The sequence below is a fragment of the Nocardia alba NBRC 108234 genome (genome assembly GCF_001612665.1).
Taxonomy (GTDB): Bacteria; Actinomycetota; Actinomycetes; order Mycobacteriales; family Mycobacteriaceae; genus Nocardia; species Nocardia alba.
The window spans coordinates 1-57,671 of record NZ_BDAX01000001.1; the positions used below are offsets into that span (position 1 = coordinate 1).

Sequence of the window (57,671 nt, forward strand, 5' to 3'; positions counted from 1 at the left end):
ATTAGAGCTCCTAACAGGTTCTGGTAGGTAGCGATGAGTCCTGTTGTAGTGCAGGATGTTTCGTCGTGGCAGCGCCGTGGATCGTGGACGACCAGCTCTGGGCAGTGATCGAACCGCTACTACCGGTCAAGGCGCCGGGAACACCGGGACCAGCACGGATGAACGATCGGCTTGTCCTGCAAGGGATCCTGTTCGTGCTGATCACCGGCATCGGGTGGGAGGACCTACCCCCGGAACTGGGATTCGGGTCCGGCATGACCTGCTGGCGGCGGTTACGCGACTGGCAAACCGCCGGGGTGTTCGAGGCCATGCACACCACGATCCTCGCTCACTGTCACCGGGCGGGACTGGTCGATTTCGACCGCGTCATCCCCGACGGCTCGCACGTACGGGCCAAAAAAGGGGCGCCGACACCGGCCCCAGCCCGGTCGACCGCCGCAAAACCGGAGCGAAACACCACATCCTGACCTGCGGCAACGGACTACCACTCGCGATCGTGCAATCCGCGGCCAACGTCAACGACCACCTCGTGCTGACAGAACTGCTCGACCGAGTACGGCCGTTGCGAGGACGCCCAGGCCGACCACGCGAGAAGATCACGACCCTGATCGCAGACAAGGGCTACGACTACCCGCGGGTCTACGACGAACTCGGACGTCGGCGGATCACTGGCTACATCCCACGCTGCGGCACCCGCGACAAGGTGACCGCCGGCCGCTGGATCGTTGAGCAAACACTGGCCTTGCTGCACCAGTACCGGCGTTTGGCGATCCCGTTGGGAACGGCGCACCGACATCCACCAGGGATTCCTCGACCTCGCCGCTGCACTGATCTGCTGGCGACGACTCAGCAATCGAACCTGATAGGAGCTCTTACCGAGGCCGGTTGGTCGACGGCACGATCCGGCCGGCGTCGACGAGCACCTGGAGCGCCGATGCCTTTCGCGCGCAGTGCTTTGCCCGGCATGCCACATGCAGGCGCATCACCTCATGTGACTGCCCAACGCTGAACGGCAGCGTCGGCGCAACGTGAGCGGTGCTGTCGCACAGGGCGATCAGCTGATACATGGCAAGTGAAGGGCGTGTCACGGGCATCTCCCAGTCCAGCGGCTAGATGAGTGGCATCCGGCACCGGGGGCTCAATGGCCACCGGAGCGCCGCACCGTTGGGCGGTCGGTGCGCCGCGTGAGGGGCGCGCGACGTCATCCCGGTGCCGGATGCCACCACTAACGTTTTCCGATCACGGCGCACGGGGGTATATCCGTTTCTGGGTGCGCGCCATACGCGCGATGCATATACGTCATTGGCGACCGGTGCGAATCCCGCGTCATGACGCCGAAATTCGCAGGTAAACCTATGTTTTCGCGGTATGTATGGAATGTATAGACCAGTCTGTCAAGGGGTGATACCGTGCGCTGACCAGGGCGAACGGAACGCAAACAGCACCGAGGAGCGGCTCATGGCGGGGGTAACACAGCGGTACTGTTCGCGGTGTGGCAGTCGGCTCAACCGCTACAACACCGGCAGTTTCTGTGCTTCATGCGAAGGCACCTTCCGAGACAATCTGCGGCAGCCGCCCGACGTGCCACCCTCGTTCTGGCAGGCCGATCTCATGCGTGATGCCCTCGCGACGTGGCACATGGGGCGCGTCATCTTCGCTTTCCGCACCCATCCCCACCACGCTCGTTCTCTGCCCCAGGAGCGTGTGGCCAGTTGGCTCGGCCTGACCCAGGCGCAGTTGTCTCGCGTCGAGAAAGGCCCTGCGCCAGAACAGCTCTCCAAGCTCACCAGGTGGGCGGAGACGTTGCAGATTCCGGCTGACTTGCTCTGGTTCAAGGTGCCAAGTCGGGGTGGCGACGAACCGGCAATCAGGAGCGACCACCAAGATTCCGAGGGCGAAGCAGACTTGCAACTTGCCCGCTGGCTAATGACTGACGGCATGAAGCCGCGAATCCCGGCCGGTGACAGCAGGTTCGAGCATGCGGCACTGGCTTTCGAGGATGCCTATCGGTACTTCGACGGCTCAATTGTGGAGTTCTTTGCCGACACGCTGATGAGATGCAAGGCCGACGACCGCGCACAAGGGCCCGCTGCTGCCCTGTCCCTGACGCTCGGTCTGTTGGGAGCGATCCGACAGCACGGCAAAGATGTCAGGCCAAACGTGCGCCGTTCGCTCTTGTCCCTTGGCGCTGACGGTGCGGAATTCTGTGGCTGGTTGTACCGGGATATGCGTCGCCCGACCCCCGCCGGATACTGGTACGACCGGGCGGTGGATATGGCACAGGAGGCAGGGAACCTGCCGATGCAAGGCTATGTGCTGCTGCGCAAATCGCAGATGGCCTACGAAGAACGTGACGGCGTTCGGATGCTCACGCTCGCGCAAGCGGCACACCAGGGGCCGTGGCAGCTGCCCGTCAAGGTGCGTGCCGAAGTGATCCAGCAAGAAGCCCGCGGGCTCGCCATGCTCGGGGAATCCTTGAGCGTCGTCGAACGAAAGCTTGACGACGCCACCGCTATCCTCACCGAGGATGGAAGCGACGAAAATGACTCTCTGACCGCTGGATACAACGAACAGACACATCTGCTGCGGACGGCGAGTTGCTACGTCGAGGCGGGCAAACCAGCGCGGGCTGCTGAACTCTACGGCGGGGTGCTTACCGCCGGACACCTGTCCGGCAGGGACGAGGGCTATTTCCGGGCACGTCATGCCGGTGCTTTGGCGTTGTGCGGCGAACCGGACCAGGCGGCAGACGAGGGATTGCTCGCAATGGCGTGTGCTGTCGAAACCCAGTCCGGCCGTACGAAACGCGAACTTTCCCGAGTCGTCGACAGTCTCAGCCGATGGCATAGCCGGCCGGGGCCACGAGCACTGTTGGGCGCGCTGTCTGAGGATGCTGCTACATCGAGACGGTCACCCAGTTCCGTACTGTCTCCATGACGAAGGTCTGCCACTGCTGGGTTTGCGGGTCGAGGTACTCCGGGTCGTTGTCGACCGCAAAGCCGTGTTGTGCCCCGTCGATCTCCACAAGCTTGTGTTCGACCCTGAGCTGGCTGGCTGCCCGTCGCGATGTCTCGATCGGCGAAAAGGTGTCCTTGGTGCCGTGAACGAGCAGCGTCGGGGCGGCGATCTCGCCGATCACCTCGTCCGGCCTGATCCAAAACACCTCGTTCAGGAACGCCCGGCTGTGCTTCACAGTGGCCGAGTGGTTGATGTATCCCTGCTCGGTGAGCTGTGCGGCGACATCGTCGTTTAGGAAATCGCTTGACCAGTACGGTTTTTGGTCGATGTAGCGGGACTTGTAGTTGAGCTGGGGATTCAGCAGTACCAGTCGGGGTACATCGTCTGGCCGTTTGGCGGCGTAGTAGGCGGTCAGGCCACCGCCGAAACTCGTTCCGATCAGGCCGATCGTGCTGACGCCGGTCGCTTCGGCCAGGTGCTGCCGGGCAACCTGTATGTCGTTGAGGTGAGCGGCAAGTGACGATTCCTCGGGGCGTCCCTCGCTCGCACCGTGGCCACGGAGGTCGTATCGGAGCGAGGCGACGCCTGCTTCGGCCAACCCGGCTGCCAGCCGCGTGAAGAAGCCACCCTCCTCTCGGGTGACACCGCCGCCGTGTACGAGCAGTGCTGCTGACGTAACGGGTGCATCTGGCGTGACGATCGTTCCTTCGAGATGGAGGCCGTCGAGGGTACGGAAGGGTGTGGTGCTGGAAGTGGGCACAGATCCATACGACAAGACGCCCGGACGTTCGTCAAGCGATCTGAGTGGTAGCGACCCCACTGGCGATAACCCATCGGAAGGGCTGCTCCGGGAGTCGATGACCAGCAATAGATTGCTTAGGCTTACTAGTTGCCTGCCGATCGGAGGCTTTTTGGCGTCATAAGGCGGATTCTCGGCGTGTCTGTGCGTATCCATTGCTTCATTGCCGTACGCTGCCGGAACCTACCGATGGGCCGGTCTGTCAGTTCCATATAGCATTGTTGTTTGACTGGTCGGAGATGTACTATTTTCGGGTCGACTGTGAGATAATTGAAAAATTGGAGGCAGGCTTTCCCAGTGTTTATTCGCCGAGTTGATATTAAGAATTATCGAGGGATTAAGAACCTGACGTGGGTAATACCCAAAGATCAGAACTTCATCTGCATGATCGGACCAGGCGACAGCGCTAAGTCTTCTATTCTTGAAGCAGTGTACCTCGCCCTTTGTGAGCGGTGGTCGTTGTCTTTATCGGACACGGATTTCTTTGATGCAAATATCGAGGAGCCGATAGTAATTCGCGTTGCCCTGACCGAGTTGTCAGACGATATTATTACGCACCAAGCACTTGGGTTGGAGCTTAGCGGTATAGCTGATGACGGATGCCTATTGCACGACCCCGAAGCAGGGGCGGAGGTCTGCATTGTTATTCAGCTGAAGATTGACGCTGATCTAGAGCCTCATTGGAGTGCATACCGCGAGGGAGGTAAGGAACCCTTTACTCGCGTCGGTAGCGGAATTCGGGGCAAGTTGGCCGCCTTTAAAGTTGACGAGCGAATTGATAACCACCTGCGATGGTCCAAGTCATCTGCGCTGGCACGCATGACAGAGGCAAAGCATGGAACGTCAGGAACGCTTGCTGCTGCCGCACGCGCTTCGCGAGTCGCTGTCGCGGGGGCATTGTCGCCTGAGTTGAGAGAGTTGACTGACTCGATCCAAGCCAAGCTGCACGAAATGGGTAGCGGCAGCTTTGTTGACTTGCAGCCGGGATTGGACACTTCCGTACCCTCATCGGGCGGCCTGCTCTCGCTATTTGAGGGTAAGGTGCCGTTGACAAATTTCGGCCTCGGTAGTCGTCGGCTTGCTGGTATCTCGACGCAGCAGCTTGCCTACTATGCAAAGACAGTCCTGATGATCGATGAAGTTGAGTACGGGCTGGAGCCTCACCGCCTCGTTCATCTTCTAGGAAGGTTGCGTAATTCTTCATCCGCTGCGCAGGCTTTCGTTACAACACATTCGCCGGTGGCCGTGGAGCAGCTAAATGCGGAAGATTTTGCAGTTATCCGCAGCAGCTATGGTGACGTCAAAATAAAAATGTTGCGTGACTACCCGGCTATTCAGGCTTTGCTGCGGAGTCGACCCTCGGCCTTCCTCGCTCGTAAAGTTGTACTTGCGGAGGGAAGGACGGAGTATGGATTGCTCCTTGGATTGCTCGACGACTGGAATTCAAAGCAGGCAGTAGGCGGTGCACCGTCCTCGTCTGCGCTAGGTGTTGCGGTCGCGGACGGCGTTGGTGGGGTTCAGGCGGCGCAGCGGGCTCAGTCTTTAATCGAGCTCGGATATGAAGTCGTACTATTCATAGATAACGACGATCGGGGGGCGGACAAGGAGATTCAAGACGCCGCGTCCCTTGGATGTGAAGTTGTACGTTGGAGCCTTGGTAATGCCACTGAGAATCAACTGATGGAGACGCTAGATGCCGCTGGACTTAGCTCGTTAATTGAGTTGGCGGTAGATACTCGATCGGGTCGAGCCACGGTATGCCAAGACATTGATAGCTTTTGGGAGAACGGCAAACTGGAGGATCTAGACGTTGGTCGCTGGGTCGAGTCCGGGGCCATGACGATCGAGGAAGCTCGAAGTCTCATCTGCAAATCTGCCATCAAGCGTAAGTGGTTCAAGGGTATTGATTATGGTAAGAAGTTGGCTAGTTGGGTGATTGCGAATCCTGAATTTCTCACTGGTTCTCAGTTTGCCAAGGTGCTTGAGGAGCTGAGGCAGGCGATTTACACCACCGGCTCGTCTACGGCTGGCAAGACGTCGGAGGCGTAGTGGATTCTGATTTGCGAACCAAGGCTGCACATATCCTGGATGCTATGCCATGTGCTCTTGAAATGCCTGCGGGCACTGGGAAAACGCAATTGGTGGCAGGTGTGACTGCCCTTGCTACTGAGCTGGGGCATCGCACCCTCATCTTGACTCATACGAACGCAGGTGTTAGTGCGTTACGCAAGCGGTTGAAAAAATTTGGCATAGCTCCAGGAGCTTTCCATATAGACACTATTACTGGATGGGCGTTCGAATTAGTCCGCCACTATCCGAAGCTTGCAGGTCTTAGAGTCCCATCTTCTCCAGATTGGGAGGACTCGCAGTCCTATTTGAACGCTGCAATTGCCGTGTCTCAATCGAGTGCCATCAAGCGCATGCATGCAGCGAGCTTTCGATATTTTCTAGTCGATGAGTATCAGGATTGTAGCGTCCGGCAACATGAGTTTATGCTATCGATTGCCGATTCGATCGAGAATACTGCAATATTCGGTGATAGGCTACAGGGAATATTTGGCTTTAAAGGTGAGCAGCTAGTTAGTTGGGCTGACGACGTGTTTCCTCGCTTCCCGTTGTGTGCACAGGAGCATGCTCCTTGGCGTTGGCGAGGTCACAACGATGAGCTAGGTAATTGGCTTCTCGGTATTCGCAGCCAGTTGGTTCCAGGCGGGACTCTCGATCTTAGTGCCACGCGAATTTCTGGTTTGTCCTGGCAGCGGACTGATTTCAATGAGGCAGTTAGAACGGCTTACCGTTTTCGGAATCCAGATGAGTCAGTGGTGGTAATCGATAAGTGGCGGCAAGGTAGTGCGCGCTTTGCTGGACGCCTCGGCGGATCGTATAGCGTCATGGAAGACCTTAATGGCCGCTTTATGCAGGACGAGTTGAAGAAGCTTGACGCGATGGCGAGCGACAAGTGGCCGATTTGGCTAGTGCAACTGGCGAAAGCTTGTTTCTCCGGGCTCGCTGACATCAACGCCACGGTTGTGAATAGGCTTGAGACTGGTAAGTCGATCGATGGACTGAAGCGTCCAGCTCTAACCAAAGTGATGGCAGCGATTCGGTCCGTGCAATCAGATTCAACGCTTGCGAGACTGGCCTCGGCTATGGAATCGATTGAGTCATGTGGTGAGGCAAAACTCTATAGTCATGAGTCGTGGCGCGATATTACTGCAGCGATTCGGGCGACCTCTGCAGACGATTCTCGTCCGCTGTGCGACAGTCTAAGCATCATCCGAGATCGTCGGCGGTATTCCGGCCGGGATACTCACAGGCGCGTGGCGTCGCGAACCCTCTTGATTAAGGGTCTGGAATATGACCATGCCATAATTACAAATGCTGATTCAATAAATGACGCTAGAAATCTATATGTTGCTCTGACGCGACCGAGGAAGACTCTAACGATATTTAGCTCATCGCCGACGATTCGGGTGGCGTAGGGCTGCAGGTCGACCTCTGCCCCAACTACTGTTCTCGTCCGTGGGTATCCCGCATCCGGATGTTCCTCTTGAGGAGCGCCCGGCGAACTGTCGTGGAGTCAGCCCCCAGTCGCTCACCGATCCGCGCGAGCGACTGGCCTGTCTCGTAGAGACGGGCCGCCTCGGTGGTCTGCTCCTCACTCAGCCTCGGGTTGCGGATACTTGCGCCACCTTCCCGAAGGATCGTTAGCACTGTTCCCTTGCCCATGCTGTCACCGACCGAGCCCATGGATTGCGCGATCCCGTTGTCGGCCAACCTGTTCGCGAATCGGAAAGCGGTGTAGGTCCTAGGTTCAACCAGTCGTCGCAACAGCCCTGGTCAAGCAGAAGGACCCTGACGCCGAACACGCGATGTCACTGGCACGGCAAGCGCTGGCAACCTCTCACGGCCAACCGATCCGCTCGGTCTGGCAGCGTGCCCACGAACTCGCCGACGTCGTCGATACGATCGATCGTCGCGCTGTTGGCACCTACCTGAGCGAGCTCGAGGACTGGACATCCTCGGCGAGCGTTGTCTCCGAGGGCGCTCGCCACTATCGAAGGGCGATAGTGGCGACGTCGTCCCATTCGTAGGAATCCTGGGATCGCCAAAGGCGGACGAGCTTGACCTGAGTGACCGCGATCGGGACAGGAACGATGTTGCGTAACTGTGAGACTCGCTCGATGATGGGCGCGATCTCTTGATGCCGATTGCTGTAGGCGATCCCGATGTGGGGGCGGAAGTGGGAGAGAGGTTTTGGCGCGGTGCCCGCAGCGGCGTTCCCAGAGTGAGAACGCAGAATCGTGGCGAGCTGCCAGATCGAGGACCAGGGCGTCACCGAGAAGCGGACCGCTCCCGAGGAGCCGGCTAGAGGCCCGACCTCGATGTCGAAGCTATCGACGTGTTCAAGCGCTTCGGCGGCGCTGGAGGTGACTACCTCGATGGCGGCGTCGCTGATCGAATCGGCGGCACCAACCGGGCACAGCGTCATGTGAAGCGACGACAGCGAGACGGGATGTAGGCCGAATGAACTCAAGCTCTGCTGGCATTGTCGAGCCGAGGAAATCAGCTCGGCGTCCTCGAACGTCAAATACCAGTAGTACGCGGAGAACCCGCCGGGCCACGGTTTGACGGTGAAATGATCCTCCATGTGGGTCAGCGCTGAAAACGCTGACCAGTCATTGCTCCTGATCGCATCGGCGTCGGTCAGCGCCGCCGGTGGCTCTGGAGGAAAAGGCCCGTGTTTCAAGACTCTCCATCGTAGTTGCCGGATTGCCGGTGAAATTTGCTCGGACCAAACTAAGTCCCTGCATGGACTATGCCCAATTCAAGTGCCCCAAGGTACGGGCCGGGACCGAACTGACCGCAGAGCGGGGCCCTATTCCTACGATACTGTGGGGCTTTCGACCCACTGGGCGTATTTCTCGGTCGTCCAGGGAACCGGGGTCGCGCTGATCTCGGGCCGACTCCACGGATGCAGCTCCGCGATGCGCTCGGCGAGATGGTCCCGACCGGCCGCGGCGACACGGAAGGTCAACCGCCACTCCGGGCCGGTGCCGACTTTCCCAAGATGCCAAAACACGCTGTCCTGCTTGACGATCTCGGCACCAGCGGCCAGACGTTCTCCGACCACGCTTTCCGCGATCGAGTGCGCGTCCTGCTCGGTCGGCACCGTCGTGGTCATCGCCCACACACGAGATTCGGGAGTCATGACATCGAGGCTAGCGACCTGCGTCAGCTTCGGTCATGACTCGGGGTTCGGTGTTCTCAGCATGCGTTCGTGGGTGTGCTGTAGAGGCCGTGGACGACGAGGACATCCTCTGTACTCGTTACTGGGTCGAGGTCGGGCGTGCGGCGGCATCGCGCCGTACTCACACGATCGCCATCAATGCGTTCTTACAAGCTGAAAGCATCGCGCCAGAACATGTTCGGAACACGCTGCACCGAGGAGGACTCGCGACTGTTCGTCGAAGGCCTTTCGTGGCCTAACGCCAGGCCTACGATCAGCGGGGCAACACTGGGATTTGCGACCGCAACTATGCAGGCCGGTGCGGCTACCTCGGGACCGGCCCTGATTGCTCAGACCAGGAGCTGTGGATTCCGTCGGCTGTAAGTGGTGAACGGGTCGAGGACGATCACGTCGGTGACGGTCAGCAGCCCGGTCGGCACCTGGCCCTCGAGGTGCTCGAACGTGGGACACAACACCACATCGGCGGCGAGCTCGGTGGCGAGGAACTGCAGGCGGGTCAGCGGAGTCGCGGCGAGCACCAGGGTCCCGAGCAGCTCGTAGCCGAGATCTACTGCGGTGGTGCGGATCAGCGTTTCGTATCGCGGTCGGCTCGGACCGGCCAGGTCGGTACGCACGTAGCCGATAGCGGTCTTGACGACCGTACGTCGACGCTTACGCCGATGGGCGAATCCGATATCTGCTGGGGTGCGGGTGAACCAGTGCGCACCAGCCGGTTTCGAGATCTGTTTGTTCATCGGATGTCCTGTCTTCGGTCGGTGCCATGTCCGCGAGCACGGCACGGCGCGGAGGGAAGGCAGTGGTGAGCCCACACCAGGCTGGAACGCTTCGGCGCGGTGAGTTATCCGGTGCGCCCGCGGATTCGGGACGGAGTGGTCGCATCGGCGAAGTAGCGCACGGCGCCACTGGTCGTGATGCGCATGCGCCAATCGCTCGAGCGCTGGTACCCGGCGGCGGCCAGCAGGTGATCGAGCCCGTCCAGGTCCGCCGCCGCGCCCGGCTGTGCCGGCAACGACCACGCCCAATCAGCCGTGTGACGACTGCACACCGGGACGTCGAAGGTTCTTCTGTAGATGTCGGCCGCACTGTCGCCGATATCCAGGCGGGCGATGACGTAGAACTCGGTGTGCGGCGACCCGGCCGAAACGGACGATCCCACACCCCCCGGCCTGGGATTCCACTGAAGTGCGTCCTCGGAATCATCGGGGCAGCAGCAAATCTCACCTGTGCTCCCGAGTTTGTGTCTCGGGCAGGATCGGCTCGCAGTAATCGGCTTCTCGTGAACGGAGGGGCCATGGACGATGGCTTCGTTCCTATGTCGAGCGCGAGTGACTCGCGGGGCAATCATCACCTGAACACCTCACATTCCGCGGGGTGGAGCGTTTGACGGGCCCAACCTCATCACAGTTACCGATGGGCAAATAGAGTAGAAGGTCCCTCCAAAAGGAGTACTCGGGAAGCTGCGGAACCGGCGGGGATATGCTCGCCACGTGGCAGCGCCCGACCGTCCGGCGCCTCTCGCACCGGTCACCCGGAGGGCGCAACTCCGCCGAAATCAATTGTGGCGCAGTGCCGTCCCATCGGACCGCGTTCGATGCTGATCGGAACCGAGGACCGTGCGACGGCGGGTTGTGAGCGCGGTCGCAGTGTCGGTCTCGATCCCCGGTGGTGAGCCCGACGACTCAGTCCAGCGGTGCCGTCCAGCGCATCTTGGTGCCGCCCTGCGCCTGTGGTGCGATGACGAACGTGCCATCCATCTGCGCGGCGCGGGCGGCCAGGTTGGCCAGACCGCTGCGGCGGGAGGTCTCAGGATCGATGCCTGCCCCGTCGTCGGTGACCTCGATCGAGACCTCGTCGCGCACGATGAGTTCCACCCCGACGGTGCTCGCCTTCGCGTGCCGTACGACGTTGCTGACGGCCTCGCGCAGAACGGCTTCGACGTGGTCGGACAGTGGCGGCTCGAGTACCGTGACCGGTCCGGCCAGCCGCACGGTGGTGCGCAGGCCCGTCTCGTCGGTCATATCGGTGATGATGTCGTGCAGGCGTTTTCGGTAGGTCGAGGAGTCGGTGGCGGTGTTGCTCTGAAGGTCGAAGATCGAAAAGCGAATGTCCTGAACGATGGCCTGGATGTCATCGATGGTCTCGTCGAGACGGCCTCGCACTTCGGTTGATCTGGCCCGCTGCATCGTGCCCTGCAGCGATAGCCCGACCGCGAAGAGCCGTTGGATGACGTGATCGTGCAGGCCGCGGGCGATCCGGTCGCGGTCGGCGTAGACGTCGAGTTCGCGCATCCGACGTTGGGTGTCGGCCAGCTGGAGCGCGACCGCCGCCTGATCGGCATAGGTAGTCATCAGCGCCTGGTCCACCGCGCTGACCTGTGCCGCGCCGGCGGGAAACACCGAGGTCAAGACGCCGGTGACGAGCCCGTTCGCGCGCAGTGGCAGGGTCAGGACCGGACCGAAATCCTCGGCCGATTCGAAGAGCGGGTTGTGGGCGGGCGAATCGGCGGCAACGGTGTGCCCGGACCGGAACGCCTCGGCGGAGTGCGAATCCTCGAGTGGGATGTGCTTGCCGATCAGGCTGTCGGCGTCCACGCCGGCGGCGGCGACCACGACCAGCTCGGTGATCTCGTCCCGGGGGACATCGGGGTCTTCGGGCAGTGCCAGGAACGTGCACGCCGAGCCGGTGAGGGTATGTCCGCGTTCGGCGACGAGGCCGAGTACGTGATCGGTCGGACTACCGGCCAGGAGTTCGGTGGCCACGTCGCGGATGGCCTCGAGCCACTGCTGGCGTACACGCGATTCTTCGTAGAGGCGAGCGTTCTCGATCGCGATGCCCGCCGCGGCGGCGAGCGCTTGCACGACGACTTCGTCGTCTTCGGTGAATTCCAGACCGCCTGCCTTCTCGGTCAGATACAGGTTGCCGAACACCTCGTCGCGCACCTTGACCGGCACCCCGAGGAACGTCCGCATCGGCGGGTGGTTGGCGGGGAAGCCGACAGACGATAGATGATCGGAAAGATTGGACAACCGAATGGGTTTCGGGTCCGCGATGAGCACGCCGAGCACCCCGTGCCCGCGGGGCAGATCGCCGATGAGCACCCGGGCGCGGTCATCGATGCCCTCGTGGACGAATTCGGAGAGCTGATTGCTTGTCTTGTCGGTTTCCCGGACGCCGAGCGCGCCGTAGCCGGCATCGACGAGTTCGATCGCGGTGTGCACGATGGTGCGCAGGGTGTTGTCCAGATCCAGCCCCGCGGTAACCACGAGCATGGCTTCCATCAACCGGTCCATCCGGTCGCGCACATCGACGATCTGGGTGATCCTGTCCTGCACCTCGGCGAGCAGTTCTCGCAATCGCAGCTGGGACAGGGTTTCGGTCACCGGAAGCCGACCACGTGCCCCCGACGTGTTCTCCATGGGGCGCCATTCTTCCACGCCGTCGTGGGTGGCGACGATCGTCATCCGCGCTGTTCGCGACGCAGGTCGGCGGCGATGACCGCCGCTTGGGTCCGGCGCTCGACGCCCAGCTTGGTCAGCAGTCTGGAGACGTAGTTCTTGACGGTCTTCTCGGCGAGGAACAGGCGTGCGGCGATCTCGCGATTCGTCAGTCCCTCGCCCAAGAGCGACAGCAGGGTGCGTTCCCGCACGGTCAGCAAGGCCAGTGGACCGGTCTTCTCGGCGGCCTCCGAGCGCAACTTGGCCATCAGGGCGGCGGCGGCGCGGTTGTCGAGCAGTGACTTACCCTCGCCCACCTCGCGCACGGCGCTGATCAGTTCCAGGCTCCTGATGTCTTTGACGACGTAACCGCTCGCGCCCGCGAGGATCGCGTCGAGCATGGCCTGCTCGTCGGTGAACGAGGTCAGGATCAAGCAGCGCAGGTCGGGTTCGGTCGAGAGCAGCTCACGGCACAGCTCGATGCCGTTGCCGTCGGGTAGCCGGATATCGAGCACCACGACATCGGGGCGTAGGGCAGGGATCCGTGCGAGGGCCTGTGAACACGAACCTGCCTCACCGATCACCTCGAGGTCTGGCTCGAGCGCGATCAGGTCGCCGACACCGCGCCGGACGATCTCGTGGTCGTCGACCAAGAACACCGTGAGCATCGGTGCCTCCTTCTCGTGTCGGTGTGGGTCTTTGTTCCCATCATCGGCTGCACTGTCGGTCGAAAGATCACCGTATTGCTCGTGCGGGGCGATGATCACGCATACCGGGTGGACCCAGCTGAATTCTCGTAATACCGATAGCTGCAACAGGATCCAGCAGATCAGTGCGCAGGCGGCGACCGCACCATTGCCGGTCATGAGCGACGACCGTGTGCGGGTCACCGCGACGCTGATCGGCGCGCTCGAAGGGCGCGGTGCCGAACACGATCAGTCGCTGCGGCCGCGGCAGGCGTCGAGTGGTCGAAGCCTGTCCCGAGGGGGCATGACATCGCGTTCCTCGCGCAAGACGCCACTCCAGAGCAAATGGACGTACAATTATTAGGTAATCCTAACTATCGATCTTCGGAGGTTCCCTTGGCTCGCCCCCGTACGACTTTGACGGTGCTGCGTACCGAACAGCTGTCCCCGCACATGGTGCGCGTTCACTTCAGCGCCGCGGGTCTCGCGCCCGGCGCGTCCACCGACTCCTACGTCAAACTCATCTTCCCACTGGACGGCGTCGAGGTGCTGCGCACCTACACCCTGCGCACGATCGACCGATCCAGCGAGCAGGTCGCGATAGATTTCGTGTACCACGGTGACGAAGGCATCGCGGGACCGTGGGCAGCGCAAGCCGCCCCCGGCACCACCATCGACGTCTACGGCCCCGGCGGCGCCTATGCCCCACGCGCCGACGCCGACTGGCATCTGCTGGCCGGTGACGACTCCGCGCTGCCCGCGATCGCGGCCGCACTCGAGTCGATGCCCGCCACGACCGTGGGTGTCGCCTTCGTCGAGGTGTCCGGCCCTGACGACGAACTCCCCGTCGACAAGCCGGCGGGCGTCGAGCTGACCTGGATCCACCGCGGCGACCGCCCACCGGGGGAAGCGCTGGCCGAGGCTGTGCGTGCCGCGGCCTGGCGTGACGGTCAGGTGCAGGTGTTCATCCACGGCGAAGCGAACGCCGTCATGCATGATCTGCGCCGCTACGTTCGCAGAGAACGGGAAGTCCCCGCTGAATGGGCCGCCTCGATCTCGGGCTACTGGCGTCGCGGCCGGACCGAGGAGGGCTTCCGGGAGTGGAAGGCCGACCTGGTTTCCCGCGAGTCCGCACCCACGCCGAGCTGAGTGGCCATACTGGCACGGGTTCGATCGAGGATGTCCAAAAGCCAAGGGGGATAGGACATCCTCGATGAGGCCAGGGAGCATCGCGAAGGTTGTTCAGAGCCAGTTGATTCGGCGGAACACCACGATCAGTGTCGTGCAGGTGGTGGCCATGGTGGCCAAGACCGCGGGGTAGCCCCACGCCTGTTTCAGCTCGGGCATGTAGTCGAAGTTCATGCCGTAGATGCCGGCGATCATGGTGGGCACGGCGAGGATCGCGACGAATGCTGAGATCTTGCGCATATCGGTGCTCTGCTGGACGGCGATCTTGGCGACCGCCGCGCCGACGAGCGTGGTCAAGGTTTCGTCGAGGTCGTTGATGCGTTCGGCGATGCCGCTGTGGTGGTCGGCGACATCGCGAAGGTAGCGGCGGACTTCCTTGGGTAGCGTCGTCTGCGGGCTTGCGAGGGTCTGCAGCGGACCGGCGAGCGGGCGCACCGCGCGGCGCAGTTCCACGATTTCGCGTTTGAGCTGGTAGATCGCCTCGATCGGGATCGTGGTGCGTGGGGTGAACAGTTCCTCTTCCATGGACTCGACGTCGTACTCGACCGCCGAGGTGACGTCGTGATAGGACTCGACGACATGGTCGGTGATCGCGTGCAGCACAGCTCCGGGTCCGAGGGCGAGGCGGTCGGGGTCGGCTTCGAGCCGGTGACGGACCCGGGTGAGTCCGGTGTGTTCGCCGTGGCGGACCGCGACGACGAAGTCGGGGCCGGTGAAGACCATGATCTCGCCGGTTTGCACGATCTCGCTGACGATGTGCATGTCGTGCTCGACGTAGGCGACGGTGCGCATCGCGGTGACCAGGGTGGTGTCGTAGCGTTCGAGCTTGGGGCGTTGGTGGGCGTTGACGGCGTCTTCGACCGCGAGGGGGTGTAGCCCGAAAACGTCAGCGATCTCACCCATCTGATGCTTGTCGGGTTCGAACAGTCCGATCCACACGAAACCTCTACCGCGGGTGCGGATCTCGGCTATCGCGGAGGCTGGGGTAGGCCGGTCCGGGAGCCGCGCACCGTCGACGTAGGCGGCGCAGTCGACGATCGCCCGCGTGGTCGGCACGGTGGGTTTGGGCACCACCGCGACGACTCGGCGGCGCCGGGACCGCAACTGCGCGCCCGCGACCATCGAGCTGATGCCGCGAGGCGGCCTCGCTCCCACCGCTGTTGTACCGGTGGGAATTATCTTGTGAACCATCGGAGTCGACCGTTTCGAAGATCAGCTGCCCATGTCGGCGGGCAGGGGCGGAAGTGGGCCGACCGGAGTCACGTCGATGTCCACATGTCTCGCAGCATGGCAGGCACTCGAACAGTCGCACAACTGCGTCGGCGTCGACTTGCGAGTGGGTGTAGAGATTGCGTAAGGATCGCTTCTCCGGCTTCGACGCGGTCGGAGAACGTCGACGAGGTTGTTGTGCTGTTATCCGTCGGCCAACGATACCGAAAGCCCGCGATACGGCCGGTTCAACAAGCCGACCACCCGTCGTTCCATCGGGTGGTCAGGCCAGGTGCGCCGGTTGCGTCACTGCCTGTGTCGCGGATGATTCCGGCGTGGACGGCCTTCGGCGTCGAGTGCGGGCAGGACGATTGTCTCTGCGCGAGGGTCGTCGCGGAGGCGGGCCAGGAACTCTTCGAGGGTGCCGTACCGATCCAGAACTCTGTCCAGCAGCCGTGTCGCGGCTTCGCCTGGTCCTGATGTCATAGCTCACTTTTACTTCCTCGGCATCGGAAAGCAACCCCCTGGGCTAATTGTCCGCTTCGGTGCGCTGCGACCGCCACGAACCGCAGCTCCGCGCGAGCGTGGGCCGGTGGGTGACCGACTGTGGGTCGCGAAAGATCTCGCGGTCGGGCGTCTTTCGGTAAGTGCGGCTCGGGTGGGGACACGTCGTGGAGACGCCACACTCGAGGCCCGTTCGCCTGAGCGATGCGAGCCGAACCGATTCAGGTGGCAATACACAGCAATGCATTCGCAAACTGCCCCACCGGTCATGGCAACACCGGTGAGCGCGGTTGCGGACTGAGCTCGGGTGGGTGGTGCATCGACGGAGTGCACCACCCACTACCGGTCCAAAGAGCGGGACTCCCGACGATGGTTCGAGAGCGTGACGGCGCCGGCGGTTGCCGGCCCTCACGAACGCGACGTCGAGGGAACAACCTGTGGTGTCTTGAGTGGAACTCCTTGCATCACTCGGCTTTTCACCTCCCGAAAATTCTCGATGCCGTCCACTTCGATGATCGGGGTGCCGTCGTCCGCTGTGTCCTCGAGAATTCGCAGCAGCTTGCGGTCGAAGTGCTCCAACAGTCTCGGATCATCGAGGTCGATTCCGTCTGGTTCGTCGTCGATCATCAGACGCGGCCGCCCGACGACCACATCGGCCTCCAGTTCACCCTCGATGGTGAAGAAGTGCTCCTCGCCGTAGAAGAGGTCGGCCAGCACATCGCCGCCGATGTGGGCGCTGCAATCGTTGTAGTCGCCGATGAGCCTGCCGGTATGTAGATCGCCGTGTACCTCCAGCCACCCAGCGGTGACCACATCGCGGGCGTGCATATCGCCGGTGACCAGCAGATACGTTTCCGGATCGTCTTGGTCGGTGTAGGCGCCGTCGACGCGCAGGGTCCCGTTGACGATCAGCAGGAACGCGCCTTCGGCTCCTAGATCCAGATCCCCCTCGATGTGGAGATCCCCTGCCACGTAGAGGATGTCGGAGTTGTAATCCTGGATCTCGTCGAGCGCCTCGGTGATCCGCTCGGTCTTGTATTCCTCCCGGAAACCCTCGATGGCGGCCAGGATTTCCGCCCGGGACACCTGGTTCGCTGTGAAGCTACGTGCATCGGCAATCATGGCGCAGAAGCTACACGCACCCAGCAGCAGCCCCGCCACGGTCAGCTACGAATCTCACAGTTGCCATCGGACAGATGACCAGTCGCTACGCGACATCTGCGCGCCTACGATCGTGGATCGAGTGCGGCCCGGAAGGCATTGGGAGATAGTCGGTCCCGTGGCGACTGAAAGCAGGTGAGATGTCCCAGAATCATCAGGTATCGGTCGATGCGCGTGACGCGCGGCGCGTCGGTGTGGTCGACGACCAACGAGAATTCACGGTCTCCGCGCTTCGTTCGTATCTGAACGCGTACCCGGACATCGTGATCGTCGCGGCAGCGGAGAGTGTCACCGAACTGCTATCGGTCACCAATGACGTGGACTTGGTCGTGCTGGACCTGCTACTGGGCGACGGTTCCACCCCGTACGACAACGTCAGCGCACTACAGGAGCAGGGGATCGAAAGCTTGCTGTTCACCTCCGGTGAGGAGGCGGAGTTGGTGCGGATGGGTGCTCGTGCTGGAGCGCGGGGCATGGTCAAGAAATCGGATCCGCCCGAGATTGTGGTCGCGGCCATTCGTGCTGCGGCATATGGAGAATCGGTAGTATCGACCGACCTCGCCATGGTGCTCGACGCCGATCCTGACTTCGCCCCCACCCTGTCGCCCCGGTTGCAGCGGGTGCTCGCGTTGTACGCGTCAGGAGAATCAGAGAAAGACATTGCCGAAATCATGGAGTTGAGCCCGCACACCGTGAAGGCGTATCTGGTCAAAGTTCGCAGCGCCTACGCGGCGGTGGGCCACGAGAATATGTCGCGGTCGGAGCTTACTCGAGCCGCGCGGCTCGGCGGCTTCGCACGGCGGCCGTGGTACCGCCCGCGATGGCGGTTGTAGTGACCCCGGCCGAGGACAATTCAGCGGATCGGCTACTGCAGTTGTACTGCCGGTTCATCGGCGTGGGGTACCTCGCGTACTTCGGGCTGGTACTGCACCAGATCGTCGCCGAAGCGCCGATCACGTCGGTGTGGTGGGTGCCGCTGGCCATAACGACAGTCTTCGTTCCAGGAATCGCGATGGGAGCAGCGACCTTCCGACGGTCCTGGCAGAAACCGACACGCTACGCAGCACAGGCCGCTGCCCTCGGGTTTCTGGTCCCGGTACTGCTGTGGCTGCCCGCGTGGAACGGTCAGGTCCCTCCGATGACCTATCTATGGATCTCGGCGATCCCGGGTCTGGCAGGCTGGTGCGCCGCCGCATTCTGGTCGCCGCGGGTCGCGCTCGCCTACACCTGCCTGCTCGTTGTGCTCACTCAGAGCTTGAACCACCTCAGCGGTGCCGCAACCTCGTACCTTGTGCCCGATCTGATCACCAACCTCGGCTATTGCATACTTCTCGTCGGCGCCGGCTGCATCACGCTACGCACCGGGCGAACACTGCACGAGACCCGCAGCCGCGCACCGAAAGATGCCGCGATAGCCGCCGCGCAGATCGCGCAGATCACCGAACGCAGGCTGTTCATCGACCTGGTTCACACCTGGGTGATGGCAACGCTTCTCGCCGCCGCACGGCAGACCCTGGCAGAGCCGGACCTTCGTCGACACGCCCAGGCGGCCTTGGCCAGACTCGACAGCCTCGCCGCGCAACCGCCTACCGATGAACCAGTCCCGATAACCGAAGTGGCCGAACGGCTTTCCCTGGCGGTGCACGACGTCGACGCGAGCTCTGTCTTGCGGATCGAGACCGATGGGCACGCTGCGCTGCCCTGTGCTGTCGTCGACGCGATTGCCGCTGCGCTCACCGAAGCCGTAAGCAACAGCGTTCGGCATGCCGAAACATGCGGAACCCGAACTGTCTTCATCGAACTGCGCGAGGGCAGCGTTTGCGTTCGCGTCGCTGACAACGGGCCAGGTTTCGAACCCGCTCAGGTCGGCGACAAACGACTTGGATTGACCGCGATGAAGGGTCGTGTCGAAGAGTTGCCCGGCGGCTCGGTGTCGATACGAACCGGCGTGGGGCAGGGGACAACGGTCACGTTGAAGTGGCGCGCTCCGAGACGCGAACCCGAAGACATCCGTGCCCTGCTCGGGATGCGGCAACCGGCAGCGTGGATCGCGACGTCCGGTTTCCTGTTGGGCATGGCTTTGCAGGCGGTCACGGGGCGTTCCGGCATCACGACGTGGTGGCCGGTGGGGGTGGCGCTGTTGCTGTTCATCGCTGCGGCGGTCGCTTTGCTCATCGTGCCCGACGATCCGATGCCGATTCTCGCCGCGGTCCCCGTGACGCTGTCAGGTCCGGTGGCGATGGCGTTTGTTTGTTCTGTTCTGCCCGTTCCCGTGCACTCGGGAACCCAGTTGTGGCCTCTGTTCCTGGCCACCACCGTGTACGCGTTCCTGTGTGTACGTGGTCGGGTTGTACTCGGGTGGGTCGGTTCGATCCTGATCGCCGCGGTAGCGATCGAGTGGGCGATCGGAACCGGGCAGGGGTTCGCCTATGGCGTCATGATCACCGCGATCGACATAGCGCCGATGACCATCGCGACCATTGTCGCGCGAACGATTCGGCCCGCCGCGTACGACATCTTCGCCGTCCGAGCGGAAGCTATCCGCCGCGCGGCGCGATCCGCGCAGCTCGCGGCCGCAACAGCCGAACGAAGCACCCAGCTCAGAACACTCGACCCGCAGATCTTCCGTCTACTGGAGACCATCGCCGCCGACGGTCGACTCAGCGAGCACGACGCGACAACAGCGGGGCTGTTCGAAGTGCACCTGCGAAGTGTCGCCCGCGCTCCCGGCCTGGTGCACCCCATCATCGTCGATGCCGCATGGGCGGCGCGGCGTCGCGATGTCGACGTTCGACTCGTCGACGACGGCGCCGATCGAATCGACGAACTCACCGGACCGCAGCGCGAAGACTTCCTGCGCTGGGTGGCAACAGAAATCGACGGCTGCGACCCCGGCACGGCCGTCACGATCCGCGTCAACCCGAGACGACGACCAGCATTGGCCACCGTTGTCGCGAAAACCCTCGACAGCACCCGCCGACGCTCCTACGAAACCGCCACAAACCTCACCCGAGCGCCGGTCACTGCTGTCGGCGCCACGCCTGCAACCACTGCGTGGACGTAGAAACAACCACCTCGCTGCGCTGCATGCTGTTCGAAAAGTTCTCCATCGCTTGCCGCAGAAAGGTCAGATCGCGAACCACGAGTATTGCGGCAGCCGCGTTCTGCCACCGAACTGTCTCCTTGCCTGCCTGAGCTCGCTTCAACGCCGAGGCTTCCCGGTGGTGGCCGAGTGACTCGAGCACCCGTATCGCATTCATGATGAACTGATAGGAAAGTCCGAGCTCGGTGGTCACGATCGGGACAGTGATGCCGCGATCGGACATCGAGAGCTGGGCCTCGATCTCCTGATCTGTGGCGCCCAATGCTGAATAGACTCGCACCGCAACCTCGAACGGAGTCCGAATCTGATCTTCGATTCCATCGGGCAGGGTGTGCAGCTGCGATTTCCGGCTGAGAAAGCCCATCTTCCAACTCCTTCGAGACAAATCTTCCGCCTGCCCCGAACCGTACAGTTGCTCAGGCGTCGAGTTCAGTGCTCGTTTCGTGGACTACTGTTCATTCGGCGAACTATCGTCACGTTCAATCCACCCCTGTGCCGGCCTGTCGGCCGCGTGATGGTGAGCAATGCGAACGATACCCCCGGAAAAGGCTACCTTCTCGAACTGGTTGCGGGTGGATACCTTGGTGGGAGCCAGTCCGCGCAGCAACCAGATGCACATCCGAAGGAGCCGACAATGGCCAATTTACTGGACAAGACATCTTCCTGGCTTTGAGCTCTGTCTCTATCGCTCCGAAGTCAGTATCGCTTCTAGAACTTCCACGGTGCGACTCCGTGAGACTTCATGACCGAGGTGTGGACAAGCTGTCGCACTGACGCACCAACTGGTGATTCACAGACAGCCCAAGGGTCGAGGTCAACACCGGTGGATGAAGTCAAATTCTTGCGAGTAGTACCCCGTAGTCAATGAAAGGGATGGCCGTGCGCTTCAATCCGCCTCCAAACTGGCCGGTGCCGCCACCAGGATGGAAGCCGCCGCTGGGCTGGCAACCTGGCTCAGAATTGCCGCCGCTTCCTTCGAACTGGACACTCTGGATTCCTGATGACGACGGCACCGACGAAGAACTGTCCGTACGGGCAGCAGTAGAATTCAGGTTCGGCCTCGGCGTGTTGACTGGCCTTCTTCTCACCGTTTGTGCAACCTTCAGTTGCTACGTGGCCCTCGCGGCATTTACTTTCCAAGAAACCATCGTGCACCGCGACAACGGGCGAACTATTGCGGGCTACTTCAACTCCGTCGGCTACCAGCCGCTGAAAGCCCTGATCGGCCCGGTGTTCGACCGCGGAGGTGACAACAACGAGGTTGCTTATGCGATCGCCACCTCAGTTGTCGCGATGATCGCAGCGCTCTTCGCTGTCTTGCTGGTCTACCGACGACGTCAGATCATCGGATGGGCTACGGGTTTCGTACTTCTAGTGGCGATGCACTACGCCATCGTGGTCATACTCCTCACCGCTGGGCAGGCGGGAGGTGGATACCAGATGGCGAACCCTTCGGTGTGGCCCATCGCTGGCCTTATCTTGTGGTCGGCAACCGCCGGGGTGGCATTGTCGGCTTACAGGGCACAAGCCGGCGATCGGCCTCGGAGATGATGACGCAATACCGGGTCGGTTGAGAGCGTGGCTGGGGCTGTTTCGTTGGGATCGCTCGGCCGAGCTTTTCGATATTCAACTCACTAGGAATGGCAATATATGAGATATAATCCGCCGCCGAACTGGCCTAAACCACTGCAAGGATGGAGTCCGGATCCGGGGTGGAACCCAGACCCGGCGTGGGGTCCTTTGCCGGATGGATGGCCACTATGGATAAACGACGAGACCGGAACAGGCGACACAGATCTAGCGGCCCACGCTGGGCCGGACGATCGGTTCGTCGCCTTGCGGCGCTGGAAGAGACCGCACGGATGGATCATCGCCACTGCGGCGGCCGCCATTATCGTGCTCGGTGGAATCGGGCTCCATCTTATACTTGACGAAGAGGTGCCAACTTCCGTCGGACAGCAGATTACCCGAGCAGTCGCCGACATGACTGAGGCGCTGAATGCTGCAGACGCAGATTCGGTCAATGCATTAACCTGCCGAGAAAATCGAGAGAAGAAACCAGCAACTGTTCATGGCTTGCGCGAATCGCTGGACGCATATGGTACATACCGTACAAAAATAAAGAACATCAATATTGATGGTGGCAATGCAGCGGTCCTCGTGAATATAAAGGCCTCCAAAGATAAAGAAGAGGGCACCATGGAAGTTGATTACGTACTTGAAGATGGTTCATGGAAAAGATGTGACCGCTGAGTCTGCCCTTTTCAATTAATAGGGGCGCTGCCGGATCGGGCCCGCACGGTAGAATCCTGCGGAAGCAGACGGCCAGTGATGGCGTGACGCCGAAGCCTCATTTCCAAGTCCAGCCACAACTAGCACGGCAGTGGCATTTCGTTGTTTTGTGATGGTGGCGATCATGGGATAAATTCGCTGGCTGTATTGGGTGATGAAGTGGCCGAGGATTTTTCGGTGTCGCGGGCGTATCTGACGGGTTGTTGGCACCGGTGGAGTGCGAGAACGCCTGGCAGCTGTCTGAGGCGGCGGGGCAGGTGGATTCGAGCTGGCTGCAGTATTTCCTGGATCGGTTGCGTTGGGATGCCGATGAGCTTCGCGTGCTCTACGGCAGTGACTGGCCGTTCGCGCCCCAGGCCGCGGTGGCCTGGTTCGATGCGGGACTGCGGGAGTTCGACGGCGCCGGCTCGGACGTGCGAGATGCGATCCATCACGGCAATGCTGCCGCGCTGCTGCCCCGATTCGGCGGAGCGGCGGTTGCCGTGGCGCCGACGCCGCTGTTGACGCGGGCGCGCCGCGAGCTGCGTAGTCGCGCCTTCGCGGCGATCGCGCGGGCGGCCTCTCGGCGGGTCTGACCGAGCGAGGTTACGGGCCGGCCTGTAGGAGCAGGTCGGGATTGGTGGGCAGCTCGGGCAGCGGTGCGGAGCTGAGGCGCTGCGCGGACCGCTTGTTCATGCCGAACATGCGCAGAGCTCGATAGGTCATCTCGTCGGCGAGCGCGGCCGCATCGGCGTCGGGATCGGCGTCGAGCAGTTGGAGCAGTCCGAGCAGTGTTCCGCCCGCCGCCATGATCGCCAGGTCGGGATCCATCGGTTCGAAGCGCCCGGCTTCCTGGGCGGCGATGATGTCCTGGCGCGCACTCGGTGCGAGTCCCTGGTCGCGCAGCATGACTCCCATGCCGGAGTGGAGGACGACACGGACCATCTCCGGAAGCTGGCGTTGCAGTCGACCGGTGAGCCGGAAGCTGACCGCGAAGATCTCCGCGGGGTCGTCGTAGCGGGCCACGATGTGGTCCCGCATCTCGTTGTAGACCTTCAATGCGGACTGCACGGCCTCGTCGAAGAGCTGTTCTTTGGAGTCGAAGTGGTTGTAGAAGGAGCCGAAACCGACGTCCGCGGCGTCGGTGATCTCTTTGATGCTCACCGACGACTGGCCTTCGGACAGGAACTTCCGTGCCGCGCCGAGCAATGCGTTGCGCGTGCGTTCCTTGCGGCGATCGGTGCGCGTGGGTGCGGTCTGTTCGGCTGTCATCTGCCCTCCACCTAGAGTTGCCGCGAGAATCATAACTGATCGTGCATTCAGTTCCGATTCTGACGCAGATGGGTGACCTCGGCGCGAGGGCTGCGAATCCGTCGCGGCAGGCGACGCGATCACGGCGCGTATCGCACTGCGGTTCGTTGCGCGCCGAGGTCGATGGCCCCGTCGTCGGTGGCGATCGCCGCTCGGATGACGTCACCGTGCTGGAGGTACTTCGGATTCTTGGCCTGGCGGTCGAGGAACAGCTTCCACTTGATCTTGGGTGGGAGCATCGCGCCGATGATCTCCAGCGGTTTTGGTGGAGCGCTGATCGCGGTTCCCACCGGAGTTCCGGTGAGCAGCAGATCGCCGGAACTCATCCGCTGGAATCGGGACAGCGCCCGCACGGTCTCGAGCGGTTGGTAGATCATGTCGGCCACGGTCATGTCCTGGCGCTTCTCGCCGTTGACCCACAGCCGTAGCCGCAAGTCGACGAACCGGTCGAGTTCGTCTGCTTCCAGTAGGACCAGTGCCGGTCCGGTCGGGGTGAAGGTCGGATACGACTTGCCCTCGTAGTACTGGGTCTGCGGCAATTGCACGTCGCGCGCGGAGATGTCGTTGGTGACGACGAGTCCCGCGATGTAGTCGCCGAGATTGTCGGAGTCGATCTCGGTACCGACGGGCATTTCCCTGCCGAACACCAACCCGATTTCGACTTCGTAGTCCAGCAGCCGCACATGGCTCGGACGGACGACCTCGTCGTGGGGGCCGCTGATCGATCCCGATGCCTTCCTGAAGAAGGTGAGTGGGACCGATCCGGGATCTCCGCCGGAATCCTTCACGTGGGAGGCGAAGTTCGTCATCTGGGCGACTACCCGGCACGGGGCCGTGACCGGGGAGAGCAACGAGAGTTCGTGCACCGGGACCGGATCGGCGTTTCGCGCCGCACTGGTGATCGCGGAGCGGTCGGCGAGGAGGGCGGCGGTCGTAGTGGCGTCGGTGGCGATCCGGGCCGCGCCCGCGGGGGTCAGCAGCCACCAGCCGCCGATCGTGCGGAGAACGGTGTGTGCCATGAACGCTACTTTCTTCAGACCGACCAGCTGCTCACATTCTGACGATATCATCACTTAAGGCAGATGCATCAATTTAGGTCAACTGAATGATAGCGTCAATTATGATATAGTGATCATTTGTGTGATCGGGAATCGACTGGCTCGGTGTGGAGGGCACGATGGATGACACTGGCGGCACCAATCGGCTGGCGCGGCGGAAAGCCCGGACTCGGGCAGCGCTCGTCGCGGCGGCGCAGGTCTTCATCGCGCAGGGCAGGCTCAACGTGCCCATTCTGGAGATCACCCAGGCCGCGGACGTGGGCATGGGGTCGTTCTACAACCATTTCTCGAGCCGGGAGCAACTCCTGCAGGTGGCAGTAGGGGAGGTGCTCGACCGGCTCGGTGGCGCGCTGGACGAACTGACGGCAGACCTCGAAGACCCGGCGCACGTCTTCGCGCAGAGCTTTCGTTTGGTGGGCAGGGTGCATCGGCGTGAACCCACCGCCAGTAAGGTTCTGCTCGCGGAGGGACTGGTCTACGCCGGGTCGGACAGGGGTGTGGCCGCACGAGCACGCCGGGATATCGAGATAGGTATGCGCGCTGGTCGGTTCCGGGTGCGCGATGTCGAACTCGCGCTGGTGATCGTGTCGGGCGCCGCGCTGCGCCTCGGCCAGTTGTTGCACGAACAGGCGGACCGTGACGACGCCGCGGCCGTCGACCAGGTGACCGAAGACCTCCTGCGCATGCTCGGGCTCGGCGTGGAAGAGGCTCACGACATCAGTCGACGTGCCTTGCCGGAGATCTGAGTTCCGGCGGCACGTGCCGCGTCCGCCGCTGGGTCCTGGGTCGGTCCCGGTCGGCCCGGGCCGGGCGCGTGGGAAGCCCCGCGCCCGGCCGTGGTCAGACGTGGAGATCAGCCCGCGTTGACCGCCGCGGCCAGCCTGGGAAGCTGGCGAAGCGGGGCGTGGTGCTCGACTTCCATGCGCTGTTCGGCGTCGAAGATGTCGCTGAGACCCGGGGCGGGGTCGTGGGTTCCGGACTGCGGCAGGGTGGTCGCGCTGAACGGCCAGTCGGAGCCGAAGACGATGTGGTCGCGCGTGGTCACGGCCGACACCGCCGACATCGCAGCATTCGAGGCACTGAGAGCTGTGTCGTAGAAGAAGCGCGAGATCTGGGTCTTCGTGTCTAGCAGCGACGGCTTGCCCAGGCCATCAGGCCAGTTCTCGCCGATGGCCGTCTCGGAGGCGACTCCGATCCGCCAGGACAGGAAAGGCAGGGTGCCGCCGGCGTGGGAGAGCTGGAACCGGATGTTGGGGTACCGCTGGGTGACGCCGGTCAGCATCATCATCGTCGCGGCCCGGGTGGTGTCGAAGGTGAACTCTTCGAGGAAGTCGGGCAGGGGCAGCTTCGGCTTGGCGTCGTCCGGGATCGCGGCCGGGTGGACAAAGACGTAGGCCTTGCGGTCGTTCAGCGCGATCATCAACGGCTCGTAGAGCGGATCGCCCAGATAGACGCCGTTGTAGGCGGACAGCAGGACGATGCCGTCGGCGTGCAGGACGTCGAGGGCGTAGATCGCCTCGGCGACCGAGGCGGCGATGTCCGGCATGGGCAGGACGGCGAAGGAACCGAAGCGGGTGGGGTGCTGCTTGGTGAGTCCGGCGACGTAGTCGTTGCAGTATCGGGCCATGTCGTTGGCTTCCTTGCCCGCGGGCAGGAAACCGACGCCGGGATCGGACACCGACAGGGCTTGCGCCTGGATGCCGTAGTAGTCCATGAACTCCAGCGCGGATTCGGGCGACCACTGGGGCGTGGGATAGCCGCCGATCGTGAAGTGCCCGTGCGAGAGCAGTGCCGCGCGGTAGTCCGGTGGCAAGACGTGGGAATGCAGATCGATGCGGTAGGTACCGCTCGGAGCGGGCTGCTGGGCGCGGGCGGTTCCAACCGCGCCGAACCGGGTCGATGTACCAAGGGGGAGCGCCGTGGCCGCGGCGACACCGAGCGTGCCTGCGACAGCTCCTCCCAGCATGCGGCGGCGGCTCACACCGGCGCGCGATGGAGTATCGGATTCGTTCACGAGAATGTCCTTTCCTTCGGTTGTTTCGGTCGCATCGCGAAGTCCCGCTCGGCGCGGTCGGAGTCCGCCCGAACGGGGATGGGCTGCGGGGTGGGGAGTGCTCGATCGAGCTGATCGGGCGAAGCGATCCGCGAATCGCTGATGAAAGTATCAGATGCGATGCGATACGTGGCTGAACCGGTCTTCTTGCGCCGGAGTCGTTCCGCCGGAGGGTCTGGGCGGGGAGCGCGACCAGCATCATCGGCGGAAGCGCTCACTGCTGATGTAAACCGTCATAGATGATTATATGGTCAGTCAATTGCTGCCAGAGAATTCTCAGGCGATCCGCAGACCTCCGACAGGAAACGCGTGGGCGACGTCACGCGGCATGGGTTATTACGTCAGATATGATGATTTCATCATCATAACGTGAGTGCGGCAATCGTGCCCGAGATCATCTGCCCGGTCCGCCAGGGGGAATCCGGAGGAGAACGTATGAAGCTTCGAGGGCTGGATCCCGTCGACAACGGCAACGTGCCCGGTGGGAGTGTGCGGCGACGAATCGCGCGCGGCATCGCTCTCGGCCTGGTCGTCTCGCTCGTGCTGGTGACGATCGGGATCGTGTCGGTCGAGCTATATCTGCGGAACCGGATCGAGGGCTGCCTCGCGGCCGGCCTGCGAGACGACCTCGGCTCCCAGGTGGACGTGGATCTCGGTCCGCGACCCGTCGTGTTCAGTCTGATCGACCGGCGGATTCCCGAGCTGACCGTGGACGGCGACGACGCGCAGTTCGGTCCGGCGGTCGGGATGGCGGTCCATGCCACACTGCATCAGGTCTCGATGGCGCAGGGCGGGGCTTCGGCCGCCGTGGGCGGCTCCGAGGCGCGCGTCGACTGGAGCGCCGAGGCGATCCAGCGCACGCTGCACGGGCTGGCCGGGGAGGTGGGGATGTCCGCTGCCGATGGCACGGTCGATGTCACCGGGGTCATCGGCGTGGTGTCGGTGCGGCTGCGCCCCTACATCGAAGACGGGGTGATCCGCGTCGAAATCGTCTCTTCACGCGGGGTCCCGCCGCAGCTGGCGAACGAGATCGCCGACCTGCTCACGGAGAGCCTCCGTGACTATCCGCTGGGGCTTCGGCCGGAGTCTGTGGCCGTGGCCGACTCGGGAATCCGGGTCGAACTCCGTGGCGGCGCTACCGAGCTCCCGGCATCGGGCGACACGTGCTGATCTTTTCATCAGAAATTGCTTGACCTGCCAAGAGTTGGTGCTCGATGATCGATGTGGTGGGTTGCGACGAAGTTGCCGAGCTGGCGTTGAAGGAGTGGTTCCATGGCGATCACCGGTAGGAATCTTGCGAGGTGGCTGCGTCCCGGTGCTGTTGTCGCGGTGCTCGCGGCGCTGCTGGCGACCATGTATCTGGGATACATCGTCGACCCGGAGAAGAACATGCACGACTTCCCGATCGGACTGGTCAACCTCGATGTCGGCGACACTGTCGGAGGTGAGCAGGTCAATGTCGGCGATCAGATCGCGGCCTCGATGGTTCAGCAGATCCCCGCCGACAAGGTCGCGCTGCGCGAGATGGGCCTGCCGGAGCTGCATCGGGCCATGCTCAACGGCGAGATCTACGGGGCGATCGTCATCCCGAGTGACTTCACCAAGCGTGTGTCGATCCTGGGCGCGGCCGGTGTCGTGCCCGGCGATGTCGATTGGCCCGTCATCACGGTCGAATCGAATCCGGCGGCGGGTGCCTACGCCACGCAGATCATGCTGCGCATCACCACTCAGGCGACGGACGCGGCGAACAAAGCGGTAGGCGCGCAACTGCTCGACCGGGTGCAGAACCAGCTCCAGCCGACATCGGGCGCACCCGCTACCCAGCTCTCCGGCGTGAGCCGACTCGCCCTGGCCGAGCCCGTCTCGGTGCTGGTCGTGCCGTTCCGTGAGCTTCCCGACGGCGCCGGTGGGGGACTGTCGGCGTTCTTCTACACACTGCTGTTGCTGCTGGCCGGGTTCACCGGCGCGATGATCATCCACGCGATGGTGGACTCGGCACTGGGCTTCGCGCCGACCGAATACGGGCCCTGGTACGTCCACTACCCGGCGACTCCGATCTCGCGCGTGCGGACGCTGCTGCTCAAATGGGGCATTCTGGTGGTCGTCGCGCCAGTGGTCTCCGGGATCTACCTGGCCGTCGCGACGCTGCTGGGGATGTCGATCGAGCGTGCTCCGATGCTGTTCCTCTACGGGGTGCTCGCGATCGTGGCGGTCGGGATCACCGCGCTGTCCATCCTGGCGATCTTCGGTGCGGCCGGGATGCTCGTGAATCTCATCGTGTTCATCGTCCTCGGTCTGCCCTCCGCGGGCGGAACCGTGCCGATCGAGGCGACGCCGCAGGCCATGGCGTGGCTGTCGACCTTCGAACCGATGCACCAGATCTTCATCGCGGTGCGGGCGATCCTCTACTACGACGCCCGGGCGAGTTCGGGCCTGGCACACGGTGTGTGGATGGCCCTGCTCGGCCTGCTGATCGGACTGGTCATCGGCCTGGCCGCGACGATCTTCTACGACCGGAAGGGGCTGGAACGCCGGGCTGTCCCGGCGGCCGGAAAGCAGTGAGTTCTGCGCGGACCGGCGCCGACCAGGGCATGGTGGGCGCCGGTCCCGCGATCAGAAGGCGGCCTCGTCGAGATCCATGATGGCGGGGTCGATATCCGCGATCACGGCACGGTCGGCACCGAGCCGGGGCAGCACGGTTCGGAGGAAGAAGGACGCCACCGCGATCTTGCCCGCGTAGAAGTCACGGTCCGATCCGGCGGACGGGAGTGCGGCCGAAGCGATTTCCGCGGCTACCAGCAGTCGCCACCCGATCAGCAGATCGCCGACCGCCAGCAGGAAACGGACCGATTCGAGCCCGACCTTGTACAGCTCCCGACTGTCGTTCGCGGCCGCGAGCAGGTGCTGGGTCAGGGTGGCGGTCATGGCCTGCACGTCGTCGAGCGCGGTCAGCAGAATCGCGCGTTCGACCTTGAACTCGGGGGTGCCGGATTCGGGCTGGGTGGTCGCCCGGACCTGGTCGGCGATATGGGCCAGGGCCACGCCGCGGTCGCGGGCGATCTTGCGGAAGAAGAAGTCCTGCGCCTGGATGGCGGTGGTGCCCTCGTAGAGGGAGTCGATCTTGGCGTCGCGGATGTACTGCTCGATCGGGTAGTCCTGCAGGAAGCCGGAGCCGCCGAAGGTCTGCAGCGAATCGGTCAGGTACTGGTAGGCGCGCTCGGAGCCGACACCTTTGACGATCGGCAGCAGCAGATCGTTGACCCGCGCGGCCAGCTCGGCGTCCGCGCCCGAGACATGCTGGGCGACTGCGGGATCCTGGTGGGCGGCGGTGTAGAGATAGATCGCGCGCAGGCCCTCCGCGTAGGCCTTCTGTATCATCAGCGAGCGCCGAACATCCGGGTGGTGGCTGATGGTCACCTTCGGTGCGGTCTTGTCGGCGATCTGGGTCAGGTCGGTGCCTTGGACGCGAGTCTTGGCGTATTCCAGCGCGTTCAGGTAACCGGTCGACAGGGTCGCGATGGCCTTGGTGCCGACCATCATGCGCGCTTCCTCGATGACCTGGAACATCTGCGCGATGCCGTTGTGCACCTCGCCGACGAGCCAGCCCTTCGCGGGCACGCCGTGGCCGCCGAAGGTGAGCTCGCAGGTGGCCGAGGCCTTGAGTCCCATCTTGTGCTCGACATTGGTGACGAACACACCATTGCGATCACCGAGTTCGCCTGTCTCGGAGTCGAAGTGGAACTTCGGCACCAGGAAAAGGCTCAACCCTTTGGTGCCCGGGCCCGCGCCCTCGGGGCGAGCCAGGACCTGGTGGATGATGTTGTCGGACAGATCGTCGGCATCGGCCGCGGTGATGAACCTCTTGACGCCCTCGATATGCCAGGAGCCGTCTTCCTGCTGGACCGCCTTGGTGCGGCCCGCGCCGACGTCGGAGCCCGCGTCGGGCTCCGTCAGGACCATGGTCGCGCCCCAGCTCTTCTCGACGGCGATCCGCGCCCAGCGGCGCTGGTCCTCGGTGCCGATGCGGTCGACGATATCGGACATACCGGGCCCGGTCAGGTACATGTACGCCGCCGGCTGGGCGCCCAGAATGAGCTCGCTGATCGCCCAGGCGAGCATTCGAGGCGCCGGAATACCGCCGATGGCCTCGGATTTCGCGATGCGCCACCATTCGCCGTCCTGCCACGCCCGTACCGAGCGCTTGAACCCGTCCGGTAGCCGCACGGTGTGGGTCGCGGGATCGAATCGAGGTGGGTTGCGGTCGGCGTCGGCGAACGACGCGGCGGCCGGACCCTCGGCGATCCGCGCTGCTTCGACCAGCATCGTGCGCACGGTGTCGCCGTCGAGGTCGCTGAACGCGCCGCTGCCCAGCACGTCCGTCAGGCCGAAGACCTCGAGCAGATTGAACTCGAGGTCTCGGACATTGCTCTTGTAGTGGCCCACGGCCGAGTCCCTTCGACAGGCCGGTCGAGACGACCGGGAGTGAGGTGGAATGCGCGGATCAGATACGCGCCGTGGGCCATTGTGGGTGCGCGCCGAAGCGCTACGCAACCGTAAGTTATTTGCGACTAAGCAAGTTCAATCTGAGGGCCGTTGGTACCAGATCATGAGAACGTGTTTTCGCGCACTAAGTTGACAACTGCTAAGTGGACGAACGAGTCAGTCGTGGAGCGCGATCCGGTCACCGATGGCGATCAACGCGCCCGAGAGATTCCGGTGGCCGAGGGCGCGCGGGTTACGCACGGCATCGATCACGACCGTGCCGATCGCCTGGATGAGGATCCGGGCCTCCAGGAGTGGCAGTTCGGCATGGGCCGTCTGCAACAGCCGGGCCCAGTTCAGGATGCCGTCGCGATGGATCCGGCGGTAGCGCGTGGCCTGCGGTTCCGGTAGATGTCCGACCTCGCTGACGGTGGTACCGAGCAGGTCCGGCTGCTGGAGCGCGAATCCCACGAACGATTCCATCAGCAGATGTACCGCCTCGCGGGCGTCCCGGCCCTCGGCCAGCGCGCGGGAGGTGTAGAGGCCGATCCACTGCTCGTTGCGCACGATGATCTCGTTGAGCAGATCGGCCTTGCTTGCGAAGTGGTGATACAGCGCGGGTCCGCTCACGCCGACGGCGGCGCCGATGTCTTCGATGCCGACCGCGGCATAGCCGCGCGTGTTGAACAGGCGCGCCGCCGCGCCGATGAGGCGCTCGGGCCGGGCGATTCGTTCGAACTCGGGGGACGGCGGTGGCGCCGCCGGACGCGACGGGCCGGGGGCGGTTCCGCCCGGAGGCAATTCGGTGGTGAGGAGTCGCACGATCGCGGCGTCGAGCACCGAGGTGAATGTCGTCGCAGGCAACTGCTGGCGGTGGTACGACGGGCTGACCGCCACCGAGAGAACGCACCAGCTCAGCAGCTCGACGTCATGGTCGGAGAGCTCTGGGCGTCGCGCGCGCACCGCCCGGCGCAGGTAGCCGGTCAATCGAACCGCCCGGATCAACACCGACGAGCGGTGCGTGGCGGTGAGGTTGCGGAATTCGAGCTGCCACAGCCTCGGCAGCCCACGCAGCTCGAGCGCGATGGCGACAAGTTCCTCGAAGACCTGATGCCCGCTCGCGTCCTGGGCCGCGGCAGCCTCCAGCCGGGACACCGTCGCGTCCATGCCGGACATCAGGCAGTGGCCGAGTAACTCCTGCTTGGTGCGGAAATGGCGGTACAACGCCGCCGAGGAGATCCCGACGGCGGTGGCGATCTCGGCCATCGACGTGCCGTGGTAGCCCGCGCGCGCGAAGGCGTCGGCGGCCGCGGTGAGGATGGTGGCGCGGCGGTCGCGTGGACGTCGGCGAATCGCGTGGCCGCCCGGGGTGCTGGTGCTCATCGTCTCCCAGTCTGGCGTACCGGGGCTGTGCCGTCGGGGTGCGGTCCTGGTCCGGCCCACTGCACGGCCTCGTCGTCCGATGGCGTGCGCGACCGGCCCCAGTGGGTGAACTCACAGGCACATGAATGAGTCGATCAAATATGATCAAAATATCAATGTTGCGATCATTGATGGGAGTGCCGTCCGGTGTTCGTGTCACAGCGCGGCGACAAGCGCGGGAAGTGAGAAGTAGTGCCTGACAGTGGTGTTCAGCCGCTTCACGATGAGCCGTTCGACGACGCGCCGCAGGGTGGGAATGGGGTCGAATCCGGGCGGGCACCGGCTGCCGTGAGAATTCTGCTCGGGGCGTTCCGGTGGTATCACCGCCACGAAGTAGGGGGCGTGCTCGAACCGGCACCGGGGCCGTCGTTGTTCGTGGCCAACCACGGCTTCGGCGGTGTCTTCGATCTGAATGTCCTGGCCGCGCGATCGGCCTACGTCCGCATCGGGGATCCGCGACGGGCGGTCGTCCTGACCCATCACATGGCCTGGGCGATGGGGCTCGGCCCGTTGCTCGCCAAGATGGGGGCCGAGCCCGCGACCGGTGAGAACGCCCTGGCGGCCCTCGCGCGCGGTGAGCATGTCCTCGTGTTTCCCGGGGGTGATGTCGACGCGTTCAAGTCGTGGGGCGAGCGCAACCGGATCATCTTCGACGGGCGGACCGGCTTCGCGCGGCTGGCGATCCAGGCGGGGGTGCCGATCGTTCCGGTGGTCACCTCGGGGGCGGGAGAGTCGCTGATCTGCCTGTCCGATGGTCGTGCGCTGGCGCGATTGCTTCGCCTCGACAAGGCGCTGCGGCTCAAGCGGCTCCCGATCACGCTGTCGTTGCCGTGGGGGCTCACCGTCGGAATCGCGGGGTTGTTCCCCTACATCCCGCTGCCGACCAAGGTTCGGACCACGGTGCTGCCTGCGATGGGGCCGGAGGGTGGGGAGTCGCCGGGGGAGTTTGCCGACCGGGTGCGTCGGGTGATGCAGGACGAGATGGATCGCCAGACCGCGAACCGTGTCCTGCTGCTCGGATGAGAATCGGTCAAACCACCAGTTCTGAGTATTTCATCAGAAACACTTGACGTGGAATCAATCGAAGGTGATGATATTATCAACTTCACTGGGAGGTACATCGTGACAAGCATCGACAAGGGAGTCGACACCGGGCGCACGGTCCAGGTCGGCAACCGCGAGATCTACTTCAGCGAGTTCGGATCAGGACCCGCGGTCGTGCTGTTGCACGGCGGCGGCCCCGGCGCGACCGGGCTGTCGAACTACTCGCGCAATATCGAGGCGCTGGCGCAGCACTTCCGGGTGCTCGTGCTCGACATGCCGGGCTACGGACGGTCGTCGAAGTACGTCGACCAGTCCGATCCCTTCGGCGACCTGGCGCGTGTGCTCGGCGAGTTCCTCGACGCCTTGCAGATCGACTCGGCGCACCTGATCGGCAACTCCTACGGCGGGGCGGCGGCGCTGCGGTTGGCGATGGACCGTCCCGACAAGGTCGGCCGCCTGATCCTGATGGGCCCCGGCGGCGTCGGTTCCACGCGTGCCCTGCCGACCAAGGGTCTGCAGGAGCTCCTCGCGTACTACCCCGGCAGTGGCCCGAGCCGCGAGAAGATCATCCGCTTCATCCGTGAGTTCCTGGTGTACGACGGTGCGACGGTGCCGGACGAAGTGATCGAGGAGCGCTACCGGGCCAGCATCGACCCCGAGGTCGTCGCCAACCCGCCGCTGCGCCGGCCCTCGGGCCTGTTCGCTTTGCGCACGCTCTGGCGGATGGACTTCACCCGGGATTCGCGCCTGAGCGAGGTGGCGCACCCCACGCTGGTGGTGTGGGGTGAGGACGACAAGGTCAACCGGCCGTCCGGGGGCAGGATGCTCGCCGAGACCATGCCCAACTGCGACCTCTACCTGGTCGCGCGCACCGGGCACTGGGCGCAGTGGGAGCGGGCCGAACTGTTCAACACCCTCGCGATCGCGTACCTGAAGGCCGAGCGATGAGCGGCCTCGTACCCGGCGACGGGTCGGTCTTCGGGGCGGTGCACCTGGGCTACATCGTTGTGGAGTCGGCGCGGCTGGGCGAGTGGCGTCGCTTCGGCGCCGACGCGATCGGCATGCACGCCGACGACGTCGACAGCTCCACGCTGCGGTTCCGCCTCGATGAGCACGCGTGCCGTTTCCTGGTGGAGCAGGGTCCGCAGGAGGACGTGACGGCCGTCGGCTGGCAGGTCGACGATCACGAAACCTTCGACCGGATCATCGCGCGGGTGTCCGATCGTGGCGTGCCGATCGCCGAAGGCAGTGCCGAGGACGCGGCCCGCCGTGGCGTGGAGCGTCTGTGGCGGTTCGCCGGCCCCAAGGGGATCCGGCAGGAGATCTTCACCGTCCCGGTGACCACGCCCGAGCCGCTGCGCATGCTCAGCTCCGGGTGGGTGACCGGCGAAGCCGGCATGGGACATGTCGCGATCGTGTCGAGGGAGCCGGAATCACTGCGGGGCTACTACGAGACGGTCTTCGACTCCCGGCTCAGCGACTACATCGACGAGAACGTCTCCGGTCTCAAGCTCAAGATCCGGTTCCTGCGGGTCAACGAGCGGCACCACTCGATCGCGATCGCCAACATCCGCGGAGTAAAGATCGATCCGATCCGAACCCGGGTGCAGCACATCAACATTCAGTCCGGCTCGCTCGACGACGTGCTGGCCGCCTATGGGCGGGTCACCGATCTCGGCTTCCGGATGGCCTGGTCGGTCGGCCAGCACACCAATGATCGGGAGCTGTCCTTCTACTGCGTCACCCCGTCCGGATTCGAACTCGAGGTCGGCTGGAATCCGATCGTGTTCGGTCCGGAACGCGAATCGACGTGGGAGCCGACCACCTACCAGGGCATCAGTATCTGGGGTCACACGCCGGTCGGCGAGACCGTGCTGGACAAGTTCACGCAGTTCCGGCAAGTCGTTCGGACCCTGCGGACCCCCGAGATCACTGTCCCCCAACTCACCGGAGGCATGGCGCGATGACATCGTTCGACTACGACGTGGTAGTCGTCGGGCTGGGGCCCACCGGGCTGACCCTGGCGAACCTGCTCGGCCGGCGCGGCGTGCGGGTGCTGGTACTCGAGCGTGAGCCGGAGTTCTACGGCTTGGCGCGGGCGGTGTACACCGACGACGAAGGCATGCGGATCTTCCAGACCGCCGGTGTCGCCGACGAGGCCTCGGCGCAGATGAACCTCGACTGCACCGTGCAGTGGGTGCGCCGTGACGGCTCGGTGCTCGCCCAGTTCAACCAGGTCTCGCGCCCGCTGGGCTGGCCGGTGGCCAACTTCCTGTACCAGCCCTACCTGGAGAACACGCTCGAGAACGCCCTCGAGCGCTACCCGCACGTGACGGTTCGCCGCGGCCGGGAGGTCCTCGGTTTCGATCAGGACGCCGACGGTGTGCTCGTGCGGCATGCCGAATGCCAGGGGACCGGGTACGGCAAACACGCCGCCGACACCGATGCGGCCACCTCGGAAGAGGTACGGGCGAAGTTCCTCGTCGGCTGCGATGGCGGCCGCAGCGTGGTCCGCACGCAACTGGGCATCGATATGACCGGTACGAGCTATCCCGAACGCTGGCTCGTGGTCGATCTGCTCGCCAACGATGGTGTCGACGCGTTCCGGCATCTGCCGTACTTCAACTTCGTCTGTGATCCCGAGCTGCCGACGGTGTCGTGTCCGCAGCCTGGTGGGCATCACCGTTTCGAGTTCATGCTCAACGATGAGCAGAGCAAAGAGGAGATGGAGGACCCCGACCAGGTCCGCAGTCTCATCGCCCACTACGTCGATCCCGACGAAGTGACGGTGCTGCGCAAACTGGTCTACACCTTCAACGCCGTGGTCGCCGACCAGTGGCGTCAGGGACGCGTCCTGCTCGCCGGCGACGCCGCGCACATGACGCCCCAATTCATCGGCCAGGGCATGAACGCCGGTGTCCGCGACGCCGACAACCTGTCCTGGAAGCTCGGCGCCATCATCGGGCACGGTGCGAGTCTCGATCTCCTCGACACCTACGAGACCGAGCGGCGGCCCCACGCCAAGGCGATGATCGATCTGTCGGTGCTGAACAAGAGCCTCGTCTCGATCGACAACAAGCTCGCCGCGGGTGCCCGCGATATCGCCCTGGCCACCGCGCTGAAGGTCCCCGGACTCAACACCTGGATCCGGGAGGCGAAGATGAAGCCGTCCCCGCGGTTCAAGCGCGGTGCCTACTTCGGGCTCCCGCGCAAGTGGACGCGCGGCGTCGAGGGCACGCTGGCACCGCAGCCGGAGATCCGCACCTTCGACGGCCGCCATGAGCACCTCGACGATGCGCTCGGCCTCGGCTTCGCCGTCGTCGGCTACGGTGTCGATCCGCGTGCGGGACTCAGTGTCGCCCAGCGCAATGCCCTGCAGATACTCGGCACGCAGTTCGTGACCGTGTACGCGACCGGTGGCCGTCCGCAGGGCGAGCGGGGCGACGCCCGGGTCGCCGCCACCGACTACGCCGACGTCGAGGATTACACCGGGGACATGGCCCGGTGGTTCGCCAAAGCCGGTGTCGCCCATGGCGGCACGGTCCTGCTCCGCCCGGACCGATACGTGTTCGGGATCAGCGCGAAATCCGACGCGCGCGAGCTGGTCACCGCACTGCTGGCCCGCCTCGCCGTCACGCCCGCGATGTTGACCGCGAACCACAGCCCCCTGCGCGTCGTGGCGTCCGCCGCGCCGAGCCCCCTGGAGGAAGCCCGATGACCACGACCACCAGCGAACTGCCCGCCGTCCTCGCCGCCGCCGAGCGACTGGCGACCGCGACGCAGCTGGGCGTGCCCGTGGCCGCGGTGCGTGACCTGATCGGCGCCGACGACGTGGACCTGGCCTACGCGGTGCAGAGGCTGGGCACTCGCCGACGGATCGACGAGGGCGCCCGCGTCGTCGGGCACAAGATCGGACTGACCTCCACGGCGGTGCAACGTCAGCTCGGTGTCGACCAGCCCGACTTCGGCGTGCTCTTGCACGACATGGACGCGGGCACGACGCCGCTGTCGCAGCGGCCGAGGCTGCTGCAGCCCAAGATCGAGGCCGAGCTGGCCTTCGTCCTCGGCGCCGACCTGACCGGTGACGACCTCGATCCCATCTCGGTGCGCGGCGCCATCGACTACGCCGCACCCGCACTCGAGATCGTGGACAGCCGAATCGCGGGCTGGGACATCACCTTCGGCGACACCGTGGCCGACAACGCCTCGAGCGGCTGGTTCGTGCTGGGCGAACAGCGGCTCTCCCTCGATGACTTCGAACCGCGCGAGATCACGATGGCCATGCGCATCGATGGTGAGATCGTCTCGCGCGGAAAAGGCGTGGACTGCCTCGGCGACCCACTGCTGGCGCTGGCCTGGCTCGCGCGCACCGCTCAGGCGCTGGGAGATCCGCTGCGCGCGGGCGAGATCGTGCTCTCCGGCGCGCTGGGGCCGATGGCGCCGCTGGTGCCCGGCGCGCGGGTCCACGCCGAACTGACTCAGCGTTCGGGGCCGCTCGGCACCGTCGACTTCACCCTGGAGGAACAGCGATGAGCCGCACCAAAGTCGCCGTCATCGGATCGGGCAATATCGGCACCGATCTGATGATCAAGGTCTTGCGCCTGTCCGAAACACTCGAGATGGCCGCCATGGTCGGCATCGACCCGGATTCCGACGGGCTCGCCCGCGCCGGTCGGTTGGGTGTGCAGATCACCTCCGATGGTGTCGAGGGTCTGATCGGGCTACCGGATTTCGATGACATCGAGATCGTTTTCGACGCCACCTCGGCGGGCGCCCACAAGGCCAACGCCGCCGCCCTCGCCCCCTTCGGCAAACGCCTGATCGATCTGACTCCCGCCGCGATCGGCCCGTTCGTCGTTCCGGCGGTGAACCTCGATCAGCACGTGGCGGCCGACAACGTCAACATGGTCACCTGCGGTGGTCAGGCGACGATTCCGGTGGTCGCGGCCATCGCTCGGGTCACCGCGGTGCCCTACGCCGAGATCGTCGCCTCGATCGCGTCGAAGTCCGCGGGCCCCGGCACCCGAGCCAATATCGACGAGTTCACCGAGACCACCTCGACCGCGATCGCCGCGGTGGGCGGCGCCCAGCGCGGACGCGCGATCATCGTGCTCAACCCCGCGGAACCGCCGCTGATCATGCGCGACACCGTGTTCGCGCTCATCGACACCGCCGACGCCGAGGTCCACGCGCGGATCAAGGAGTCGATCCTGGCCATGGTGGCCGACGTCGCCGCGTATGTGCCGGGCTACCGGTTGAAGCAGGGTGTGCAGATCACGCCCGTCGAAGCCGGAGCTCCGCTGCGCACCCTGGTCGGCGACGCTCCGGTCACCCACCAGGTCAGCGTGTTCCTCGAGGTCGAGGGTGCCGCGCACTACCTGCCGGCCTATGCCGGGAATCTCGACATCATGACCTCGGCCGCCGTGCGCGTCGCGGAGCGGATCGCGGCATCCACGAAGGAGAGTGTCCGATGAGCGCCGAAATCTTCCTGCAGGACGTCACTCTGCGCGATGGGATGCACGCACTGCGGCACCGCATCGATCCCGCCGGGGTGGCCCGGATCGCCGCCGCGCTCGATGCCGCGGGCGTGGACGCGATCGAGGTCGCCCACGGTGACGGGCTGCACGGCGGCAGCCTCAACTACGGGCCGGGCAGCCACACCGACTGGGAATGGCTCGAAGCCGCCGCGGGCGCGGTGCAGTTCGCCCGGCTGACGACCCTGCTGCTGCCCGGCATCGGCACCATCGAGGACCTGCGTCGCGCGTTCGATCTCGGCGTGCGCTCGGTCCGGGTGGCCACCCACTGCACCGAGGCGGACATCTCCGCCCAGCACATCGCCTGCGCGCGCGAACTCGGCATGGACGTGTCCGGTTTCTTGATGATGAGCCATATGAACAGTCCGGAGGGTTTGGCCGACCAGGCGAAACTCATGGAATCCTACGGCGCGCACTGCGTGTACGTCACCGATTCCGGCGGGCGCCTCACCATGGACGGTGTTCGTGAACGCGTGCGCGCCTACCGCGGCGTGCTCACGCCCGACACCGAAATCGGTATCCACGCCCACCAGAACCTCTCGCTGTCCGTGGCGAACAGTGTCGTCGCGGTGGAGGAGGGCGTGACCCGGGTGGACGCATCCCTGGCCGGACTGGGCGCCGGGGCGGGCAACACTCCGCTCGAAGCGTTCGTCGCCGTCGCCGACCTGACCGGCTGGGAACACGGCGCGAACCTCGATCAGCTGACCGATGCGGCCGACGACCTGGTCCGGCCGCTGATGGATCGGCCCGTCCAGGTCGACCGCGAAACGCTGACGCTCGGCTACGCGGGTGTCTACTCGAGCTTCCTGCGCCACGCGGAGAACGCCTCGGCCACCTACGGCGTGGACGTGCGCACGCTGCTCACCGTCGCCGGTCGGCGAGGGCTTGTCGGCGGACAGGAAGACATGATCGCCGATATCGCGCTCGACCTGGTCGGTGATCACTGAGACTTCCGGCTCGCGCGGACCGGAAGGTGACGCGGTCCCGGCCTTTGTCACAGGAGGCCGGGACCGCCGTCCCCACGAGTCGGAACACGGGTGTGCCACGACCGCTGCCGATGTCAGGCGGTACGGCGGCCAGACCATCGCGACGCGCAAGGCGCGGCGACGGCGTCAGTTCCTCGACGCGGCCACCCGCGTCTGCGCGGAGCGCGGCTGTTTCGGCTGTTCGCTCAGCGACATCTGTGCGTCGGCGTCGCTGTCGAAGCGGCAGTTCTACGAGGAATTCCACACTCTCGACGAGGTGCTCGTCGCGGCCTATGCCCGGATCCAGGACAGGGCGGCCGTCGCGGTGGCACGCGCGCTCGCGGACCAGACCGGACCCGTCGAACTGGTCGTCGCACTGCGCGCCGCCCTGATCGCCTATTTCGCCGCGATCGAGAGTGAGCCGCACGGCGCGAGGTTCGCCCTGCTCGAGGTGAGCGGCGTCGGCGAACTCGCACAGCAGCAGTGCCGGGCGCACGCCCACCGATGGGCGGGACACATCCGGAGTTTCCTGGCGGCGAGAGGTTCACGTCCGGCCGACGACACCGTCGGGCTGCTGACCGCGACGGTCAACGCTGTCGCGCGCGAAGGCCTGTCGTGCGTCCCCGAGCTGCCGCCGTCGAGCCTGATCGAGCTCCTGACGAGTATGGCGATGCTGGTGGTTACCCGAGGGGCTTCGGCAGATCACGAGGCAGTGGATTCGTAGGCAGCAATATCGCGGCGCGCGCGGGGAGCGAGGCCTCGTCGCGAACGAGGATCGATGTGCCCGAGTGCCGGGTAGTGGGTTCGGCTGTCATCGAACCTTTCTCCGGCCTACGCTCGTGGACCGATCGCCCGTGCGATGCCACGGAAGGCTTGCCGCCGAATCGTGCTCCGAACCCGGTTCAGCATCGGCGTCGACGGTGCGATGGCCGGGGCGGCACCGAAACGGGGGAACAGGGTGAGTGCGTTGACGCGCTCGACGGCACGGCGCTGGGCGTCGTCGAGACCCGCATAGGCGTCGAGGCCGCCGCCGAAGTAGAGCACCGCCGGATCGGGGGCGAACGGCCAGTCGCTGCCGTAGAGGACATGGCCCGGCCGGGCGAACGACAGCAGGCTCGGCAGCGCCGACGCGCTCGAGGACAGCGCGGTGTCGAAATAGAACCCGGCGAACTCGTCGATCAGGTCGGCGGGGCTCACTCCGGTTTCGCTGAAGATGGTGAGCGCCAGCCGGTGGGCCGCGTAGGGAACGAAGCCGCCACCGTGCGACAGGATGAACTTGATGTTCGGGTACCGACGTCGAATCCCGTTGCGCACCAACAGGTAGGCGGCCCGGGTGGTGTCGAGGAGGAAGTCCGCGGCGAAGGGCAGGATTCCGGGAACCGGCTCGCCGGGAAGATCCGCCGGGTGTACCAGAACGACCGCGCAACGGTCGTCGAGCGCGCGGAAGAGTTCGTCCTGGCCCTCGGCGCCGAGATAAACCCCGGCGGAGTTCCCGAGCAGCACCACTCCGTCGGCGCCGAGAGTATCGAGGGCTCGTTCGGCTTCCAGCCGGGACGCTCGCACGTCGGGCATGGGCAAGGTGGCCATGAATCCGAGCTGTCCCGGGTGGGCGGCCGAGATCTCGGATGAGTAGTCGTTGAGGGCCTGGGCGAGCGTCGTGGCCTCGGCGGGATCGGTGAGGAAGGTGGTTCCGGGTGTCGACACCGACAGAATCGCCGAGCCGATCCTCGCAGTCGTCATCAGGCTCAGAGCCGAGTCCGGCGACCAGTCCGGTAGATCCCGGCCACCCGGGGCGGTGATGCCGTGGCGGCGCAGCGCGTCGCGATAGACCGGCGGGATCATGTGCTGATGCACGTCGATTCGGTCCGCGTTCATCGGGTCCTTCCGTTCATGGTGGAGAGATCTGCGGCCACACCATCGGCACTAATGTGATGATAGTATCAGTTACGACGAAATGCTATCTATAGTGATGAAAATGTCAGAAGATTCGCGCTGGGTGCGGGCTACTTCGTCAGCCCCAGCAGGGCGGCCGTGAGTCCGTAGTCGGGACCGAAGTCCTGCATGTTGCCGGTGCGGCAGCCGTCCGCGCGCATCTGGATCCGCTCGCAGAAGACGCTGATGATCTCGCCCGATAGGGCGGTTCCGATCAGCACGTTCTGGCGGAAGTACCTTCCGTCTTTGTCCATCGTGCGGTCGATGTTCTCCATGAGCAGCGGAGTGAGGTCAACGATCTCGGTGAGCGCGCCGGAGTTCGCACGTAGTTGGTTGGTGACATTGGTCAAACCGGCGAGTGAGGCGGCGAGCTCGTCCTGGTGCCCGGCGAATGCGATGCTGGTGTTGGTCAGGAAGGCGTTGAGCTGGTCCAGTGTTGCCTGCAGGCCGGGCGCCTGCTCGGCTAGTAGCCCCGACATGGCGGTCATCCGGTCGTTGAAGTCGCGCACCGACTGGTCGTTGTCGGCCAGCATCGTCGTGAGCTCGTTGAGCTTGATGATGATGTTGGCGATGGCGTCCTTGTTGTCGACACCGACCTTCAAAGCACCCGAGAGCGCATCGAGGGTTTCGCGGATCTTCTGGCCGTTGCCGTTGAGCACCGGGTAGAGCGCCCGGCCTGAGAGCGGGCCGAGACCCTCCTGGCCGGGTTCGGGCTCGAGCGAGGCGGCGAACTGGTCGATGGTCTTGATCATCGTGTCCAGCTCGACCGGGGTCCTGGTCCGCGCGAGCGGCAGGTGATCGCCGGATTCGAGGGTGTCGCCGCCGGTGTAGGGCGGGGTGATCTCGATGTGGCGGTCGGTGACGATCGATGGTGAGATGATCGCCGCGATGGCGTCTTTCGGGATCTCGATGCCTGCGTCAACGGTCATGTGGACCTCGACGTAGGTGCCCTTGGGCACGATCTTGTCGACCTTGCCGACCGCGAGGCCGAGGACCATGATCTCGTTGCCCTCGTACATGCCCGCGATGTTCTCGAAATCCGCGGTGATCTTGGTGGGAGGCGTCGATGTCGGCAGGGCGGAGCAACCGCCGAGGGTGAGGGCGGCTGCTCCGCCCGCGACGCACAGCCAGCGGAACCCGGCCTTCTTTCTGCCCAGCATGAACGGGTCCCTTCGCGCTACGAGAAATGATTATGCGATCACAAATGATAGAAGCATCGACACGATCTGGTGATGAAATCATCAAATGCGCCCGGGGCGTCGGGCTCGGATCGGGATGACTCCCGCCACTCTAGGTGCGGCGTCGTTGCAGTTTATGGAAATGACCGTCAGTATTGATGAAAAAGTCATAAACTATCGACCGGTCGGCACGCTGCTCCATGCCCCGCACCGGCAGAAGGGACCGGGTCGAGATGTCGAACCTGCGGCGCGTAGTCGCCCTGCCCGCGGTCGGAGTCATGTGCTCCGCGTCGCTGCTGATCTCCGGGTGTGGAATCGGCGTGTCGGGTGGATCGCAGGACGGCAGTGGTAGATCCACGGTCGCGACATCGCCCCGGACGACGAGTCCCGTCGCGGCGGAGGTGGTCACCCCGGAAGACGCCGGTCATCGGTGGGCGGCCGCCGGTTCGGCCGTCCTGACCCCCGGGATCCAAGCGAACACGCACGGAGGCGGGCAGTGCACGACGAACTACGTGTTCGTCGACGACACCGACAGGGTCTACCTCAGCCAGTCCGCGCACTGCGCCGGAACGGGCGGATCCACCGAAACCGACGGATGTACGGCCACCAGTCAGCCGCTCGGCACCGCGGTCGATTTCACCCGCCGTGGCTCACTCCGGTCCGACGGCACCACCATCGGCACCGGCCGGCTGGCCTACAGCAGCTGGCTGACGATGCGCCAACTCGGCGAAGCGGACCCGAATGCCTGCGCGTACAACGACTTCGCGCTGATCGAGATCGACCCCGGCCTCGTCGATCAGGTCAATCCGAGCGTGCCGTACTGGGGCGGTCCCACCGGTCTCAACACCACCGGCACGCCCGAGGGCGAACACGTCTACAGCTATGGCAACTCGAGAATCCGGGGTGGCCTCCCCGGGCTGTCGCCGCAACGAGGTGAGAGCTTCGCCGATGACAGCTCACTCGGCGGGTGGACCCACGCCCTGAAATCGCCGACGCCCGGCATTCCGGGTGACAGCGGAAGCGCCTTCCTCGACGCCGAAGGACGAGCGGTGGGCACGCTCTCGACTTTGGGGCTCGGGTTGCCCATCATCAACAATGTCGGCGACGTCAGCCGCGAACTCGCTTATGCGCGAGCGCATTCCGGGATCTCCGGACTGCGCCTCGTGCTCGGAACCGAAGAGTTCGACCCGAACCGGTGACACCTGTCCGCATCTGTCCCGGCCGGACCAGGTGCGGGTCTACTCGCCGGCCCCGAGGGGTAGATCGGGGTCGGCGGGCAGCTGGGGGAGTGGTCCGGAGCTGAGGCGCTGCTCGGTTCGCTTGTTCACGCCGAACATGCGCAGGGCTCGATACGCCATGTCGTCGGCGAGTGCCGCCGCGTCCGCATCCGGATCGGCGTCGAGCAGTTGCAGCAGTCCCAGCAGCGTTCCGCCCGCCGCCATGACGGCCAGATCGGGATCCATCGGTTCGAAGCGCCCTGCCTCCTGCGCGGCCACGATGTCCTGACGGGCACGGGGCGCGAGCCCCTCGTCGCGCAGCATGACCCCCATGCCGGAATGCAGGACCACGCGCACCATCTCGGGAAGTCGGCGCGGTAGCCGTCCGGTCAGCCGGAAGCTGACCGCGAAGACCTCGGCCGGGTCGTCGTAGCGAGCCACGACCTGGTCGCGCATCGTGCTGTAGACGTTCAGCGCGGACCGCACGGCCTCGTCGAAGAGCTGTTCTTTGGAGTCGAAGTGGTTGTAGAAGGAGCCGAAACCGACGTCCGCGGCGTCGGTGATCTCCTTGATGCTGACCGATGACTTGCCCTCGGACAAGAATTTTCGCGCAGCACCGAGCAGCGCATTGCGCGTGCGTTCCCGGCGACGATCGGTACGCGTGGGTGTGGTCTGCTCGGCTGTCATCTGCCCTCCACCTAGAGTTGCCGTAGCAATCATAACTGATCAGATCTTCAGTACCGATGCTTGTGCGGCTCGTGGCGTGGAGTGGCGGTCGCTGTGGGCCCGGCCTCGCACCCACAGCGACCGACCGGCGCGAAGGGTCGGCTCAGCCGATGGCGCCGGACAGGACGGGCAGCATCTTCACGACCTGGGCTTCCCAATACGTCCAGGCGTGGACACCCGAGGAGGGGAAGTCGTAGGTCACGGTGGTGGCGCCCAGTGATGTCATGCGTGTCTGGAACGACCGCGAGTTGGTCAGCGACAGCGTCTCGAGTGCCGAGCCTTCCGCGGCCTGCTTGCTGGGCTCCCCGGCCTCGGACGGCACGCCGTTGGCGGCCGACACCCATAGCTCGGTCCCGTTCCGGAGGAGCGCGGGGGCGAGGAACATGGGATCCATCCACTGCCATTTGTCGGAGGTCGGCGAGCTGATCATGCACGAGATGTTGTACCCACCAGCCTTGACCATGGCGGCCGAGATCGCTCCGCGCATGCCCGGAGCCGACGGGTTCAGATATCCGGACAGGGACGCGGCATAGCTGAACTGGGCCGGGTGATGAGCGGCGAGCGCGAACGCGGCGCTACCACCCATCGAGAGTCCGATGACACCGTTGCGGGCCGGGGACAGGCCGAGCCGTTCGTGCAGGGCGGCGGGCAGGACCCGGGTCAACAGTGTCTCCCAGGTGTAGGTGTAGGACTTTCCCGGCCCGATGTCGGGTGCGGAATCACCGGCGATGTCGGATACGGCGCCCTCCGGAAGGTACGACGGGCGATCCCAATCCATATAGAAACTGGATTGTCCGCCGACCGGCAGTACGACATTGATGTTGTTCTCGGTCAGTGTCCTGGCGACCTCGGTTTCGATCTCCCAGCCGTTGAGGTCCTCACGTGCCCACATTCCGTCGAGGGCATAGACCACGCGCTGGGTGTTGCCGTCGGCCGCGCGGAATACGCGGGTCTTGACGGGGCCCATGTCGGAGTCGACCCAGAAGTCGACGCCGACCGGATCGAACGCGGCGTTCGACCGAGGTGTCGCTACGAGCAGAAACGCGAGCAAGGAGAACAGGGCAAGCCACAATGTCATTCGGGAGAGCGCTATCAACGCTTCGTCTCTTTTCATGGGTTGTCGGAGCCAGTTCGATACTGGTCACCGGGCGGAGGCTCAGCTCGAAGTGGAAGGCCACGGGCGCGCGGGGCCCACCGCGCGCCCGGCTTTGCGACCGCTACTTCGCCTGCTGCTGGCTCTGCACCGACGGCTGGTTGATCGTGGTGTAGTACTGGACCGCGGCGTAGATCGCCACGGGCGCGGCGATGAGCAGCTGTCCCGCCAGCACGCCGAGGAAACCACCGGCCGCCACACCCGCGATGCAGCCCTGCACCTCGGACGGGAGTCCGCTGAACATGGTCGCGAGCGCGCCGGTCAGTGTCGCGCCGGTCGCGCCGCCGATGACGCAACCGACTGCCGCGCCGCCGATTCCGCCGACCATGGCGCCGATCGAGGCGCCGAGTCCGATCGTGCTCGTCATACGGGCCCAGGCGTCCCGCTCACGGTCGTAGTCGTTCTTCCAGGTGGCCTGCTCCTCGTAGGGCAGGGCGACCGGCTCGTAGTGGGCCTTGTCCAGGGTGAACTGCGGAGTGAGCGTCGCAGTCCGCTCGTTGATCTCAGCTCCGATGGGGAAGACGAATTCGTCGACGCGGAACTTCAGTTCGGTGCCGGCGAGAACCTTACCGTCCGGTGCCTTCACCTTCAGGGCGCCATCCTCGACGACCAGGGAGCCCGCGTCGATCTGGACGAGCGTGGACGCGTCGGTCGTGGTCGTCGTGTAGTTCACGACGCCGAGGTCGTCGGCCGGGTCGGCGTATGCCGTCCCGGTGCCGGTGGCCAGCGCGCCGATCAGGATCGCTGAGACGGCGGTGAAACGTTCGATGCGCATTTCTGTTCCTTCTTCGTGGCGGAGATTTCCCGGGGAGGGTCTGGGTGGGTCGGATCAGCCGAGCGCGGACAGCCAGTCGTGCAGCCAGGTGACGGCGGTGTGCCGGCCGTCGACGGGGTAGCTGCCGTAGGACATGTGCGTTCCGGATCCGTAGAAGTGCGCGAGCTGTCGCGCGCGTTCATCGCGGGCCTGGTCGGTGAGCTCGCCCTGTTCGTCGGCGGATCGCAGGGCGGTCAGCATTTCCGCTGCTCTGCCGCGGTAGCGGGGCAGATCGTCGGGGTGGTCGGCGGAGACTCCGGCCAGGGCGCCGGCGATGGCGATGACGAAGTCCTCGTCGTCGGTCGAGCAGTACAGATCGCCGACGGCGCAGATCGTGCGGACTCGAGCCGTGATCGAGCCGAACCCGTCGGGGCGTGGCCCCCGGACGCCGACGCCGCGGGCGGGCGGGCCGACCTGGGCATCGGCCCGCGACCGCTGGGGATCGGAGGGCAGGCCGACGGCCTGCACGCGATCCGGCGACACGACCCCGCCGCCCCTGCCGATCTCCGCCGCCAGATCACCGGCGGCGTCGGCACCCTGGCTGTAGCCGACCAGAGCGAAATCGGTGCCGGAGCAGCGGTCGGCGATGGTTCGCATCATCTCGCGCGCGGTGTCGACGGCGACCCGCTGCGAAGCGCCGTAGACCTTGCCCTCCCAGGGGAAGGCCGTCGCGGGATAGTCGACATAGGCGACCTGTTGGCTCGCGGGGAGGCCGTCGGTGACGCCGGCGAGCATGCCGGGGCCCGGGGTGTGCCGGGCCTCGCCGGTTTCCCAGGTGCCAGGGATCGCGATGACCGTGAGACCGGGGCAGCCCGGATCCGCGGCGGCGCTGCCCGTCACCGTGCCGGGCACGGTCGTGAGCGCGATGGCCGCACCGGCCGCCAACGCGATGGCCGCGGTGTGCATGTTCGTCCGCACCGGTCTAGCTCCGTTCGTCTCTGGGAGGTCGGCAGGAGCGTGACCGGCGTCATCGGCGGAACTGCGCCCTGGTGGTATAAAACGTCACAGATGATCATATGATCAGTCAATCGTCGTCAGAGAACTCTCAAGCAATCGGTAAACCTTCGACAGGAAGCGTTTCGACCGGCAGAGGAAGTGAATTCAGGTGCACGTAGCAGCCACGGCGCGAACGGTGCGGCCGCGCGCCGTCGACGCCCGCGAGGGTTCCGCCGCCCCGGGTGCGAGCGGGATGGTGCTGGTCGTCGACGACGACGCCGACGTTCGTGAATCGCTGGAACGTGGTCTGCGTCTCAACGGCTTCGCGGTGTGTACCGCGGCCGACGGCGCGGCCGCGCTGGCGGTGACCCGCGAGCAGACGCCCGACGTGGTGGTGCTCGATATCGAGATGCCGGGACTGGACGGGTTGGCCTTCATCACCGCGCTGCGAGCACTCGGCAACAACGTGCCCATCTGTGTGGTGAGCGCTCGCACGCGGGTATCGGACCGGATCGAAGGGCTCGAGCTGGGCGCCGACGACTACCTGACCAAGCCGTTCGACTTCGTCGAATTGACCGCGCGGTTGCGTGCGCTGCTGCGCCGCCGCGGCAGTGGCTGGAGCACCGCGCGGGACTCGGTGACCATCGGGGCGCTGCGGGTCGAGTTCGCGGCGCTGCGGGTGACGGTCCGTGGCCGCGAGATTCCGCTGACACGGCGGGAATTCGAGCTGATCAGTGTCCTGGCCACCCATCATGGGGAGGTCGTGACCCGCGACCGGCTGTTGGAGACGGTGTGGGGTTACGACTTTCGGCCGCAGACCAATGTCGTGGATGTCGTCGTGGGGCACATACGCCGCAAACTCGAAGACGACGGCGTGCCCCGCCTCCTGCACACGGTGCGCGCTGTCGGGTTCGTCCTCCGGGAGGAAGGGCCGTGAGGGGGAATCTCTCGCTGCGAACGCGGGTCGCGGTGGCGGCGGCGACGGGAACGACGCTCGTCGTCGGCGCGCTCGCCGTCTTCCTGTTCGTCGCCATCGAGCGAAACAACATCAGGCACGTCGACGAGCAACTCGACATCATCACCGGCCTGGTCGAAGCGAATGTCGGTACCGCGCAACTGTTCATCGGTAGCGTGCGCGACGGCGGCTTCGCCGCCGTCACCCTGCACCAGGACGGCGCCGTTCTCGCCAGCACGTCCACGCGACTGCCGGAGCTGCCCGAGGGGCACCAGAGCCTGGTGCTCGACGATGCCGGTTACCGCGTCAAGACCATGATGGTGGAGCAGTCTCCGATCGGCCCGCACCTCGTGTCCGTTGCCGCGCCCCTGTCCGCGGCGGAATCGGTGACCCGGGAACAGCGGCAGCACGTCCTGCTCGCCGGGGCGGCGGCGATCGCGGTGGCATCGGGATTGGGATGGCTACTCGGCGGCCGGGCGATCCGGCCACTGATCGACCTGACCCGCAGGATCGATGCCGGTGACGAATTGCCTGAGGCGAGAGGATGGTTCCGGGTGCGGGAAGCCGATCGACTCGCCGGTTCGGTCCGGTCGATGCTCGCGCGGATCGACTCCGCGCAGCAGCGCACGATCTCGGCTCTCGGGACGGCGCGCACGTTCGCGAATACGGCCGCCCATGAGCTCCGAACCCCGCTCACCGCCATCCGCATGGACATCGAGATCGCGCGGGATGTCGAACTGGTGCCCGCCGAGCGCGCGCAGATCCTCGACGACGCGCTGCGCAAACACGGCCGGGTCGAATCGACGCTCGTGGCGCTGGAACTGCTCGCCGCCGGTGAACTGACATCGCGCCACATCAGTGAACCGTCCGACTTGGTCGAGCTGGCCTACTCGGTGGTCGCGGACGCGGCACGGACCCATTCGGAACTCCACCTGGCCGTCTCCGGCGAGCAACGAGCGGACTGCCATTGTTCCCCGGCCGGGATCCGCCTGATTCTCGACAACGCGATCACGAACGCGGTCCGCCACGGCCGCGCCACCCGAATCGAGATCTCCGTCCACCGAACCGGTGACGGATTCCTGCTGGCGGTCGACGACGACGGCACCGGGTTGCCCGAGAACGAACGCGAGGTGGTGTTCGGTCGATTCCGGCGGGGCTCCGGCGCGGCCCGCGAAGGATCGGGCCTCGGCCTCGCCCTGGTCGCGCAGCAGGCCGAACTACACGGCGGACGCGCGGAACTGATCACGAGCCCACTCGGCGGCTTACGGCTCGCCGTCGTCCTCGCCTGCCCCGATCCCCCCGGGACGCAGGCATGACACTCTCACGACGCCATTTGACTGATGTTTACATCGCATGTGATTCTCTCATCAACTGATGGGAGTGGGCAATGAAAGACCAGCTGGAACGGAAGGAATCGAACGCGCGACGAGTCGGCGCCGCCCGCTTCCGACGCACACGGGGTGGTCGGACCCACACTCCGATCCACCACGACCCTCCCGCGCGCCCGGCGAAATCGAATCCGCTGACCGGAATTCGCGCACGGGTGATGGCCATCGTGCTCATCCCGAGCATCGTGTTCGCTACCGCGGTGATCGCGGTAGGCGTGCACCTCATCGAGGAGAACCGGCAGAACCGGGCGTGGGCCGAACTCATCCTCCGAGTGGCGCCGCATGCGGTGGACTTCAGTGAAGCCATGCTGCGGGAACGTCGATTCGCGATGGCTCGCGTCGCACAGCCGGAACTCGGCTCCGATGAGCTCAACGCCCAGCGCCTTCGCGTCGACGCCGCCGGCACGGCACTGCTGGAGGCCGCATCGTCACTCAGCGAACTCACCACCGGAGCGTTCGACGATTCCGCTCACCAGCTGCGTGACACGGTCCGCCGACTCGGCGCCGTGCGCGCGCGTACCGTCAGCGGTACCTCGACAGTCGACGAGGTGTACCAGGCATACAGTCTGCTCACCGCGACCGGGACGATCGCGGTCGAGGCATTGGTCCCCAGAGCTCCCGACGTGGACAGCGCTATCGCTTTGACCACGACCGCGACCCTGCTGCGCACAGCCGACGCCATCTCCGCGGTGCAGGCACTCGTCGCGGCCGCAGGCGCAGGGACAGCACTCGATCAGGCCGCCTTACAAGCGTTCGCCACCAGGGTCGGCGCCTACCACGCCGACCTGGACTCACTGGCACAGAAGGACGATCCCGCCATCCGGGAGAGGCTCGTGCAACTGACCTCCAGCCCACAGTGGAGACAATTGGTCGAGTTCGAGAACGCCGTCGTGGCCAGAGGCGCTGCCCCCGCCCCGTCGGACCGCGACAACCCCGCCGAGCCGCTGCCCACCGATTCCGCGGCGGCACAGCAGATTCTGGGACTGATGGTGAACGGCCTGTTGACGCTGTGGCGCACCAACTTCGCCGGTGTCCAACAGCGAGCGACCGACATCGCGGACAACGCCGTGCGCACCTCTGCCCTGACCGTGCTCGCAGCGCTGATCATCGCCGCCGTGACTTTCGTGCTGACCTCATGGTTGGCGAGCGGAATCATTCGACGACTCCGACGCCTTCGACTGCACACGTTGGCCGTCGCGGACACCGAGCTGCCTGCGATCATGTCCCGGATCAGTGCTGGTGAGGCGATCGATCTGACCTCGGCTCTACCTCCATCCGACTTCGGTGACGATGAAATCGGGCAGTTGGCACAGGCTTTCGACACCGCACAGCGCGCGGCGGTGTCCGCGGCGATGGCCGAAGCCCGGACCCGCGGCGCGGTCAACGCGATCTTCTTGAACCTCGCACACCGCAGCCAAGCCATGGCGTCTCGCCAACTGGAAGTTCTGGACGTCGCGGAAGCTCACGAGGAGGACCCGGACAAGATGGAGCTGCTGTTCGAACTCGACCATCTGGCCACTCGTGAACGCCGCAACGCCGAGAACCTGATCATTCTCGGCGGTGAACGTCCCGGACGGCAATGGCGATATCCGGTGCCGCTCGGCGACGTCGTGCAGGGGGCGATCACCGAGTCCAAGGACTACACGCGCGTCACACTCAACCGTTTCCCTGATGTCTCGGTCAACGGCGGCGTCGTCGCCGACATCATCCACTTGCTCGCCGAGCTGGTCGAGAACGCCACCTACTTCTCATCCACGACCGCACCCGTCACGGTCTCGGGCAGACTTGTCGAAGGTGGCGCCGTCGTCGAGGTCGCCGACCAAGGGCGGGGGCTGTCCCGGCGGGAACTGAACCGAATCAATCGAATTCTCGACAGCGCACCGGATTTCGGCATCATGCACCTTTCCAGCGATGCGCGCATGGGGTTGATCGTGGTCTCGATCCTCGCCGGCCGCAACGAGATCGAGGTCCGACTCACCGAGTCGGACCACGGCGGAATCAAAGCGCTCGTGTTCCTACCTCTCACCTTGCTCGATGGCAGATCGCCTTCGGAGCTCGCCGGCGCCGGTCGTGCCCCGCTGCTCCGGTAGGCATCACAGGCGCGCACGCGCGAGATGTGCCGACGGCTCGGTCCTGCTCGGATCCGGGACAGGCCGACCCGCAGCCTCCCGAGGCGCGGGAAGGGACGGCGATGTCGCGCACGGCTTCGGCGAGCTTGTTACTGGGTGGACGTTGGCCGTATCCGGCTTCGTGGGGCGAATGACCGGGCGCCGACGTCAGGCGGTCGCCGCGGTCGGGGCCGCGGCGACCATCCAGTTGCTGAACTCGCTGGCCAGGTGCCATTGATGCTGGTGGATGAGCCGAGCGGGCAGGCTACCCGGGAACTGGCAGGTCAGTAGGGCTTCGAGCGCGCCGTCGCGGTCGCGGAATTGGTGGCGGACGCCGCCGATGACCAGGCCGTCGTCGAGTACGGCTTGGCCGGCGATCTGGATGGGGTAGTCGGGATCGGCGGGGATGGTCAGCGCTTCGGTTCTGGTGTAGTCGACGAGGAACCTCGACGCCGTGGGCGAGCCGCCGGTCGTTTCGACGACTTCCTGACGGCCGTCGGGAAGGCCGCGCAGGAGGTAGTGGTCCGGGGTGGCGTCGACCATATCGACCTCGGCGTTGGAGATGGTCAGGTTGTTGAACCAGTCGGCGAATCGCTGCGCGGAGTAGTGGGGGACGTGAAGTCGGATGACCGAGTACTTGACCCGGCCCCGGCTGGCGGCGACACCGACCCGCGACATCCGCTCGGAGATGGCCAGTTCGCGCTTGAGCAGTGCGTAGATTCCCGCGTGGCCCAGTCCGGTCTTCATGATGGTGAGGGCCTCGCGCTGGACATCGAGGGGCGCGTCGAGTGCCCTGCCGATCGTGAAGTCGGGCAGGAGTTCGGCTACTCCGCGGCGCCCCAGGCGTGCGGCGAACTTCTCGAGCACCGCTTCGGCGCGCCGCGCTTCCCAGGCGCGCACCTGCTGGCGTGTGACGTTCTCCTCGCCGAGGAACGTTCGGATTTCGATGGGATCGTCCATGTCAGCTACCTTTCGTTAAAGCTATAGAAACTGGCGTTAACACTGCCTTCCTGCGCCTGGAAACGCAAGTTCGTCTGGCGTTAATTATGCGCAAGCCGTTGACAGAGTGACGCCGGTAACGGAAGCTGTGTTATCGCAAGTTTAGCTAGCTTTAAATCGAAGGGAATTGGTCAATGCTGACCAGAAGAAACTTCATCGTCCGTGCCGCCGGGGCGACGGCCGCCACCGCGGCGGTCGCTTACGCCGGTGCGGGAACCGCTTTCGCCGACCGTGGTCCGTCGGCAGCCGGATTGCGGACATACATCGACGGTCGCCTGGTCGACCAGGGCAAGGTCGTCGAGTGGGAACGGCGTCGACTGTCGGTCGCCGCGGCGCGGCTGCGCAAGGACTACGTCGGCCTGTTGACCGGTGAGCTCGACTCACTGCTCGCCCGCTTCGCGATCGAGGTCGACGACATCCCCGCCGCCCGAGCAGTGCTGGCACAGGCTCGCGTGCTGATCGGCTCCAGCGGATTGCGGGAGCTGCTCGCCGGTGAACTCGTCGCCTCCGAGGCCGCCACCCGCGCCACGCTCGCGGCCTCGGGTGGACGCTGGGCCGTGTCGACCGTCGAGATCGCCAGCGACCACGGCACCGCGCAGGGCTTCATCGACACATTCGACCGGGCGCGGGTGGGCAACGACCAGGCGTTCTGGACCGACGCCTGCCCGGACCACTACATCATCGCCACCATGCCCGACGGGCGACAGGAAGTCGTCGAGGTGACCGGTGGAGCCATGCTCGCCAGCAGGTTCCTCGTGGAGTACACCGACCCGGCGAAGGTGGTGGTCGCCGCGGATCCGGCCTACCCGTTCGCGGTCGCCGGCGCGGCCAGGCTCGCCGACGGTGAACTCATCGGCGGGGTCTGCCATCAGTTCCGTGACGAACCCGGTGGTGGGTTCCGCAGTCAACTGAAAGTCGCGTTTCCGGCGGCGGTGCCCGGCCTGTATATCAGCGAGCACCAGTGGCATCTCGCGACCGAGTTCGGCAACTGGATCGAGGCATATCTGCGCTGACCCAGGGTGGGGCAGGACGCGTAGGTCTCATCAGTCGGCATTTGGGCGTACGGCGTGGCCGTCGAGTAGAACTGGACTATGGATCAGAGTGGACTCGATGCCGACGACAAACAGTCGGTGACACCCCCGGGTCCGCGTAAGCGGACCGGGGGACGCTCGGCGCGGGTGCGTGACGCGGTGCTGACCGCGACTCTGGAGCAGGTCACCGAGCACGGCATCGAGGGTTTGACCATCGGTGATGTCGCGGCCCGCGCGGGTGTCGCCGAGACGACGATCTATCGCCGCTGGGGCACCCGCACCGCGTTGATCGCCGAGGCTGTCACCGAGCTTGCCGCCGTCGGGAATCCCGCGCCGGATACCGGAAGCTTGCGATCGGATCTGGCGGTGCTGGCCGGACAAGTTTCCGACCTGATCTCCCGGCCGGGGATGGCGCGGCTGGTGGGCACCACCGTGGCTCTGTCGTCCGATCCGGAGGTTGACGCCGCGCGCCGCAGATTCTGGAACGATCGCTTCGAGCGGAGCTCCCAGGTGATCACGAACGCGGTGGCGCGCGGTGAACTCCCGGCATCGGTGAACCCGCGCGCAGTCCTCGAAACCCTTTCCGCGCCACTATATTTCAGGCTATTGGTCGGAGAGCAGGCGATCGATGACGTGTTCATCGCACGCTGCATCGACGACACACTCGCCCTCCATGGCAAACGGACCTGAGGACAGTCACGCTTCGCGAACGGATCAGGTCGGCGTGAAGCCCGCACCCTTCCGTGTGGGCTTCACGCCGGATCTCATCGGGCAGGGGCGGTGGCGAGTGCGATCGTGAAATCTGCTCCGGTGGCGGCCCGAATGTCGGATTCGCTGACTCCTGGGGCGGTTTCGACGAGTGTCAGCCCGTCGGGGCCGATGTCGAGCACGGCCATCTCGGTGATGATCCGGTGCACGCAACCCAACCCGGTCAGCGGCAGGGTGCACTGCTCGACGATCTTGGGTTCGCCGCTGCGGGAACGGTGTTCCATCATCACGATCACCCGTTTCGCGCCGTGGACCAAGTCCATCGCGCCACCCATGCCTTTGACCATCTTGCCCGGAATCATCCAGTTCGCCAGGTCACCGTGGGCGCTGACCTGCATCGCGCCCAGCACGGCGACATCGACGCAGCCGCCGCGGATCATCCCGAAGGACTGCGACGAGTCGAAATAGGAGGCGCCGGGCAGAACGGTGATCGTCTCCTTGCCCGCGTTGATCAGCTCGGGATCGACTTCGTCCTCGGTGGGGTAAGGCCCCACGCCGAGGACGCCGTTCTCCGAATGCAGGACGACCGTGACGTTGTCGGGCAGATAGTTGGGTACCAATGTCGGCATCCCGATGCCGAGGTTGACGTACTGGCCGTCACTGAGTTCGGCGGCCACCCGCGCTGCCAACTCCTGGCGTGTCCACGTCATGCCCGCACCGTCCTGTTCTCGATTCCGACCTCGACTGTGCCGACGTGCACCACGCGCTGTACGTGGATGCCGGGGGTGTGTACTTCGTCTGGATCCAGTTCGCCCGGTTCCACCAGATGCTCGACCTGGGCGATGGTGATCCGGCCCGCTGTAGCGGCCGGGGGATTGAAGTTGCGCGCGCTGCGCCGGTAGACGAGGTTGCCGTGGCGGTCGCCCTTCCAGGCGTGGACCAGCGCGAAATCGGTGACGATCGCGTGTTCGAGCACGTAGGACACCCCGCCGAAGACGCGCGTCTCCTTCGGGGGACTGGCCAGCGCGATCCCTCCCTCGCCGTCGTAGCGCAGCGGCAGGCCGCCGTCGGCGACCTGTGTGCCGACGCCCGCGGGGGTGAAGAACGCCGGAATGCCCGCACCGCCTGCCCGCATCCGTTCGGCCAGGGTGCCCTGCGGTGTCAGTTCCACTTCGAGTTCGCCGGCGAGGAACTGACGTGCGAACTCCGCGTTCGATCCTACGTAGGAGCTGGTCGTGCGGCGGATCCGGTGGGCTTCGAGGAGCACGCCCAATCCGACGCCCGCGGTGCCGCAGTTGTTGCTCACGACCTCGAGATCGGTGGCGCCGTGGGCGAGTACGGCGTCGATGAGTACCTGCGGCACGCCGACCGAGCCGAATCCGCCGACCGCGAACGACGCGCCGTCCTGAATATCGGCGACGGCCTCGGCGGCCGTCGCAATGACTTTGTCCATCACGCCAGCGATGCTAGCCGAGATGTTCGTAATACGCACTTGTGTTCGCATAGCGAACAGTTGCGCAGGCTGGAGCAGTCGACGTAGCGTGTTCGCAATACGGACTAGCGTTCGTATCATGAACACCTGTTCTTCGTGCACGCCGAGCCTCGTGCCGGGTCGTCGCGACGTAGCCTCGGGCCCGGCTCGGTGCACCGACGTTCGCCACGGGGTGGACGCCATCGAGCCCAGTGGGAGAAGGAGTTACGGCAGCCATGACAGAACCGTCGCCGGATTACGTGCAGTCCCTCGCGCGCGGCCTCGCCGTCATTCGAGCCTTCGATGCGGAGCATCCACGGCGCACCCTCAGTGAGGTCGCCCACGCGACTGACCTGACCCGGGCCACCGCCCGGCGTTTCCTGCTCACCCTGGTCGAGCTCGGCTATGTGCGCTCGGATGGAAACCAGTTCTGGCTCACGCCGCGCGTGCTCGAGCTCGGGTACAGCTTCTTGTCCAGCTTGACCCTGCCCGATCTGGCGGGCCCGCATCTCGAGGCGCTGGCCGAGAAGGTTCGTGAGTCGACCTCGGTGTCGATCCTGGACGGCACCGACATCGTCTACGTCGCCCGTGTCCCCGTCAGCCGGATCATGACCGTGTCGAT

At 64.9% G+C, this 57,671-nt stretch carries 52 protein-coding genes and 1 pseudogene (1 of these 53 running past the window's edge); 29 read left to right on the forward strand and 24 right to left on the reverse strand.

Annotated elements, in window-relative coordinates; genetic code table 11:
- Positions 1-65 precede the first annotated feature (65 nt).
- Together NA12_RS32885 and NA12_RS00010 are read left to right on the forward strand one after the other, a co-directional pair.
- Positions 66-863 (forward strand): annotated as a pseudogene (locus NA12_RS32885) (IS5 family transposase).
- A 595-nt stretch (positions 864-1,458) separates the two neighbouring features.
- The gene (locus NA12_RS00010; protein WP_174551034.1) at positions 1,459-2,937 is read left to right on the forward strand and encodes a helix-turn-helix domain-containing protein; all 1,479 of its coding nucleotides are present in this window, start codon (positions 1,459-1,461) and stop codon (positions 2,935-2,937) included.
- Here the strand turns inward: NA12_RS00010 and NA12_RS00015 are convergent.
- Positions 2,897-3,718 carry an alpha/beta hydrolase gene (locus tag NA12_RS00015; RefSeq protein ID WP_067444305.1) on the reverse strand — a complete coding sequence of 274 codons (822 nt, stop codon included), beginning with the start codon at positions 3,716-3,718 and terminating at the stop codon, positions 2,897-2,899. The two genes, NA12_RS00010 and NA12_RS00015, sit on opposite strands and share 41 nt — an antisense overlap.
- A gap of 336 nt (positions 3,719-4,054) precedes the next feature.
- Between NA12_RS00015 and NA12_RS32890 the strand changes: the two genes are divergently transcribed.
- The gene (locus tag NA12_RS32890; RefSeq protein ID WP_132369809.1) at positions 4,055-5,806 is read left to right on the forward strand and encodes an ATP-dependent nuclease; all 1,752 of its coding nucleotides are present in this window, start codon (positions 4,055-4,057) and stop codon (positions 5,804-5,806) included.
- Positions 5,806-7,239 carry a UvrD-helicase domain-containing protein gene (locus NA12_RS32895; RefSeq protein WP_132369810.1) on the forward strand — a complete coding sequence of 478 codons (1,434 nt, stop codon included), beginning with the start codon at positions 5,806-5,808 and terminating at the stop codon, positions 7,237-7,239. The genes NA12_RS32890 and NA12_RS32895 overlap by 1 nt, the downstream gene beginning before the upstream one ends.
- A gap of 572 nt (positions 7,240-7,811) precedes the next feature.
- On the opposite strand, the gene NA12_RS00030 is transcribed toward NA12_RS32895, so the two are convergent.
- From NA12_RS00030 to NA12_RS00055, 6 genes are all read right to left on the reverse strand, one after another.
- The gene (locus NA12_RS00030) at positions 7,812-8,507 is read right to left on the reverse strand and encodes a 2'-5' RNA ligase family protein (protein ID WP_067444311.1); all 696 of its coding nucleotides are present in this window, start codon (positions 8,505-8,507) and stop codon (positions 7,812-7,814) included.
- Positions 8,508-8,642: 135 nt separating this feature from the next.
- Positions 8,643-8,969 carry a divalent-cation tolerance protein CutA gene (gene cutA / locus NA12_RS00035; RefSeq protein ID WP_084472236.1) on the reverse strand — a complete coding sequence of 109 codons (327 nt, stop codon included), beginning with the start codon at positions 8,967-8,969 and terminating at the stop codon, positions 8,643-8,645.
- A 368-nt stretch (positions 8,970-9,337) separates the two neighbouring features.
- On the reverse strand, positions 9,338-9,742 hold the full coding sequence (locus tag NA12_RS00040) for a hypothetical protein (protein WP_067444318.1): 405 nt from the start codon (positions 9,740-9,742) through the stop codon (positions 9,338-9,340).
- A 104-nt stretch (positions 9,743-9,846) separates the two neighbouring features.
- Positions 9,847-10,164, reverse strand: a complete 318-nt coding sequence (locus NA12_RS00045) for a hypothetical protein (RefSeq protein WP_067444321.1) — start codon at positions 10,162-10,164, stop codon at positions 9,847-9,849.
- Positions 10,165-10,687: 523 nt separating this feature from the next.
- Positions 10,688-12,424 (reverse strand): sensor histidine kinase, encoded by a 1,737-nt coding sequence (locus NA12_RS00050; protein ID WP_067445166.1) that lies wholly within the window; start codon positions 12,422-12,424, stop codon positions 10,688-10,690.
- Positions 12,425-12,465: 41 nt separating this feature from the next.
- Positions 12,466-13,110 (reverse strand): response regulator, encoded by a 645-nt coding sequence (locus NA12_RS00055; RefSeq protein WP_067445168.1) that lies wholly within the window; start codon positions 13,108-13,110, stop codon positions 12,466-12,468.
- A gap of 196 nt (positions 13,111-13,306) precedes the next feature.
- Here NA12_RS00055 and NA12_RS00060 point away from each other — a divergent pair, with 196 nt between their 5' ends.
- Both NA12_RS00060 and NA12_RS00065 read left to right on the forward strand, forming a co-directional pair.
- Entirely contained in the window at positions 13,307-13,492 is a 186-nt protein-coding gene (locus tag NA12_RS00060) for a hypothetical protein (protein WP_067444324.1), read from the forward strand.
- 32 nt (positions 13,493-13,524) lie between these two features.
- Complete coding sequence (locus NA12_RS00065) at positions 13,525-14,277, forward strand: siderophore-interacting protein (protein ID WP_067444327.1); 753 nt, start codon at positions 13,525-13,527, stop codon at positions 14,275-14,277.
- Positions 14,278-14,370: 93 nt separating this feature from the next.
- Here the strand turns inward: NA12_RS00065 and NA12_RS00070 are convergent, their stop codons facing one another.
- Complete coding sequence (locus tag NA12_RS00070) at positions 14,371-15,438, reverse strand: magnesium and cobalt transport protein CorA (RefSeq protein WP_067444330.1); 1,068 nt, start codon at positions 15,436-15,438, stop codon at positions 14,371-14,373.
- 999 nt (positions 15,439-16,437) lie between these two features.
- Entirely contained in the window at positions 16,438-17,151 is a 714-nt protein-coding gene (locus NA12_RS00075) for a hypothetical protein (protein WP_132369811.1), read from the reverse strand.
- 179 nt (positions 17,152-17,330) lie between these two features.
- Here NA12_RS00075 and NA12_RS00080 point away from each other — a divergent pair, with 179 nt between their 5' ends.
- On the forward strand, positions 17,331-18,023 hold the full coding sequence (locus NA12_RS00080) for a LuxR C-terminal-related transcriptional regulator (RefSeq protein ID WP_067444337.1): 693 nt from the start codon (positions 17,331-17,333) through the stop codon (positions 18,021-18,023).
- Entirely contained in the window at positions 18,011-20,254 is a 2,244-nt protein-coding gene (locus NA12_RS00085; RefSeq protein ID WP_132369812.1) for a sensor histidine kinase, read from the forward strand. The genes NA12_RS00080 and NA12_RS00085 overlap by 13 nt, the downstream gene beginning before the upstream one ends.
- Here the strand turns inward: NA12_RS00085 and NA12_RS00090 are convergent.
- Positions 20,211-20,657 carry a hypothetical protein gene (locus tag NA12_RS00090; protein WP_067444343.1) on the reverse strand — a complete coding sequence of 149 codons (447 nt, stop codon included), beginning with the start codon at positions 20,655-20,657 and terminating at the stop codon, positions 20,211-20,213. The genes NA12_RS00085 and NA12_RS00090 overlap by 44 nt on opposite strands.
- Positions 20,658-21,166: 509 nt before the next feature.
- Between NA12_RS00090 and NA12_RS00095 the strand changes: the two genes are divergently transcribed.
- The 3 genes from NA12_RS00095 (at position 21,167) to NA12_RS00100 (ending at position 23,160) form a co-directional block, all read left to right on the forward strand.
- Entirely contained in the window at positions 21,167-21,844 is a 678-nt protein-coding gene (locus NA12_RS00095) for a hypothetical protein (protein ID WP_132369813.1), read from the forward strand.
- A gap of 99 nt (positions 21,845-21,943) precedes the next feature.
- Positions 21,944-22,546, forward strand: coding sequence for an Rv0361 family membrane protein (locus NA12_RS35120; protein ID WP_443093710.1), 603 nt, complete (start codon positions 21,944-21,946; stop codon positions 22,544-22,546).
- A 296-nt stretch (positions 22,547-22,842) separates the two neighbouring features.
- Positions 22,843-23,160, forward strand: coding sequence for an amidohydrolase family protein (locus tag NA12_RS00100; RefSeq protein WP_371855964.1), 318 nt, complete (start codon positions 22,843-22,845; stop codon positions 23,158-23,160).
- Between the two features lie 10 nt (positions 23,161-23,170).
- On the opposite strand, the gene NA12_RS00105 is transcribed toward NA12_RS00100, so the two are convergent.
- Both NA12_RS00105 and NA12_RS00110 read right to left on the reverse strand, forming a co-directional pair.
- Complete coding sequence (locus NA12_RS00105) at positions 23,171-23,836, reverse strand: TetR/AcrR family transcriptional regulator (RefSeq protein WP_067444354.1); 666 nt, start codon at positions 23,834-23,836, stop codon at positions 23,171-23,173.
- A gap of 119 nt (positions 23,837-23,955) precedes the next feature.
- Positions 23,956-24,894: a fumarylacetoacetate hydrolase family protein gene (locus NA12_RS00110; protein WP_067444357.1), complete on the reverse strand. Its 939-nt coding sequence runs from the start codon at positions 24,892-24,894 to the stop codon at positions 23,956-23,958.
- Positions 24,895-25,052: 158 nt separating this feature from the next.
- Here NA12_RS00110 and NA12_RS00115 point away from each other — a divergent pair, with 158 nt between their 5' ends.
- On the forward strand, positions 25,053-25,679 hold the full coding sequence (locus NA12_RS00115; protein ID WP_067445171.1) for a TetR/AcrR family transcriptional regulator: 627 nt from the start codon (positions 25,053-25,055) through the stop codon (positions 25,677-25,679).
- 107 nt (positions 25,680-25,786) lie between these two features.
- Here the strand turns inward: NA12_RS00115 and NA12_RS00120 are convergent, their stop codons facing one another.
- A complete protein-coding gene (locus NA12_RS00120; RefSeq protein WP_243654848.1) occupies positions 25,787-26,947 on the reverse strand; it encodes an amidohydrolase family protein in 1,161 nt (386 codons plus the stop codon).
- A 474-nt stretch (positions 26,948-27,421) separates the two neighbouring features.
- On the opposite strand from NA12_RS00120, the gene NA12_RS00125 reads away from it, so the two are divergent.
- Positions 27,422-28,156: an LmeA family phospholipid-binding protein gene (locus tag NA12_RS00125; RefSeq protein ID WP_067444360.1), complete on the forward strand. Its 735-nt coding sequence runs from the start codon at positions 27,422-27,424 to the stop codon at positions 28,154-28,156.
- A 102-nt stretch (positions 28,157-28,258) separates the two neighbouring features.
- Positions 28,259-29,548 (forward strand): YhgE/Pip domain-containing protein, encoded by a 1,290-nt coding sequence (locus NA12_RS00130; RefSeq protein WP_067444363.1) that lies wholly within the window; start codon positions 28,259-28,261, stop codon positions 29,546-29,548.
- A 51-nt stretch (positions 29,549-29,599) separates the two neighbouring features.
- Here the strand turns inward: NA12_RS00130 and NA12_RS00135 are convergent, their stop codons facing one another.
- Together NA12_RS00135 and NA12_RS34865 are read right to left on the reverse strand one after the other, a co-directional pair.
- Positions 29,600-31,429 carry an acyl-CoA dehydrogenase gene (locus NA12_RS00135; RefSeq protein WP_067444366.1) on the reverse strand — a complete coding sequence of 610 codons (1,830 nt, stop codon included), beginning with the start codon at positions 31,427-31,429 and terminating at the stop codon, positions 29,600-29,602.
- Positions 31,430-31,645: 216 nt separating this feature from the next.
- The gene (locus NA12_RS34865; protein WP_067444369.1) at positions 31,646-32,851 is read right to left on the reverse strand and encodes a TetR/AcrR family transcriptional regulator; all 1,206 of its coding nucleotides are present in this window, start codon (positions 32,849-32,851) and stop codon (positions 31,646-31,648) included.
- A 381-nt stretch (positions 32,852-33,232) separates the two neighbouring features.
- Here NA12_RS34865 and NA12_RS00145 point away from each other — a divergent pair, with 381 nt between their 5' ends.
- The 8 genes from NA12_RS00145 to NA12_RS00180 all read left to right on the forward strand — a co-directional run bounded on the left by NA12_RS00145 (position 33,233) and on the right by NA12_RS00180 (position 41,157).
- Positions 33,233-33,913 carry a lysophospholipid acyltransferase family protein gene (locus NA12_RS00145; protein WP_243654849.1) on the forward strand — a complete coding sequence of 227 codons (681 nt, stop codon included), beginning with the start codon at positions 33,233-33,235 and terminating at the stop codon, positions 33,911-33,913.
- A 108-nt stretch (positions 33,914-34,021) separates the two neighbouring features.
- Positions 34,022-34,882 carry an alpha/beta fold hydrolase gene (locus tag NA12_RS00150; RefSeq protein WP_132369917.1) on the forward strand — a complete coding sequence of 287 codons (861 nt, stop codon included), beginning with the start codon at positions 34,022-34,024 and terminating at the stop codon, positions 34,880-34,882.
- The gene (locus NA12_RS00155; protein WP_067444378.1) at positions 34,879-35,901 is read left to right on the forward strand and encodes a VOC family protein; all 1,023 of its coding nucleotides are present in this window, start codon (positions 34,879-34,881) and stop codon (positions 35,899-35,901) included. Before NA12_RS00150 ends, NA12_RS00155 begins: the two co-directional genes overlap by 4 nt.
- Complete coding sequence (mhpA, locus tag NA12_RS00160; RefSeq protein WP_067444382.1) at positions 35,898-37,652, forward strand: bifunctional 3-(3-hydroxy-phenyl)propionate/3-hydroxycinnamic acid hydroxylase MhpA; 1,755 nt, start codon at positions 35,898-35,900, stop codon at positions 37,650-37,652. Before NA12_RS00155 ends, mhpA begins: the two co-directional genes overlap by 4 nt.
- Positions 37,649-38,467, forward strand: a complete 819-nt coding sequence (locus NA12_RS00165) for a 2-keto-4-pentenoate hydratase (protein WP_067444385.1) — start codon at positions 37,649-37,651, stop codon at positions 38,465-38,467. Before mhpA ends, NA12_RS00165 begins: the two co-directional genes overlap by 4 nt.
- Positions 38,464-39,408: an acetaldehyde dehydrogenase (acetylating) gene (locus NA12_RS00170; RefSeq protein ID WP_067444389.1), complete on the forward strand. Its 945-nt coding sequence runs from the start codon at positions 38,464-38,466 to the stop codon at positions 39,406-39,408. The genes NA12_RS00165 and NA12_RS00170 overlap by 4 nt, the downstream gene beginning before the upstream one ends.
- Positions 39,405-40,415 carry a 4-hydroxy-2-oxovalerate aldolase gene (gene dmpG / locus NA12_RS00175; RefSeq protein ID WP_067444392.1) on the forward strand — a complete coding sequence of 337 codons (1,011 nt, stop codon included), beginning with the start codon at positions 39,405-39,407 and terminating at the stop codon, positions 40,413-40,415. Before NA12_RS00170 ends, dmpG begins: the two co-directional genes overlap by 4 nt.
- A complete protein-coding gene (locus tag NA12_RS00180; RefSeq protein ID WP_084472239.1) occupies positions 40,405-41,157 on the forward strand; it encodes a TetR/AcrR family transcriptional regulator in 753 nt (250 codons plus the stop codon). The genes dmpG and NA12_RS00180 overlap by 11 nt, the downstream gene beginning before the upstream one ends.
- 107 nt (positions 41,158-41,264) lie before the next feature.
- On the opposite strand, the gene NA12_RS00185 is transcribed toward NA12_RS00180, so the two are convergent.
- The gene (locus tag NA12_RS00185; RefSeq protein WP_067444395.1) at positions 41,265-42,308 is read right to left on the reverse strand and encodes an amidohydrolase family protein; all 1,044 of its coding nucleotides are present in this window, start codon (positions 42,306-42,308) and stop codon (positions 41,265-41,267) included.
- 128 nt (positions 42,309-42,436) lie between these two features.
- Positions 42,437-43,525 (reverse strand): MCE family protein, encoded by a 1,089-nt coding sequence (locus tag NA12_RS00190; protein ID WP_067444398.1) that lies wholly within the window; start codon positions 43,523-43,525, stop codon positions 42,437-42,439.
- 251 nt (positions 43,526-43,776) lie between these two features.
- Here NA12_RS00190 and NA12_RS00195 point away from each other — a divergent pair, with 251 nt between their 5' ends.
- Positions 43,777-44,742 carry a hypothetical protein gene (locus tag NA12_RS00195; RefSeq protein WP_067445178.1) on the forward strand — a complete coding sequence of 322 codons (966 nt, stop codon included), beginning with the start codon at positions 43,777-43,779 and terminating at the stop codon, positions 44,740-44,742.
- 39 nt (positions 44,743-44,781) lie between these two features.
- Here NA12_RS00195 and NA12_RS00200 read toward each other — a convergent pair whose 3' ends face one another.
- From NA12_RS00200 to NA12_RS00215, 4 genes are all read right to left on the reverse strand, one after another.
- A complete protein-coding gene (locus tag NA12_RS00200; protein ID WP_067444401.1) occupies positions 44,782-45,447 on the reverse strand; it encodes a TetR/AcrR family transcriptional regulator in 666 nt (221 codons plus the stop codon).
- Positions 45,448-45,589: 142 nt separating this feature from the next.
- Positions 45,590-46,564 (reverse strand): alpha/beta hydrolase, encoded by a 975-nt coding sequence (locus NA12_RS00205; RefSeq protein WP_067444404.1) that lies wholly within the window; start codon positions 46,562-46,564, stop codon positions 45,590-45,592.
- Between the two features lie 139 nt (positions 46,565-46,703).
- Positions 46,704-47,414 (reverse strand): DUF8020 domain-containing protein, encoded by a 711-nt coding sequence (locus NA12_RS00210; RefSeq protein WP_067444407.1) that lies wholly within the window; start codon positions 47,412-47,414, stop codon positions 46,704-46,706.
- A gap of 54 nt (positions 47,415-47,468) precedes the next feature.
- On the reverse strand, positions 47,469-48,371 hold the full coding sequence (locus NA12_RS00215; RefSeq protein ID WP_243654850.1) for a cutinase family protein: 903 nt from the start codon (positions 48,369-48,371) through the stop codon (positions 47,469-47,471).
- A 271-nt stretch (positions 48,372-48,642) separates the two neighbouring features.
- Here NA12_RS00215 and NA12_RS00220 point away from each other — a divergent pair, with 271 nt between their 5' ends.
- The 3 genes from NA12_RS00220 to NA12_RS00230 all read left to right on the forward strand — a co-directional run bounded on the left by NA12_RS00220 (position 48,643) and on the right by NA12_RS00230 (position 52,822).
- Complete coding sequence (locus tag NA12_RS00220) at positions 48,643-49,326, forward strand: response regulator transcription factor (RefSeq protein WP_067445180.1); 684 nt, start codon at positions 48,643-48,645, stop codon at positions 49,324-49,326.
- Entirely contained in the window at positions 49,323-50,660 is a 1,338-nt protein-coding gene (locus tag NA12_RS00225) for a sensor histidine kinase (protein ID WP_067444413.1), read from the forward strand. Before NA12_RS00220 ends, NA12_RS00225 begins: the two co-directional genes overlap by 4 nt.
- A gap of 71 nt (positions 50,661-50,731) precedes the next feature.
- Entirely contained in the window at positions 50,732-52,822 is a 2,091-nt protein-coding gene (locus NA12_RS00230) for a sensor histidine kinase (protein WP_067444416.1), read from the forward strand.
- 186 nt (positions 52,823-53,008) lie between these two features.
- Here NA12_RS00230 and NA12_RS00235 read toward each other — a convergent pair whose 3' ends face one another.
- Positions 53,009-53,800: a hypothetical protein gene (locus NA12_RS00235; RefSeq protein WP_067444419.1), complete on the reverse strand. Its 792-nt coding sequence runs from the start codon at positions 53,798-53,800 to the stop codon at positions 53,009-53,011.
- Between the two features lie 173 nt (positions 53,801-53,973).
- On the opposite strand from NA12_RS00235, the gene NA12_RS00240 reads away from it, so the two are divergent.
- Both NA12_RS00240 and NA12_RS00245 read left to right on the forward strand, forming a co-directional pair.
- Positions 53,974-54,852: a hypothetical protein gene (locus NA12_RS00240; RefSeq protein ID WP_084472240.1), complete on the forward strand. Its 879-nt coding sequence runs from the start codon at positions 53,974-53,976 to the stop codon at positions 54,850-54,852.
- Between the two features lie 165 nt (positions 54,853-55,017).
- On the forward strand, positions 55,018-55,560 hold the full coding sequence (locus NA12_RS00245) for a TetR/AcrR family transcriptional regulator (protein ID WP_243654851.1): 543 nt from the start codon (positions 55,018-55,020) through the stop codon (positions 55,558-55,560).
- A 74-nt stretch (positions 55,561-55,634) separates the two neighbouring features.
- On the opposite strand, the gene NA12_RS00250 is transcribed toward NA12_RS00245, so the two are convergent.
- Complete coding sequence (locus tag NA12_RS00250) at positions 55,635-56,288, reverse strand: CoA transferase subunit B (protein WP_067444425.1); 654 nt, start codon at positions 56,286-56,288, stop codon at positions 55,635-55,637.
- On the reverse strand, positions 56,285-57,031 hold the full coding sequence (locus NA12_RS00255; protein ID WP_067444428.1) for a CoA transferase subunit A: 747 nt from the start codon (positions 57,029-57,031) through the stop codon (positions 56,285-56,287). Before NA12_RS00255 ends, NA12_RS00250 begins: the two co-directional genes overlap by 4 nt.
- A 254-nt stretch (positions 57,032-57,285) precedes the next feature.
- On the opposite strand from NA12_RS00255, the gene NA12_RS00260 reads away from it, so the two are divergent.
- Positions 57,286-57,671, forward strand: the 5' portion of a protein-coding gene (locus NA12_RS00260; RefSeq protein ID WP_067444431.1) for an IclR family transcriptional regulator domain-containing protein. Its footprint extends 394 nt past the window's final position; only the first 386 of its 780 coding nucleotides appear in the window; it begins with the start codon at positions 57,286-57,288; its stop codon lies off the right edge, out of view.

Coding starts and splice junctions, on each gene's coding strand:
- NA12_RS00010 (WP_174551034.1), top strand. CDS start 1,459: ATGGCGGGGGTAACACAGCGGTACTGTTCGCGGTGTGGCAGTCGGCTC.
- cutA (WP_084472236.1), bottom strand. CDS start 8,969: ATGACTCCCGAATCTCGTGTGTGGGCGATGACCACGACGGTGCCGACC.
- NA12_RS00040 (WP_067444318.1), bottom strand. CDS start 9,742: ATGAACAAACAGATCTCGAAACCGGCTGGTGCGCACTGGTTCACCCGC.
- NA12_RS00050 (WP_067445166.1), bottom strand. CDS start 12,424: ATGGAGAACACGTCGGGGGCACGTGGTCGGCTTCCGGTGACCGAAACC.
- NA12_RS00055 (WP_067445168.1), bottom strand. CDS start 13,110: ATGCTCACGGTGTTCTTGGTCGACGACCACGAGATCGTCCGGCGCGGT.
- NA12_RS00060 (WP_067444324.1), top strand. CDS start 13,307: ATGAGCGACGACCGTGTGCGGGTCACCGCGACGCTGATCGGCGCGCTC.
- NA12_RS00070 (WP_067444330.1), bottom strand. CDS start 15,438: ATGGTCGCGGGCGCGCAGTTGCGGTCCCGGCGCCGCCGAGTCGTCGCG.
- NA12_RS00075 (WP_132369811.1), bottom strand. CDS start 17,151: ATGATTGCCGATGCACGTAGCTTCACAGCGAACCAGGTGTCCCGGGCG.
- NA12_RS00080 (WP_067444337.1), top strand. CDS start 17,331: ATGTCCCAGAATCATCAGGTATCGGTCGATGCGCGTGACGCGCGGCGC.
- NA12_RS00085 (WP_132369812.1), top strand. CDS start 18,011: ATGGCGGTTGTAGTGACCCCGGCCGAGGACAATTCAGCGGATCGGCTA.
- NA12_RS00090 (WP_067444343.1), bottom strand. CDS start 20,657: ATGGGCTTTCTCAGCCGGAAATCGCAGCTGCACACCCTGCCCGATGGA.
- NA12_RS00095 (WP_132369813.1), top strand. CDS start 21,167: ATGGCCGTGCGCTTCAATCCGCCTCCAAACTGGCCGGTGCCGCCACCA.
- NA12_RS35120 (WP_443093710.1), top strand. CDS start 21,944: ATGAGATATAATCCGCCGCCGAACTGGCCTAAACCACTGCAAGGATGG.
- NA12_RS00105 (WP_067444354.1), bottom strand. CDS start 23,836: ATGACAGCCGAACAGACCGCACCCACGCGCACCGATCGCCGCAAGGAA.
- NA12_RS00110 (WP_067444357.1), bottom strand. CDS start 24,894: ATGGCACACACCGTTCTCCGCACGATCGGCGGCTGGTGGCTGCTGACC.
- NA12_RS00115 (WP_067445171.1), top strand. CDS start 25,053: ATGGATGACACTGGCGGCACCAATCGGCTGGCGCGGCGGAAAGCCCGG.
- NA12_RS00125 (WP_067444360.1), top strand. CDS start 27,422: ATGAAGCTTCGAGGGCTGGATCCCGTCGACAACGGCAACGTGCCCGGT.
- NA12_RS00130 (WP_067444363.1), top strand. CDS start 28,259: ATGGCGATCACCGGTAGGAATCTTGCGAGGTGGCTGCGTCCCGGTGCT.
- NA12_RS34865 (WP_067444369.1), bottom strand. CDS start 32,851: ATGAGCACCAGCACCCCGGGCGGCCACGCGATTCGCCGACGTCCACGC.
- NA12_RS00155 (WP_067444378.1), top strand. CDS start 34,879: ATGAGCGGCCTCGTACCCGGCGACGGGTCGGTCTTCGGGGCGGTGCAC.
- mhpA (WP_067444382.1), top strand. CDS start 35,898: ATGACATCGTTCGACTACGACGTGGTAGTCGTCGGGCTGGGGCCCACC.
- NA12_RS00165 (WP_067444385.1), top strand. CDS start 37,649: ATGACCACGACCACCAGCGAACTGCCCGCCGTCCTCGCCGCCGCCGAG.
- NA12_RS00170 (WP_067444389.1), top strand. CDS start 38,464: ATGAGCCGCACCAAAGTCGCCGTCATCGGATCGGGCAATATCGGCACC.
- dmpG (WP_067444392.1), top strand. CDS start 39,405: ATGAGCGCCGAAATCTTCCTGCAGGACGTCACTCTGCGCGATGGGATG.
- NA12_RS00185 (WP_067444395.1), bottom strand. CDS start 42,308: ATGAACGCGGACCGAATCGACGTGCATCAGCACATGATCCCGCCGGTC.
- NA12_RS00190 (WP_067444398.1), bottom strand. CDS start 43,525: ATGCTGGGCAGAAAGAAGGCCGGGTTCCGCTGGCTGTGCGTCGCGGGC.
- NA12_RS00195 (WP_067445178.1), top strand. CDS start 43,777: ATGTCGAACCTGCGGCGCGTAGTCGCCCTGCCCGCGGTCGGAGTCATG.
- NA12_RS00200 (WP_067444401.1), bottom strand. CDS start 45,447: ATGACAGCCGAGCAGACCACACCCACGCGTACCGATCGTCGCCGGGAA.
- NA12_RS00205 (WP_067444404.1), bottom strand. CDS start 46,564: ATGACATTGTGGCTTGCCCTGTTCTCCTTGCTCGCGTTTCTGCTCGTA.
- NA12_RS00210 (WP_067444407.1), bottom strand. CDS start 47,414: ATGCGCATCGAACGTTTCACCGCCGTCTCAGCGATCCTGATCGGCGCG.
- NA12_RS00220 (WP_067445180.1), top strand. CDS start 48,643: ATGGTGCTGGTCGTCGACGACGACGCCGACGTTCGTGAATCGCTGGAA.
- NA12_RS00230 (WP_067444416.1), top strand. CDS start 50,732: ATGAAAGACCAGCTGGAACGGAAGGAATCGAACGCGCGACGAGTCGGC.
- NA12_RS00235 (WP_067444419.1), bottom strand. CDS start 53,800: ATGGACGATCCCATCGAAATCCGAACGTTCCTCGGCGAGGAGAACGTC.
- NA12_RS00240 (WP_084472240.1), top strand. CDS start 53,974: ATGCTGACCAGAAGAAACTTCATCGTCCGTGCCGCCGGGGCGACGGCC.
- NA12_RS00250 (WP_067444425.1), bottom strand. CDS start 56,288: ATGACGTGGACACGCCAGGAGTTGGCAGCGCGGGTGGCCGCCGAACTC.
- NA12_RS00255 (WP_067444428.1), bottom strand. CDS start 57,031: ATGGACAAAGTCATTGCGACGGCCGCCGAGGCCGTCGCCGATATTCAG.